This window comes from Vibrio kagoshimensis, from assembly GCF_050337535.1.
Taxonomy (GTDB): Bacteria; Pseudomonadota; Gammaproteobacteria; order Enterobacterales; family Vibrionaceae; genus Vibrio; species Vibrio gallaecicus.
In genome coordinates this window covers 1-57,671 of record NZ_JAKJSZ010000019.1, presented here as the reverse complement: position 1 = coordinate 57,671, position 57,671 = coordinate 1, and the positions used below count along the sequence as shown (strand labels likewise).

At 40.4% G+C, this 57,671-nt stretch carries 49 protein-coding genes (1 of these 49 running past the window's edge); 23 read left to right on the top strand and 26 right to left on the bottom strand.

The window, feature by feature from the left end; all coding sequences use genetic code 11:
• Nucleotides 1-720, top strand: the 3' portion of a protein-coding gene (gene fabV / locus L4C37_RS17330; RefSeq protein WP_429769294.1) for an enoyl-ACP reductase FabV. The gene continues 483 nt to the left of window position 1, outside the view; the window shows 720 of its 1,203 coding nt (coding positions 484-1,203); the start codon falls outside the window, past its left edge; its stop codon occupies nt 718-720.
• Nucleotides 721-815: 95 nt separating this feature from the next.
• On the opposite strand, the gene L4C37_RS17325 is transcribed toward fabV, so the two are convergent.
• Nucleotides 816-2,498, bottom strand: a complete 1,683-nt coding sequence (locus L4C37_RS17325; protein WP_137373091.1) for an aspartate:alanine antiporter — start codon at nt 2,496-2,498, stop codon at nt 816-818.
• Between the two features lie 227 nt (nt 2,499-2,725).
• The gene (locus L4C37_RS17320) at nt 2,726-2,989 is read right to left on the bottom strand and encodes a GrxA family glutaredoxin (RefSeq protein WP_137373092.1); all 264 of its coding nucleotides are present in this window, start codon (nt 2,987-2,989) and stop codon (nt 2,726-2,728) included.
• Between the two features lie 477 nt (nt 2,990-3,466).
• Between L4C37_RS17320 and L4C37_RS17315 the strand changes: the two genes are divergently transcribed.
• Nucleotides 3,467-4,726, top strand: a complete 1,260-nt coding sequence (locus L4C37_RS17315) for an iron-containing alcohol dehydrogenase (RefSeq protein WP_273294496.1) — start codon at nt 3,467-3,469, stop codon at nt 4,724-4,726.
• A gap of 212 nt (nt 4,727-4,938) precedes the next feature.
• On the opposite strand, the gene L4C37_RS17310 is transcribed toward L4C37_RS17315, so the two are convergent.
• The 5 genes from L4C37_RS17310 to L4C37_RS17290 all read right to left on the bottom strand — a co-directional run bounded on the left by L4C37_RS17310 (nt 4,939) and on the right by L4C37_RS17290 (nt 10,469).
• A complete protein-coding gene (locus tag L4C37_RS17310; protein ID WP_137373094.1) occupies nt 4,939-5,793 on the bottom strand; it encodes a MurR/RpiR family transcriptional regulator in 855 nt (284 codons plus the stop codon).
• 363 nt (nt 5,794-6,156) lie between these two features.
• Nucleotides 6,157-7,800, bottom strand: coding sequence for a pyridoxal-dependent aspartate 1-decarboxylase PanP (panP, locus tag L4C37_RS17305; protein WP_429769293.1), 1,644 nt, complete (start codon nt 7,798-7,800; stop codon nt 6,157-6,159).
• 117 nt (nt 7,801-7,917) lie between these two features.
• Nucleotides 7,918-8,430 (bottom strand): hypothetical protein, encoded by a 513-nt coding sequence (locus L4C37_RS17300; protein ID WP_429769292.1) that lies wholly within the window; start codon nt 8,428-8,430, stop codon nt 7,918-7,920.
• Between the two features lie 194 nt (nt 8,431-8,624).
• Nucleotides 8,625-9,530: a LysO family transporter gene (locus tag L4C37_RS17295; protein ID WP_273294501.1), complete on the bottom strand. Its 906-nt coding sequence runs from the start codon at nt 9,528-9,530 to the stop codon at nt 8,625-8,627.
• A gap of 18 nt (nt 9,531-9,548) precedes the next feature.
• A complete protein-coding gene (locus tag L4C37_RS17290; protein WP_429769291.1) occupies nt 9,549-10,469 on the bottom strand; it encodes an HDOD domain-containing protein in 921 nt (306 codons plus the stop codon).
• A 371-nt stretch (nt 10,470-10,840) separates the two neighbouring features.
• Here L4C37_RS17290 and L4C37_RS17285 point away from each other — a divergent pair, with 371 nt between their 5' ends.
• Nucleotides 10,841-11,422, top strand: a complete 582-nt coding sequence (locus L4C37_RS17285) for a TfoX/Sxy family DNA transformation protein (protein WP_137373099.1) — start codon at nt 10,841-10,843, stop codon at nt 11,420-11,422.
• 95 nt (nt 11,423-11,517) lie between these two features.
• Here the strand turns inward: L4C37_RS17285 and L4C37_RS17280 are convergent, their stop codons facing one another.
• From L4C37_RS17280 to L4C37_RS17270, 3 genes are all read right to left on the bottom strand, one after another.
• On the bottom strand, nt 11,518-12,069 hold the full coding sequence (locus L4C37_RS17280; protein WP_137373100.1) for a hypothetical protein: 552 nt from the start codon (nt 12,067-12,069) through the stop codon (nt 11,518-11,520).
• A 185-nt stretch (nt 12,070-12,254) separates the two neighbouring features.
• On the bottom strand, nt 12,255-12,752 hold the full coding sequence (locus tag L4C37_RS17275; protein ID WP_273294505.1) for a response regulator: 498 nt from the start codon (nt 12,750-12,752) through the stop codon (nt 12,255-12,257).
• Nucleotides 12,745-14,709 carry an ATP-binding protein gene (locus tag L4C37_RS17270; RefSeq protein WP_429769290.1) on the bottom strand — a complete coding sequence of 655 codons (1,965 nt, stop codon included), beginning with the start codon at nt 14,707-14,709 and terminating at the stop codon, nt 12,745-12,747. Before L4C37_RS17270 ends, L4C37_RS17275 begins: the two co-directional genes overlap by 8 nt.
• A gap of 184 nt (nt 14,710-14,893) precedes the next feature.
• Between L4C37_RS17270 and L4C37_RS17265 the strand changes: the two genes are divergently transcribed.
• Both L4C37_RS17265 and serC read left to right on the top strand, forming a co-directional pair.
• Nucleotides 14,894-16,156, top strand: coding sequence for a DUF945 family protein (locus tag L4C37_RS17265; RefSeq protein WP_429769289.1), 1,263 nt, complete (start codon nt 14,894-14,896; stop codon nt 16,154-16,156).
• A 155-nt stretch (nt 16,157-16,311) separates the two neighbouring features.
• On the top strand, nt 16,312-17,415 hold the full coding sequence (gene serC / locus L4C37_RS17260; protein WP_429769288.1) for a 3-phosphoserine/phosphohydroxythreonine transaminase: 1,104 nt from the start codon (nt 16,312-16,314) through the stop codon (nt 17,413-17,415).
• Nucleotides 17,416-17,538: 123 nt separating this feature from the next.
• Here the strand turns inward: serC and cydC are convergent, their stop codons facing one another.
• The 3 genes from cydC to trxB form a co-directional block, all read right to left on the bottom strand.
• Entirely contained in the window at nt 17,539-19,260 is a 1,722-nt protein-coding gene (gene cydC, locus L4C37_RS17255; protein ID WP_429769287.1) for a heme ABC transporter ATP-binding protein/permease CydC, read from the bottom strand.
• Entirely contained in the window at nt 19,253-21,037 is a 1,785-nt protein-coding gene (gene cydD / locus L4C37_RS17250; protein WP_429769286.1) for a heme ABC transporter permease/ATP-binding protein CydD, read from the bottom strand. The genes cydC and cydD overlap by 8 nt, the downstream gene beginning before the upstream one ends.
• A gap of 135 nt (nt 21,038-21,172) precedes the next feature.
• The gene (trxB, locus tag L4C37_RS17245) at nt 21,173-22,132 is read right to left on the bottom strand and encodes a thioredoxin-disulfide reductase (RefSeq protein WP_273296286.1); all 960 of its coding nucleotides are present in this window, start codon (nt 22,130-22,132) and stop codon (nt 21,173-21,175) included.
• Between the two features lie 412 nt (nt 22,133-22,544).
• On the opposite strand from trxB, the gene L4C37_RS17240 reads away from it, so the two are divergent.
• From L4C37_RS17240 to L4C37_RS17225, 4 genes are all read left to right on the top strand, one after another.
• Nucleotides 22,545-22,928, top strand: a complete 384-nt coding sequence (locus L4C37_RS17240; RefSeq protein WP_429769285.1) for a DUF6575 domain-containing protein — start codon at nt 22,545-22,547, stop codon at nt 22,926-22,928.
• Nucleotides 22,929-23,096: 168 nt separating this feature from the next.
• Complete coding sequence (locus tag L4C37_RS17235; RefSeq protein WP_273296283.1) at nt 23,097-23,678, top strand: hypothetical protein; 582 nt, start codon at nt 23,097-23,099, stop codon at nt 23,676-23,678.
• 475 nt (nt 23,679-24,153) lie between these two features.
• Complete coding sequence (locus L4C37_RS17230) at nt 24,154-24,810, top strand: 2OG-Fe dioxygenase family protein (protein WP_137373292.1); 657 nt, start codon at nt 24,154-24,156, stop codon at nt 24,808-24,810.
• On the top strand, nt 24,794-26,026 hold the full coding sequence (locus L4C37_RS17225; RefSeq protein ID WP_429769284.1) for a cysteine desulfurase-like protein: 1,233 nt from the start codon (nt 24,794-24,796) through the stop codon (nt 26,024-26,026). The genes L4C37_RS17230 and L4C37_RS17225 overlap by 17 nt, the downstream gene beginning before the upstream one ends.
• A gap of 49 nt (nt 26,027-26,075) precedes the next feature.
• Here the strand turns inward: L4C37_RS17225 and L4C37_RS17220 are convergent, their stop codons facing one another.
• A complete protein-coding gene (locus L4C37_RS17220; protein ID WP_137373111.1) occupies nt 26,076-26,423 on the bottom strand; it encodes a c-type cytochrome in 348 nt (115 codons plus the stop codon).
• A 229-nt stretch (nt 26,424-26,652) separates the two neighbouring features.
• Nucleotides 26,653-27,477 (bottom strand): DUF2797 domain-containing protein, encoded by an 825-nt coding sequence (locus tag L4C37_RS17215; RefSeq protein ID WP_429769283.1) that lies wholly within the window; start codon nt 27,475-27,477, stop codon nt 26,653-26,655.
• A gap of 311 nt (nt 27,478-27,788) precedes the next feature.
• On the opposite strand from L4C37_RS17215, the gene L4C37_RS17210 reads away from it, so the two are divergent.
• Nucleotides 27,789-29,084, top strand: coding sequence for a GGDEF domain-containing protein (locus tag L4C37_RS17210; RefSeq protein WP_429769282.1), 1,296 nt, complete (start codon nt 27,789-27,791; stop codon nt 29,082-29,084).
• Nucleotides 29,085-29,306: 222 nt separating this feature from the next.
• Here L4C37_RS17210 and L4C37_RS17205 read toward each other — a convergent pair whose 3' ends face one another.
• Both L4C37_RS17205 and L4C37_RS17200 read right to left on the bottom strand, forming a co-directional pair.
• Nucleotides 29,307-30,677 (bottom strand): SLC13 family permease, encoded by a 1,371-nt coding sequence (locus L4C37_RS17205; protein WP_137373114.1) that lies wholly within the window; start codon nt 30,675-30,677, stop codon nt 29,307-29,309.
• A gap of 188 nt (nt 30,678-30,865) precedes the next feature.
• The gene (locus L4C37_RS17200; protein WP_429769326.1) at nt 30,866-31,540 is read right to left on the bottom strand and encodes a SanA/YdcF family protein; all 675 of its coding nucleotides are present in this window, start codon (nt 31,538-31,540) and stop codon (nt 30,866-30,868) included.
• Nucleotides 31,541-32,237: 697 nt separating this feature from the next.
• Between L4C37_RS17200 and L4C37_RS17195 the strand changes: the two genes are divergently transcribed.
• The 7 genes from L4C37_RS17195 (at nt 32,238) to L4C37_RS17165 (ending at nt 37,081) form a co-directional block, all read left to right on the top strand.
• Nucleotides 32,238-32,561, top strand: coding sequence for a hypothetical protein (locus L4C37_RS17195; protein ID WP_137373115.1), 324 nt, complete (start codon nt 32,238-32,240; stop codon nt 32,559-32,561).
• A 397-nt stretch (nt 32,562-32,958) separates the two neighbouring features.
• Nucleotides 32,959-34,887 (top strand): threonine--tRNA ligase, encoded by a 1,929-nt coding sequence (thrS, locus tag L4C37_RS17190; RefSeq protein ID WP_137373116.1) that lies wholly within the window; start codon nt 32,959-32,961, stop codon nt 34,885-34,887.
• Nucleotides 34,884-35,441 carry a translation initiation factor IF-3 gene (gene infC / locus L4C37_RS17185; protein WP_428807955.1) on the top strand — a complete coding sequence of 186 codons (558 nt, stop codon included), beginning with the start codon at nt 34,884-34,886 and terminating at the stop codon, nt 35,439-35,441. The genes thrS and infC overlap by 4 nt, the downstream gene beginning before the upstream one ends.
• A 109-nt stretch (nt 35,442-35,550) precedes the next feature.
• Entirely contained in the window at nt 35,551-35,745 is a 195-nt protein-coding gene (gene rpmI / locus L4C37_RS17180; RefSeq protein WP_004738430.1) for a 50S ribosomal protein L35, read from the top strand.
• 42 nt (nt 35,746-35,787) lie between these two features.
• Nucleotides 35,788-36,141 carry a 50S ribosomal protein L20 gene (rplT, locus tag L4C37_RS17175; RefSeq protein WP_004733517.1) on the top strand — a complete coding sequence of 118 codons (354 nt, stop codon included), beginning with the start codon at nt 35,788-35,790 and terminating at the stop codon, nt 36,139-36,141.
• A 177-nt stretch (nt 36,142-36,318) separates the two neighbouring features.
• Nucleotides 36,319-36,636: a N(4)-acetylcytidine aminohydrolase gene (yqfB, locus tag L4C37_RS17170; protein WP_429769281.1), complete on the top strand. Its 318-nt coding sequence runs from the start codon at nt 36,319-36,321 to the stop codon at nt 36,634-36,636.
• Between the two features lie 7 nt (nt 36,637-36,643).
• Nucleotides 36,644-37,081: a hypothetical protein gene (locus L4C37_RS17165; protein ID WP_429769325.1), complete on the top strand. Its 438-nt coding sequence runs from the start codon at nt 36,644-36,646 to the stop codon at nt 37,079-37,081.
• A 90-nt stretch (nt 37,082-37,171) separates the two neighbouring features.
• Here L4C37_RS17165 and L4C37_RS17160 read toward each other — a convergent pair whose 3' ends face one another.
• The 5 genes from L4C37_RS17160 to L4C37_RS17140 all read right to left on the bottom strand — a co-directional run bounded on the left by L4C37_RS17160 (nt 37,172) and on the right by L4C37_RS17140 (nt 43,089).
• Entirely contained in the window at nt 37,172-38,410 is a 1,239-nt protein-coding gene (locus tag L4C37_RS17160; protein ID WP_429769280.1) for a leucine-rich repeat-containing protein kinase family protein, read from the bottom strand.
• Between the two features lie 237 nt (nt 38,411-38,647).
• Nucleotides 38,648-40,429 (bottom strand): sodium:solute symporter family protein, encoded by a 1,782-nt coding sequence (locus L4C37_RS17155; RefSeq protein WP_429769279.1) that lies wholly within the window; start codon nt 40,427-40,429, stop codon nt 38,648-38,650.
• A gap of 657 nt (nt 40,430-41,086) precedes the next feature.
• Nucleotides 41,087-41,713, bottom strand: coding sequence for a bifunctional 4-hydroxy-2-oxoglutarate aldolase/2-dehydro-3-deoxy-phosphogluconate aldolase (locus tag L4C37_RS17150; protein ID WP_137373120.1), 627 nt, complete (start codon nt 41,711-41,713; stop codon nt 41,087-41,089).
• 73 nt (nt 41,714-41,786) lie between these two features.
• On the bottom strand, nt 41,787-42,719 hold the full coding sequence (kdgK, locus tag L4C37_RS17145) for a 2-dehydro-3-deoxygluconokinase (protein WP_429769278.1): 933 nt from the start codon (nt 42,717-42,719) through the stop codon (nt 41,787-41,789).
• Nucleotides 42,720-42,753: 34 nt separating this feature from the next.
• On the bottom strand, nt 42,754-43,089 hold the full coding sequence (locus tag L4C37_RS17140) for a cupin domain-containing protein (protein WP_137373122.1): 336 nt from the start codon (nt 43,087-43,089) through the stop codon (nt 42,754-42,756).
• Between the two features lie 329 nt (nt 43,090-43,418).
• Here L4C37_RS17140 and L4C37_RS17135 point away from each other — a divergent pair, with 329 nt between their 5' ends.
• From L4C37_RS17135 to L4C37_RS17120, 4 genes are all read left to right on the top strand, one after another.
• On the top strand, nt 43,419-45,617 hold the full coding sequence (locus L4C37_RS17135) for a heparinase II/III domain-containing protein (protein WP_429769277.1): 2,199 nt from the start codon (nt 43,419-43,421) through the stop codon (nt 45,615-45,617).
• A 2-nt stretch (nt 45,618-45,619) separates the two neighbouring features.
• Nucleotides 45,620-47,773, top strand: coding sequence for a heparinase II/III domain-containing protein (locus tag L4C37_RS17130; RefSeq protein WP_429769276.1), 2,154 nt, complete (start codon nt 45,620-45,622; stop codon nt 47,771-47,773).
• A 176-nt stretch (nt 47,774-47,949) separates the two neighbouring features.
• On the top strand, nt 47,950-48,954 hold the full coding sequence (locus L4C37_RS17125; protein ID WP_429769275.1) for a Solitary outer membrane autotransporter beta-barrel domain: 1,005 nt from the start codon (nt 47,950-47,952) through the stop codon (nt 48,952-48,954).
• 237 nt (nt 48,955-49,191) lie between these two features.
• Nucleotides 49,192-50,004 (top strand): fumarylacetoacetate hydrolase family protein, encoded by an 813-nt coding sequence (locus L4C37_RS17120; protein WP_429769274.1) that lies wholly within the window; start codon nt 49,192-49,194, stop codon nt 50,002-50,004.
• A 173-nt stretch (nt 50,005-50,177) separates the two neighbouring features.
• Here the strand turns inward: L4C37_RS17120 and phnE (L4C37_RS17115) are convergent, their stop codons facing one another.
• The 4 genes from phnE (L4C37_RS17115) to phnD all read right to left on the bottom strand — a co-directional run bounded on the left by phnE (L4C37_RS17115) (nt 50,178) and on the right by phnD (nt 53,751).
• Nucleotides 50,178-51,008 carry a phosphonate ABC transporter, permease protein PhnE gene (gene phnE, locus L4C37_RS17115; RefSeq protein WP_429769273.1) on the bottom strand — a complete coding sequence of 277 codons (831 nt, stop codon included), beginning with the start codon at nt 51,006-51,008 and terminating at the stop codon, nt 50,178-50,180.
• Between the two features lie 10 nt (nt 51,009-51,018).
• The gene (phnE, locus tag L4C37_RS17110) at nt 51,019-51,882 is read right to left on the bottom strand and encodes a phosphonate ABC transporter, permease protein PhnE (RefSeq protein WP_273295916.1); all 864 of its coding nucleotides are present in this window, start codon (nt 51,880-51,882) and stop codon (nt 51,019-51,021) included.
• The gene (gene phnC / locus L4C37_RS17105; RefSeq protein WP_429769272.1) at nt 51,879-52,715 is read right to left on the bottom strand and encodes a phosphonate ABC transporter ATP-binding protein; all 837 of its coding nucleotides are present in this window, start codon (nt 52,713-52,715) and stop codon (nt 51,879-51,881) included. The genes phnE (L4C37_RS17110) and phnC overlap by 4 nt, the downstream gene beginning before the upstream one ends.
• Before the next feature lie 79 nt (nt 52,716-52,794).
• Nucleotides 52,795-53,751 carry a phosphate/phosphite/phosphonate ABC transporter substrate-binding protein gene (gene phnD, locus L4C37_RS17100; protein WP_429769271.1) on the bottom strand — a complete coding sequence of 319 codons (957 nt, stop codon included), beginning with the start codon at nt 53,749-53,751 and terminating at the stop codon, nt 52,795-52,797.
• Nucleotides 53,752-54,315: 564 nt separating this feature from the next.
• Here phnD and L4C37_RS17095 point away from each other — a divergent pair.
• Entirely contained in the window at nt 54,316-56,094 is a 1,779-nt protein-coding gene (locus tag L4C37_RS17095; RefSeq protein ID WP_429769270.1) for a sodium:solute symporter family transporter, read from the top strand.
• Between the two features lie 343 nt (nt 56,095-56,437).
• The gene (locus L4C37_RS17090; protein ID WP_137373130.1) at nt 56,438-57,319 is read left to right on the top strand and encodes an NAD(P)-dependent oxidoreductase; all 882 of its coding nucleotides are present in this window, start codon (nt 56,438-56,440) and stop codon (nt 57,317-57,319) included.
• Nucleotides 57,320-57,671 lie beyond the last annotated feature (352 nt).

Sequence of the window (57,671 nt, the reverse complement as noted above, 5' to 3'; positions counted from 1 at the left end):
GATACTTACACATCAACAGCCGTTGATACTAATAAAGACGCCATCATTGAAGCTAGTGTAGAACCTGCTACTCAAGAAGAGATCAATGACACTGTTACAGTAATGGGCGGTGAAGATTGGGAACTTTGGATCAATGCGCTTTCTGAAGCAGGCGTTTTAGCTGACGGCTGTAAGACGGTTGCATACAGCTACATTGGTACTGAGCTAACATGGCCTATCTACTGGGATGGCGCTCTAGGTAAAGCTAAAATGGATTTAGACCGTGCTGCAACAGCTCTAAATGACCAGCTAAGCCAAACTGGTGGTTCAGCGAATGTTGCCGTTCTTAAGTCAGTTGTGACTCAAGCAAGCTCGGCAATTCCTGTTATGCCTCTTTACATCGCAATGGTATTCAAAAAAATGCGTGAAGAAGGCATCCACGAAGGTTGTATGGAACAAATCTTCCGTATGTTCAGCCAACGCTTGTACAAAGAAGATGGCAGCGCAGCAGAAGTAGATGAAGTAAATCGTTTACGCCTAGATGACCTAGAGCTACGTGATGACATTCAAGATCATTGCCGTAACTTGTGGCCTCAAATCACGACTGAAAACCTGAAAGACCTAACGGATTATGTTGAGTATAAAGAAGAGTTCTTGAAACTGTTTGGTTTCGGTGTTGAAGGTGTTGATTATGAAGCGGATGTTGAAACTCTAGTTGAGTTTGATGTAGCGGATATCTAAATCAGTTCATCTGAAATGTATTAAAAAAGGCGCTCATTGAGTGCCTTTTTTGTTTTTCCAAACTGAACTGACCTTAATTAATCAGCAATCAGCAATCAGTTAATGATTATGATAAACGTACCAGCAAGGGTCATCAAAATATTGGCTATGGCATAAGTACCGGCATAACCTAGTGCTGGAATCGTTGACTTAGCGTAGTCGTTTACAATGTCCATTGCAGGGGCACAGGTTCTTGCACCAATAATTGCCCCAAATAAGAGTGCGCGGTTCATTTTTAGAATATAGGCACCAACTAGATAAGCGAAGATTACTGGTACAACACTGACCACTAGAGCAATTCCTAGTACTTGGGGACCAACCTGAGTCAGGTGCTCAAAAATTTTCCCACCAGCGCTCAATCCAATTCCGACCATAAAGAACATCAAGCCAAGATCTTTCACCATATTCAAGGCGCCCTGAGGCACATAACCGAAAGTAGGGTGGTTTGCTCTGAGGAAGCCTAAAGTGATCCCTGAAAGTAGTAACCCGACAGCGTTACCAAGCCCAAAAGAAACTTGACCAAATGTCATAGTGATCAGACCAAATAAAATACCTAGAATGAAAAAGCTACAAAACGCCATAAGGTCAGCCATTTGGCTATGGATCGAAATGAAACCAATTTTTTCGGCTAAGCCATGAACTCGGCTTTTTTCGCCACTAACTTGTAGAACGTCACCTTTGGCTAGAACGATATTCAGGTCCATTGGCATTTCAATTTGAGCACGGACTACTCGGTTTAAGAAACAGCCATATTCCGACATGTTTAGGTCTGATAAACGCTTGCCTGCAATGTTGTCACTTTTAACGACAATTTCTTCCTCGACAATGCGTAAATCAAGTAGATTACGGTCAAATACTTCCTTTCCGTTTCTAAAACTCGGGTCTAAGCGTGCGTGGCTATCAGGGAAGCCAACCAGTGCAATTTCATCACCTTCTTGCAAAATAGCATCACCATCTGGGTGGGCTAAAATGCCATTTCTGCGAATTCGCTCAATGTAGCAACCTGTCTGACGATAAATACCTAGCTCACGAAGGTTCTTACCATCAGTCCACGAAATCAGTTCTTGTCCTACTCGATAAGCTCGAATGATAGGTAAATAAACTTTACGCTGCCCCGAAGTTCCCAGCCCACGTTCTTGCGCGATTTGCTCTGCTGAATCGTGAAGGTTTACTTTCTGCAGTTTAGGTATAAGACGAGCAAATAGAATCATGCTAATTAAGCCGACTAAGTAAGCCATGGCGTAACCAACGGAAAGGTTCTCAATCACCAGTCCTAAATCCATATTTCTAGGCACTTCGGCTAAACCAGAATTCAAGGCGTCTTGAGCACCCACCAGAATAGGTGTCGCGGTTAAGGCACCAGCCATCATTCCTGCTGAAAGACCAAAATCTAAACCAAGGTAGTGGCTGCTGAAGTAGGTAAGAGCCAATGCAGTGGAAAGTACCACTAAGCTTAAAATGAGGTAGTGCTTACCATCTCTAAAGAAGATACCAAAGAAGTTAGGGCCGGCTTCAATCCCCACACAATAGATAAAGAGCATAAAACCAATGGTTAAAGCATCGGCGTTAAAAGAAAAGCCTAAGTGCCCCATAACGAGTGATGTAATGAGGACACCAATTGAGTTACCAAGCTGTAAACTGCCAAAGCGGATTTTACCAATGGCAAGCCCTATCGCTAAGACAACAAAAATAAGAAGAATGGGGTTTTGTTCAAGCAAATAAACGACGTCGATATTCACAACTGTGGCTCAATTTAATCTGAGAAGGTAGAAAGGATGAGTGGTGAATTGTATCGGAATATTTCGAAAAGATAAGTGTTATTTCGATATTTTACTTTGAATTAACTTTTAGTATTTTTACTTAAAAAAACAGCCCGCATTTACTAATGCAGGCTGTAAGAAATACATTTAAATCTAGCTCAATCAAATAAGCCTAATCGGGCTTAATCAAATAAGCCTAATCGGGCTTAATCAAAAAGACCGAGGTTTTCTTTTGCGTATGCTTCAAATTCATCACAACCACCTATGTGGTCTTGATCGATGAAAATTTGTGGAACCGTTTCAACTGGTTTACCAACGGTTTTTTCTAGGTCAGCTTTGCTGATACCTTCTGCGTGAATATCTACATAGCGGTAGTTGAAATCATCACGCTTAGCTTTAAGAGTTTCAGCATGCTCTTTCGCACGAACACAGAATGGGCAAGCAGGACGACCAAAGATAACTACAAACATTTAATTTCTCCTAAATACGGAATGAGGCGCCAATAAATATTCTTCATGAATACGGCCTAATAATTCTTGAAACTAACTATGCCTTAATGTATTCGGGAAATAAAGGTGGAATTGCCTCTTAATGTAATAGGTAAAACCTATCAGATTAATTTGTAACCATAGCTTGGATTAATCAATTAAAATTGCCTAAGAAGATTAAGAAGATTAAGAAGATTAAGAAGATTAAGAAGATTAAGAAGATTAAGAAGATCGAGAGAGTTATATCTTTCAGTACTTAACAGAGCATTGTGAGGTAACACTAAGATTTTGTAAGAAGTGCATACTTTTATGTCACAAGTTGCACCGAGTCAAAACATCAAATGGAAGTTGGTGCCATGTTTGAATGTAGTATGAATTTGAGGCTCGCATCCTCGATTTTAAGCTGTATCGGTAGGGTCAGTAGTATCGTTTGTTCTGTAGGGTAAGGGAGAGGCTCCAATGTTTCAATTCATGACATCAACAAGGATTATATTTGGTGAGGGTGCACTTGCATCCTCGCTTTCCGTAATTAATCAATATGGTTACAGTGTTTTGCTTGTAACTGGCAGTACATATACTCGAGCTTTACCTATTATTAATCACCTTGAATCTCAGAGCATGCGTTATCAGCATATGGCTGTAACAGGGGAACCTAATATAAAAATGGTCGAAGAAGCCGCATTATCTGCTAGGCGTTTTAAACCTGATATGGTTATCGCCATTGGAGGAGGCAGCGCTATTGATTTAGGCAAGGCACTTGCTGCGGTTATTCCAAATCAAGGTGACCTTTATGATTATGTTGAAGTGGTGGGGCGGAATGTACCTTTAAAAACTAAACCACTTCCTTTCATTGCAATTCCAACAACGGCAAGTACAGGCGCGGAGGTGACAAAAAATGCAGTGCTTAAATCCGGTCAAGATCAAGTAAAAATCAGTTTACGCAGTCCTGAGATGCTAGCTGATGTTGCGATTGTAGATCCAACATTGACGTATAAAACCGATCTATATACATCAGGTAGAGGGGCAATGGATGCCTTTACACACTTAATGGAAGCTTATGTTTGCGGTGAACCTAACCCTTTAACTGATATGATTTGTGAAGAAGGGCTTAGGCGTTTGAGTAGCTCTGTATTAGCTGCTTGTTTAGATGACGACAAAATAGCGCGCTCAGATATATCTTTTGCTGCAATGCTTGGTGGGATGGCGATTACCAATGCAAAACTAGGAGCCGCCCATGGCTTGGCTTCTGCATTAGGAGGGAAGCTTAATGCTCCCCATAGCGTTATTACCGCAAGGTTAGCGCCTCTTGTTATGCAGGAAAACATGGATGTCGCTACGGAATCCAATAGAACCGATATATTAGCTCGGTACGAAAAAATCGCGCAAATTGTCACTGGTAATATGGATGCCAAGCATGAAGACGGGGTTGTATGGCTACTCCAGATTTTAGATAACTTATCAATACCTTCATTATGTGCGTTTAAATTCAATGAAGTGAATCAGCAAGAAGTTGTGAGTGATGCTCTGAAATCTGTTGCGATAAAAGGTAATCCACTCCCATTAAATGAAGAAAGACTCTTCCATATTCTTTCTCAAGTAGGAGACGATTTGCACGAACCACGCACTCAAGATGAAGCGGTAGAGCCTTGTTTATCCATTATCAATTCTTATGCGTCGGAGAATAGTGTGTCTGAAAAAGGGAACAGTTGGACAATCTAACTTTGACTGTAGTCACTTGAATGTAGCAATTTCAAATATGGCTACTTTGAATAGAGTGACATTGGATTATAGTGAGGTTGAAAATGATCTCTTGGAATAGAGTCACTTTGGATGCATTGGCTTTGGGTGTCTGCATTCCTTATACAAAAAACGGAGCGCTTAGGCTCCGTTTCTAGTTAGTGTACTCACTTATAGTTAACGATTACGAATAACTAAAACTGAGAATACTTTTCATACCTTGAATCTTTAATCGATTCTTTCACTCGCTTCAAATTCTCTCTGAAACCAGTACCGCGGCGCAGGGTAAAACCTGTTGCTAAAACATCGATAACCGTCATTTGAACAACACGGCTCGCCATTGGCATATAAACGTCGGTATCTTCTGGAACATCCAAAGAAATAGACAGAGAACTTGCTTTATCCAGTGGTGAATCTTTCGCTGTAATCGCAATAACGGTCGCGCCATTTTCACGAGCTAAGTTAGCAATCTCAACTTGGCTTTTTGTTCTACCAGTATGAGAAATCAAAACGATTACGTCGTTATCACTACAGTTAATGCAGCTCATTCGTTGCATCACAATATCTTCAAAACAAGTAATTGGTATGTTAAAGCGAATGAACTTGTTTTGTGCATCTTTAGCAACGGCTGATGAAGCGCCTAAGCCAAAGAATGAAATTCGTTTAGCTTGGGTAAGTAGATCGACAGCACGATTAACTTGCATTGCATCTAAGCTGTTTTTCGCTACATCTAAACACGCCATAGTGGATTCGAAAATCTTATGAGTGTAAGCGTCTGGTCCATCATCCTCTTCAACATTACGGTTCACATAAGGTGTTCCGTTTGCCAAGCTTTGTGCAAGGTGAAGTTTAAAATCCGGAAAGCCTTTCGTATCTAAACGGCGGCAAAAGCGGTTAACAGTAGGCTCACTTACATCGGCCATTTTAGCTAATGTAGCAATGCTAGAGTGAATAGCTGTTTGAGGGGATGCCATAATGACTTCGGCAACTTTACGCTCAGACTTGCTGAAATTTTCTAGATTTTTTTGTATTTTTTCTAATGTATTCATAGTGTTCACAAGGGTATAGAGAACAACTTGCTAATCAATATCTAATGACTTCGGGGGAATGTCTGAAAGAACAAAAACAGATAAATTTAAGTTCCTATTTGATTAGGATACTCAAATAAATACTGCAGCTCTAAATAGATATAAGCTAACTAGCACCATAGACTTAGTATAAACCCATCGGACGCTATGCTTACACTAAAAGCAGGGATGAATGCTTAAGAATTTGACAAGCCTCAACAAATTTTTAGAAAACTACAAAAATGGAAGTGTTTAGAGGCGGAAATAGCCAATATTGAAGAAAAATTGATAGGGGAATTACACCAAAACGAAATTAATTTTCATTTTGGTGCGATTTTTATTCATTCATGAGGTGATTGAATCTGCTAACGTGTTTATTGCTCGCATTAAATTTGGAGCAAGTTTAGAGATTTCACGTTGCTCATCAATAATAGCGCTGAGTATATCATGCCCTGTAAGAGGGTTCGCTAGTACAACTCTAAATACGATAACTGGCTGGTGGTTCCATTTCTCAGGTGTAAGCTGAGTTCTGGATACAAAAGACTTACCAGTCTCACGTTGTTTTTTCTGAATGAACTTAGTGAGCTCGTTGAGTAACTCGTTTAATTTTACTTTATCACTTGAGTTTGCTTGTTTGAGAGCTTCTTGAACATGCTCTGGTATATAGCGATAAGTCAGTAAACAAAGCTCAGGTTCAGACACCAACTCAAAATCATTTTGCTCGGTGATCAAATCAGCGAAATAACGTGCTTTATTAATGCTTTGATCGATCAATAATTCATAGCCTGGTCTGCTAATGATATGCATACTTGCATACACTAACATAGCCATACCAGAACGAGAGCCTTCTAAAGTGTGGCTACCTAAATCTTTAGAGCCTTTGCGCAATATGTATTGAGCATGGTGTTCAATGGCAGTCATGGCATCTGGGTTTTTGAAAAGCACCATACCAGCACCCATTGGCACGTAGAGTTGTTTATGTGCATCAATAGTGACAGAGTCGGCAAGCTCAATACCATCTAGAAGGTGGCGATGATTATTCGACATTAAAGTTGCACCACCCCAAGCCGCATCGACATGGAAGTGACAATCTGTTTTCTGGCACACTTCGGCAATTTCTCTCAATGGATCAATATTGCCCGTCTCAGTTGTGCCGGCAACACCAATTACTGCAAAAGGTTTAATGTTTGCTTGCTTAAGTTGCTCAATCTTTAATATGAGGTCATCAGTACATATGCGGTTATTGTTGTCGGTTTTTACTGCGACAAGGCTTTCTTGACCAATTCCAAGTACATCAGCGGCTTTTTTCAAAGAGTAGTGACCACGTTCAGAAACAAGAATCGCTAAACCTTCGTAGCCATAATGCTTCATGGCTTTGAACAGCCCTTCTTTCTCTACACCCTTGAATGAACCTTGCGCTTTAAGAGCGTTATTCCTAGCAACCCAAAGCGCTGTAATATTGGCAATGGTTCCACCAGAGCAAAAAGCGCCCAAAGAGTGATTAGCACTGTGCATCCAGCGAGAATAAAACTGGCTATCATCTTGATAGATAAGACGATGAAGCATACCTAATACTTGGCGTTCAAGAGGCGTAAAAGCTTTTGAAGTTTCAATTTTCACTAAGTTTTGATTGAGAGCAATCATAATCTTAGAAAGAGGCATTAGAAAGTAAGGTAGGGCCGACGTCATATGACCAATGAAACTTGGTGATGATGTATGCACTGAGTGTGATACCAGAGAATCAAGTAGATGCTCTGTATGTTCAGATACAAACTCTGGTTGCTCGGGAATTTGAGCATTAGAGAAGTCTTTTTCAATCTCACGAAGCGGCTTTTCTTCAGCCACAATATGTTCGCGCAAGAATTGATTTAAGTTCTGAGAGAGTTTGTCTTCGATTTGAGTCAGGGTTGAATCTGGACCTTCAGGTACCGTAAAGATACGTAGTAGGCTTTCAAAGCTGACATCTACTGTTTTTTGTTCCGTAACCATAGCAAGCGAGTTGTTTTTCTAATATTAACGCGAGCGGGATAATTTAAATGAAAACGGGCACAAAGTCCCGTCTTAATTATGAAATCCAACTTTGCAAAAAGGGCACAAATAACAGGGTTATTTGCATTTAATAGTCTCAAGTTGGGAAATTGATTGGTTATATCGCTGAAGTGCGGTGTCGATTTCTTTTGGATGACTAAGCAGTTCAGCTAAAGCCGAACGTAATTCATAGTTCTGTTTATGAGGCGTTGATTGACGATCTTCAAATGTTGTTCTTGCGGCTAATCCTAGTTCGTCATCACGGGTTGATAGGTCTTTAACGTCATGCTGCTCTAACTGCAACCAGGCTTCTACAGGCTGGGAAGTCGCAACTTTGCTTGAATCATTCTCTAAATAGTAATGAACAGCAGCACGGTTAAGCTCAAAGTGGTGCTTACGACCTTCAAGAAACCAAGCACTTACTTCAGTCAGGTCTGGGTATTGTTCAGAAGTTAAGGCTGCTAAGTCTGAATACCAAGTTAATGAAGCGTCAACATACGCATCATATTTCCCTGATAAACATTGGTTGTCAGCAGCTAGAGACACGGTCGACGTAGAAGCTAGCAGTAAAGCGACACAAAGGCGTTTCATAAAGGTTCCTTTTAGATATTATTCTTGTTAGAGCACTTCTCTTTTTAGAAGCTTACCGTGGTTTCTGTTTATTGAGCAATAACAGATAATCTATTTTTAATACGGTAATTGTATGGGCATGCATTCTAGACTATGTGATTTACTAATCCTGCGATCTAGCTAGCTAATTTAATGAAATCTAATATACCCAAGTGTTAATTGGTGAGTGATACAAAGAAAAGCATTAACACGGGAACTAAGATGCTCAAAATAAAGCCACTTACGATTGCTACGGGGACACAACGTACCCCGCCTGTAGTCTGAATGACAGGCAAGGTGAAATCCATTGCAGTTGCTCCTGCATAGCCAATAGAAGTAGCGGGGTGGGTTCTAATTAATAGTGGGATCACAACAAGTGCGACGAGTTCACGTAATAACTCCAACATAAATGAAGCGCCACCGTAAACGGGTCCAAAAGCATCGCCCATCAATATCCCTGCCAAGGAATACCAACCAAATCCAGATGACATTGCCAATGCATTGAATAGTGGGATATCAAGAATGAAAGAGGCGATCACCCCTCCAATTAAGGACGTTATGATGATTGTTGTCGCGATCACCATGCCGTGCTTATTCAGAAGAATTTGCTTAAGTGTTAACCCACTATTTCTTAATTGGATACCGATAAAAAACAATAAGATGAATAAAATCCATTCACTTGCTGAATCGACCCAATGTAATTCGAAAGGTAGTAATAAGCCGATGATAAGACCTGAGCCGACTACTAAGATCAATTTCGCGGATTCTAACGCCATGGAAGACAAAGGCAGTTTATTTTGACTGCCATCTGTTTTTAAAGGCATGGCTTTGTCAATCAGAGGTAAAGCCAATAAGTTGCAAGTACTTAGGCAAATAAAAAATGTAAAAGTGTAAAGAAGGATCGTTTGAAGGTTGCTTCCTAAATTATCTAACGCAGCAAGGCTAAGACCCATTAAACCTAAGATGACATAGATAAGTTGAGATGTAGCGCGGTTAACAGTCTCAAGAACTTTAGCGTTAGATATAGAAAACAAATACCCCACAATTAGTGGAGCAAAAATAAAAATCATCCCTGTAAACATGAATCCCTCATTATTCCTTTATAAACCGCTGGTATTGATTACGTCATTAATCTGCGATTGAAATTCCACATCACTTAAGTTGCTGAGTTTATACAATACTTCAGCCCCAGTTGCATTAAATTCCACCTCATGCTCGTCAATTCTTTCATCCTGATTTCTGAACATTAATAGATGGTTAGCAATGCGTGCAATGGCTAAATAACTTAGTACGTCTTCATCTGAGGGTTTTGCTTCATTGCTGCAAACTTCAAGGAAGTCATCATCAAAGCCCCAATGCCCAAGAACGAGTTTGCTGGTTGCAGAGCACTGACCTTGGAATATTTGTAGGGCGATATCTTGGTCGAGGTAATTCCCTTTTTCTAGATAAAGGTGGTACTCGCTTACCAAGCAAAATAACCCTATATCCGCTAATAAACCCACAAGTAACGACTTTTCATGTTCAAGGTACTTATATTCATCAGGACGTAAGTGTTTAAACTCATTCGTCACTAGTACCATTGCTGCACCTAATTCTCTAGAGACTGCGGCACTTTGAACTAAAATATCATTACATACTTTATTCAAATTTACGGAATGCTTGAGCTGTTCGATAGCTTGAGCGGTGACAATATCCCGAACTCGTAATATCCCCAGGCGTGATACAGCTGTGACAATGTCCATACAGGTAATATTACGTCGGTTAAAGACAACAGAGTTTGCGACTCTTATGACAATCGCGGTTAAACCGGGGTCTTCTAATAGACAATCTGCGACATCGACAATGCCTGTTGAATCTTGAGTACACAGCTGCTGAATTCTTAATACGACATCTGGAATTGGGGGAAGGCTGATTTTTCCTGTCGCAATAGAGTTACCGACTAACTGCGAAAATTCGGTTTCAATACCTTGAAGAAGGAGAGCTTTGTTCTGTGGTAACCAAAAAAAAGATAAATGATTCATATAAATACTAGAGAGTATGCAAGTCTTAGCATTTTACTAGTAGGGGTATTGAGAGGCAATATACTTTATGTAAAACCTTATACTGCACGAATAAAGTAACTTGTTGCATATTTTTGCAAGCTTATTGACGTCAAAAAAATACCGAAATTAGGAAATAATGTGAACCTCATCATTAAAACGTTTATTAATTCATCAATTGATGTGAGGTAAATCCAGACTTATTTTTCTTTTCAAAGTATGATTTATTTAACGGTGAGACACACAAATAATATTCACCGACTTAAATAATTAAAGTTTCATTTTTCGCGTAAATATAGCTGCTTATCTGGTGATCATACTAATCGGGGTAATAAGATTAAGGATCAATGGATATGACGGATCAAGCATTTTATAACTACATGGGTACATTCGGAGAATACCAAAATCGTTCTATGTTTGGCGGTATAGGTTTATTTCAAAACGAAGCCATGTTTGCACTTGTCAGTGAAGGTTGTTTATATATTCGAGGTGGTAATACTCTAGATAAAAAATTGACGGATTTAAATTGCGAAAAGTACAGACACGTTAAGAAGCAAACGACAGCAACAGTTAACTATTACGATATTACTCAATTATTTTCTAATGATCATCCTGGCTTAGATGAAATCATCAGAATGTCTATTGATAACTCTATTCAGCAACGCAGCTTTCAAAAATCAACGGCAAGCAGACGCTTACGTGATTTACCGAATATGCAATTAACGTTGGAGCGTATGGTTAAAAAAGCGGGTGTTGATGATGTATCTACTTTTATGCAGTTGGGGGCTTCAGAAGTCTTTGTAAAAGTTCGCAAAGCGTATGGTAATGATGTTGATGTTAAACTGCTTTGGAAATTTGCAGGGGCAATCGACGGAATTCATTGGAAACTACTTCAAGAGCCTCGCAAACAACAGCTACTTGAAAGTTGTCAGTAAAACTAAAAAATATTCATTAAAAAACCGAGGATATCCTCGGTTTTTTTGTATTTGATATTTCTAACAAATGCTTTGTTTGTATACGTTGCAGTTAATTAGAATTTAAAGCGAGTAGTGAACATAACTTGATCACCGTAGAAGTCATTAATGCGCGCTTCAGCACCTAAAGAAAACAGCTCAGTTGAATGGAAACGAGCATAAACAGAACCAATCCATTCCTCATTATCATCAATAGATACGAATCCGCCTTTACCACCAACCTCTAGTTGTGGACCTAACCATTGACGCACACCTACATTCAGTTCCATACCAATTTCAGTTGAAGTACTTGAACCTTGCCCATCAACAATGCGCATTAGCATTTCACCGGTAAGGTCTGCCCAGTTATTAATTGGAGAATGGAAACCAAGACCAACTGCTGAATCGTAGTCACCTTCAAATTCAGAATCGATACGAGCTACTGCATGAGCGTTAGGGTGAATAGACTTACTCATAGCACCACCGAACGTTACTGGGCTTGCACCAATACGAGCTTCAAAATAGTCATAGCTGAAGTTGCTCATCACTTCTGGTTGATTCGGGTCTGTAGCTGCTAGAGTTTGGCTAGATGCCAATAAAATAGCAGTTGTAAGTAGTATTTTACGCATAATGACAGTAAACCTTAATTGATGTTAATTCCTTTGGTTTGAACATGATGGCAAACCATAAACTTTAGACAGTTTAATATAACTAGAGAAAAAGTAATCCATTTTAATGTCATTACTTTGTCGCTTAGTCAAAATATAAGCAAATTGAATGCCATATTCATAAAGGTTTACATACTAAATAGAAATTACTCTCCAAACTTACCTCTTCGATCGGACATTGCGCTTAAAATACGCTCTGTATCCAAGATAGATGTCCAATTGAGTAATTGTTTATCGTTCTCGATGACATAATCGGTCAGTTGCTGGATAAGCGTCTCTCTGAGCTCGTTACCACGCCAAGGTTTAGAAATATAAAAATCCAAAGCTGCGTGATTAATGGCATTAACGGTATCTTCGAGCCCAGCTTGACCTGTTAATAGTAGTTTTCGAGTTGCCACTGTTGAGGGGCGTTGATTGAGTTCGATTAAGAAATCAATCCCCGTCTTACTTGGCATGATGTGGTCGCATAGAATTAATGCAAGCGGCGTGTTTTCGTCTTCCATATCTTGGATCACGTCCATTGCTTCATCTACAGATTCGGCCCCTTCAACGACAAAGTGCTCTTCAAATGGGGATAAATCTTGTAGTACGCTATTGAGTACTTCGGGTTCATCATCAACACAGAGTATTAAATACTTATTCATAAGAAGTTCCTTGAGGGTGTAAAGGGAGCCAAACTTGGATTTTTGTATAGCCGTCTTGTTCATTTTCTGGTGTTGCAGGTGTGGATTCAGCTTTGATGAACCCTTGGTGTGCCGCTACAATTTGCTGAGATATAGATAACCCAATACCAAGCCCGAAATTACCTTCTTTTTTGGTTGTAAAATTGGGTTCAAATATCATTGCCAAATTTCCAGCTTGTATTCCATGCCCATTATCTTCAATTTCAATAACGACAAACGGTGTATCATCAAATTGAGTTTGGGAGGTTGAAATGACAACTCGACCACTTTCAGACAAGGCATCTAGAGTATTCGAAATTAAATTTGTCCAGACTTGCTGTAGTGCTAATGATTGGCAGTACATTGTTGGGATCGTGTGGTCGTAATATTTTTCTATATGGTGGCGTTTTAATCGGTTTTCAAAAATGACTAAAGTGTCTTCAATCCCTTCATGTATATCTACAAGGTTGAGCTTTTCATCATCTTCTCGCGCATAACTTTTTAAGCTTTTAACCATATCTGCAATACGAGCACTGCATACTTGAATCGAACGAATTGAGTTTCCAACTAAATGATACCGCTCTAAATCGGTAAGTAACTCTTTGCCAGCTTTTGGTGAGTTTTTTAAGGTTTCAAGGATCGTTTTATCATTTGTCAGTTGCAGCTTAACGACCTTTTTAGCTAAAGAACGGTTACCGATTATCTCAATGACAGAATTTACTTGTTCACGTTCTTGGCTGGTGGATAAAGGCTGAATATTTTTTGCAGAGGCGAAGGTGTTCATTTGTTTTGAATAGTTTTCATGACCTGCATTTTCCAAGATGCTTTCAATGTTGACTGATAAAGTTTCGATACTGCGTAATATCGCGGCTATAGGATTGTTTAGCTCATGAGCTACACCTGCGATAAGTTGACCTAACATCGCCATTTTCTCTTTATCAAGCAGTTGCTCGTGGGCTGACTCAAGTGACTCAAGTGTTTCTTGTAACGTTATCTTGGTGTTGATACTACGCTGTAACCGGCGGTTAAAATGACGTAAAAGCAAATTAGTGAACAATGGCAATAAGCTGCTATTTGAATGCATAACTTGGCTAAACACATCTTTATCAAGTTTAATGACATCGGTTGGAGTGAGCGTTATGGCGGTTGAAAATGAAGGCTCTCCGGTGACAAAAGACATTCCCCCAACGAGGTTACCTTTGGTGTGTCTTACCACTTCTCTTTGCTGACTCAATTGATCTTTTTTGTAGAGGGCGACTTCACCATTAGTAATTAGCCATAAAAACCGATTGTCTTCACCTTCTTTGGTTAACAAATGGTCTGAAGAATAGTGGCGAAGTGCTTTAGTTTCGTCTGTTTTAGAGAAAAATTCGTGTAGGGCTGAGACCACTTTTTCAGCTAACTCTGAATCGGTCAGATCATGAAAGTCATGAATAAAGCCAGATTGATAAGTCCGTATTTTATTTTCAATATGTGACCTTAATAATCTCTGGTGATCAAGAACTTGGCTATAAGACAAAAGGTCATCTTGCGCATGCTTTATAACAAAAGAAGTGAGCTCTTTTTGGGCTGTTTTAAAAAGTAAGTTGTCTTGCAAAGGTTTCGTTAAGCAGTGATTCAACCTACCTTCATTAACCGCGGTAAGAATGGCTTGAATGTCTGTAGAGCTGCTGACCAAAATTGTATGGGCAGTTTTGGTATGCGGTAATTGTTCTAGCTCTACTAAAAATTGAACGCCGCTAAAACCAGAGTGATGATGAGTGACGACCAAAGCAACGGTTTGATCGCGGCTTTGCACATACTCTAACGCTTGATGAGCATCTTCTAAATCATCAACCGTGTAGATATCAAACATTGGGGCTAATGGTGCTAGCTCTTGTCTAATTTGTTCAATGCTTACTGGGTTGTTGTCTAAGCAAATAACAGCGTATTGATTCACAATTAGGCTCTCATAATGATACTACCCTGAGATTACCAACTTAAAGATAGGAGTGATGAGAGCTAGCTTTAAAATTATTGTCTAAAAATGTAAATCAACCAATAGGCTGATTTAACTCAATGTTTCTTGTTTCTTGCTGATAGGCTAGACTGTCACAATATTAGTCAGCATATAAAGAGAGTTCATGGAACAGTTAAGAAAGATGGGTGCTATTGGTGGTGCTATTGCATTGTCACTGTGTTGGCCTTTGGCAGTGGGACAAATTGGTCAGAATGTTGTGACTGATGGCGTTGCTAGCCTCAATAATGCGAGTGTAGAAGCTGAATTACTAAATTATGATCGCGGTTACTTATCATCAACCGTTCAGACTCGATTTACTGTTGTAGATGAAAGCCTAAAAGAACAATTAGAAATTGATGGTTTACCGACTGAATTTGTCGTTAATAGTGACATTAACCATGGTTTACTGAGTTTAAGCGCTGTTTCGACGCTTGTAGATGCAGAAAAATTACCTCTGACGCTTACTACGAAGACAGAACTAAACGGAAATACAGATTTTAACTTTGTGTTGAGCCAATTAAATCACCAAAGTTCTGGTGAAAACAGCACGTCAGTTTCTATCACTAAGTCTACCTTGTCTGGACATGCTACGGTACTAGGACAAATCAACTACGAGCTTTCCATTCCTTCCGTTCAGATTGACTTCCCTACCGGTGAAGAGATTATTCTATCCAATCTAACGGGTACAGGTGAAGGCAAGCAGGCAAAAGGCTATTGGCTTGGCAATCAAGACTTTTCGATTGAATCATTTTCTGTTTCAGACGCGAGCATGCAACCTTACTTAGCAATTGATGGCTCTACTTATAAATTTGGTTCACACCTTGATGAAGTGACAAAACGTTTACAGAGCAATGTGAAATTAGGCGTTGAAGCAATCAAAACCAGCGATGGCGAGGTAAATAACCTTGATGTTGATTTTGAACTTTCGAATTTAGACAGCGAGTCTTTTGAAAAGGTATTTGAGATCTATCAAAGTAGCCCTGTCATGACGCAAGAGGATATCGAGAGCATTGTGCCTTACATTGATATCTTATTCGCAAAAGGTTTTGACTTATCGATGAACAAAATGTCGCTGAACCTAGGGCAGGGTGAATTTGAGTCAAAATGGTTAGTGAGTGTTCCTGAGGGTACTGAAAATGTGAGTAGCAACCCTGCTACCATTGTTCCTGCATTAACTGGTAATTTAAGTACTTATTTCTCAAATGAATTAGTTCAAGAATACCCATTTATACGTGAAGGTATTGATGAGCTTATCGTTATGGAAATGATTAAAGAAACGGGAAATGGCTATGAAATTAAAGCGGAATTATCAAAAGGAAATCTAGTCTTTGAAAACGGACAAGAAATCCCATTGATAACGCTGCTTATGCCAGTATTACTGCAGTAATCAAAAGAAGTGCTTGGCTGACTTTCTGCTGTTTTGGCAGCTAAGCTTAGTATTTCTATCCATACACAACAAAAGAGGTATTAAGACCTCTTTTGTTGCTTTTTATGTGACGTAAAACATGATATTACTTGCACAGTTATTATTTAGCAGGAGCAATGTCCCCAATGGAACCGAAAGTAGAGAATATATATAACTTTAGTGCTGGCCCCGCTGCATTACCAAAGCCAGTAATGAAGCAAGCCCAAGCCGACTTTATTGATTGGAATGGTCTGGGCACTTCAGTGATGGAAATCAGCCACCGCAGTAAGGAGTTCATTAAGGTTGCTGACGAAGCAGAGCAAGATTTACGCGATCTGCTAAGCATTCCTGATAACTATAAAGTGCTTTTCTGCCATGGTGGTGCACGTGCTCAATTTGCAGCTGTTCCAATGAACCTACTTGGTCAATCCAAAAAAGCGACATATATCGATGCGGGTTACTGGGCTGAAAGTGCTGTAAATGAAGCAGAAAAATACTGCGAAGTTGATGCGTTTGATGCTAAGACAACCATTGATGGCAAAGCTGCGGTTATCCCTGCAAGTGAGTGGAAAGTTGCAGCTGATTCAGCTTATGTACATTTCTGCCCGAACGAAACCATCGACGGAATCGCGATTAACGAACTTCCTCAAACCGATAAGCCTATTGTCGCTGATTTATCTTCTACGATTCTATCTCGCCAAATTGACGTGTCTAAATATGGTGTGATCTACGCGGGTGCGCAAAAGAACATTGGACCTGCTGGTATCTGTATCGTTATTGTACGTGACGATTTATTGGAACTAGCAAGCGAGGCGTTACCAAGTGTATTGAGCTACAAAGTGCTGGCTGAAAAAGATTCAATGTTCAACACACCGCCAACATACGCATGGTACTTATCTGGTTTGGTATTTAAGTGGTTGAAGGAACAAGGTGGCGTAGAAGCGATTGAGCATATCAATCGTGAAAAAGCTGAGTTACTTTATAACTACATTGATGAATCTGATTTCTATAAAAATGATGTTCATACCAACAACCGTTCTCGTATGAATGTACCATTCCAACTCGCTAAGCCTGAGCTTGATGCTCAATTTTTAGAGCTCGCTGATAAAGCTGGTTTGAAGTCTTTAAAAGGGCACCGAGCTGTTGGCGGGATGCGAGCGTCTATTTATAACGCGATGTCACTTGAAGGTGTTCAAGCCCTTGTTGATTTCATGAAAGCATTTGAAAAAGACAACGCATAATAATCGTCTTGGTTTAATGCTACTTTAAGCGTTACATATTCAGCGCGATAAACAATAAAAAAGCTCCTAAATTGGAGCTTTTTTTATTTGTCTAAAACACACTGAAACTATGTTTTGTGTCGCCTACAAAGCTTGGTGCAACTGGTGGTATCGCCCTTTATCAGCTAGCAACTGAGTGTGTGATCCCTTCTCAATAATTGCACCTTGTTCTATTAGAACAATTGAATCCATTTTTGAGAGTCCAACCAAACGGTGTGTAATAAATATAACCGTTTTACCTTCGAAGTGTTCATCAAAGAGTGACATGATACTGCTTTCAGTCTGCTTATCTAACCCTTCTGTTGGTTCATCTAACAGTAGAATTGGGGCATTATGCAAAATTGCGCGGGCAATACCAATTCGGCGCTTTTCACCACCAGAAAGCTGTCTACCGCCATCACCTAGCCATGCATCTAATGCAGTATCATCCAGCAATTTCACAAGCCCAACTTTAGTAAGTAGTTCACTCAATTCTGTATCTGAGGCATCAGGCTTCGCAATTAATAAGTTATCACGCAGTGAGCCGTTAAGAATATCAACACGTTGACTTACAACACTGATTGAATCTCTTAACTGCTTTTCACTCCATTGTTTTAATGAAGTGCCTGCAATAGAAATGTCGCCATTTTTCGGATCCCAGTAACGAGTCAGTAACTGGATTAATGTTGATTTACCTGAGCCAGTTTGTCCTACAATCGCCATTTTACTTTTTGCTGGAATGGACAATTCAACGTTCGAAAGAACATTGTGTTCAGAATCTGGGTAATTAAACGTCACATCAGAAAATTGGATATCTAGTTCAGATGATAATGAAGCCGCTTGTTCTGGAAATTCAACGTCTGGTTTTGTCAGAATAACTTCATTAAGTCGCTTAGCTGAAGACAGTGTTTGACCTAGGTATTGGAAAGCGCCGGCGATTGGCATTAATAATTCGAAACTTGCCATAGTTGCAAACGCCATCAAAGCGATAAACGGGTCTGGCGCATTTCCGCCAACACCATCAGCGGATAACCACAGAATAAGTACCAGTGTCCAACCGTTAAGCAGCATCAACAGCGCAGAAGCGAGCCCGGTTAAGTTGGCGTTAACATATTGGTTATTCATCAACTTCTGCTGAGAAACTAAGATTGCGTTACGGTAGCGCTCTTCTGCACCGAATAGGGTAAGCTCACTGTACCCTTCAATCCAATCTAGTGTCGTGATTCGCAAATTCGCTTTGTTTTGGGTGAGTTGCCCACCGTTACGCTGTCCTAGCTTGTAAAAAAGTACAGGCCATACTGCAAGGAGAACGACTAAAATCCCACCAAGAAGCAAGCCTAATGAACTGTCAAACCACATTAGGAATGACGTTAAGCAAAGAATACCAAGAACACCAACGGTGACAGGGCTAACAAGTCTTAGGTAGACATGATCCATTGCATCGACATCCGCGACTAAGCGATTTAATAAATCGGCATCACGCAGATTGGATATGCGTCCAGGGATTAACGGAGTCAGCTTCTGGAAGAAGAAAATTCGAAGATCGGTTAACAGCTTAAATGTAGCATTGTGGCTAACAACACGTTCACCCCAGCGACCAGCAGTTCGGCTCATAGCAAGCCCGCGGACACCGCCTCCAGGTAACATGTAGTTGAATGTTTCACGTGCAATGGTGAGACCAGCTACTGCTGATGCGGAAATAAACCAACCAGATAAAGTCAGCAAACCGATTGAGGCCGAAAGCGTAGCAAATGCCAGTAGCATGCCTAGCGATAAGCCAAACCAGTGTTTTTTGTAGAGTTTAAGGTAAGGCAGTAAATCACGCATCTAAATTACCCTCATTGTTATGTTGAGCTAAATTCGCGCTGAGCATTTCTTCAAATAAACCACCAGCTTGAGACAGTTGCTGATAATTGCCTTGTTCAAGCAGCTTTCCGTTTTGCATGACAAGGATTTTGTCGACGGCTTTAAGAGGTTCGAGTTGATGGGTCACCAGTAATGCTGTTTTGTCATCAATATTAGAATTGATGCCTTGCATAACCAGTTGCTCACTGCGAGCGTCTAAACTTGCTGTCGGTTCATCCAATAGCCAAAACTGTCCGTTTTGAATCATTGCACGAGCGAGTGCTAGACGTTGAGATTGACCGACTGACAAACCACCTGAACGATCTGAAATCATGTATTCAAGACCGTGTTGGTTGACGAATTCATCAGCGTGAGATTGCGACAGTGCTTGATGGATATCAGATTCGGAAATTTCTTGTTTACCTAGCGTGACATTGTCTCGAATAGTTCCATGAAGCAGTAACGGGTTTTGACCAACCCAGCTGATTTGTTTTCTCCATGAAGCCAAATCAAGTTCTCGTAACTCTATACCATTGATCTTCAAACTACCTTCATAGGGCATGAAACCTAAAATAGCGTTGATCAAGCTGGTTTTACCGGCACCACTTGGACCAACTAATGCAGTTGATTGTTGTGGGTCTAAAATAAATGAAATTGGACCGACAAGCTCAACACCTTCCGGGCTGATTACTTTTAGATCGCTGGCTTCAACTGAGATACTGCTAGGGGATGCCAAATCAATATTGCCCGACTTAACTTTAGTAATATCAGTATCCAAAAACTCCACAATGCTTTCTGCTGCACCTACTGCTTGCTGTTTAGCATGGTAAAACGTACCCAAATCTCTCAGAGGCTGATAAAACTCGGGAGCTAAAATTAAAATAAACAAGCCAGCGAATAGAGTGACACCCACACCATAGTGACCAAAGTTAAGTTCACCAATATAGCTAAAACCGAAATAAACCGCGGTCATTGCAATTGAAAGCGAAGTGAAGAACTCAAGAACAGCAGATGATAAGAAAGCTATTTTCAAAACATCCATTGTACGGGTTCTGAATACTTCAGATGCACCACGTAGGACTTCAGTTTCTGCATCTGCTCGGTTGAACAGACGAATGGTCGTCATTGACTGCAATCGATCGTAAAAGTGACCGGATAAACGCTGTAATGCTTTGAAGTTTTTACGGTTAGCATCAGCCGCTTTCATTCCAACAAGTGCCATAAACATTGGAACAAGAGGAGCAGTCAAAAGGAAAATTAAACCAGCAGCCCAGTTAATGGGGAAGACCACAACCAAAATGATGAACGGGATAAAAACCGAGAGGGACATTTGAGGGAGATAACGAGAGAAGAAATCTTGCATGTCTTCAACTTGTTCTAAAAGCAAAGTTGCCCAGCTACCAGCGGGTTTGCCTTTGATGTAGGCAGGCCCCAACTCTCTGAGTTTGTCCAAGATCAGCTGTCTTATATAGATTCGAATTTGCTCACCACATCGGTAACCAGCAATTTCTCGTCCCCAAGTACAGCCCGCTCGTCCAACAACTGAAAGTGCTAAACCAATAAAATGCATGACAAGTTCGGACTTATCGACATTTTCAATAATGAGTTGATGAAGAATAGAGGCAAGTAGGGCAGCTTGTACCAGCAAAAATATGCTTGAAAGTACGCCAAGGCCAATAGCAATCATAAGCCAGCGCTTAGCTAACTTACTTTGCTGTTTAAGCCACTTATTCAAGGTGCGTTGTTTTGTCTTATCCATTATGAAGGCTTAATGATAATTATTCTTAGGTTTGAAGTCGGGTAGTATACAAAAGAAAGCCCAGTGGATATACCACTGGGCTGTATGGATTTATGACAATTTTGGATAATTGTTACATAAACATGAATTCGATTTTTATTTATCCGTCAGTGCGTCAAGAAATCGTTCTGCATCAAGAGCAGCCATGCAGCCAGTACCAGCTGAAGTAATGGCTTGGCGATAGTTATGATCCATAACATCACCAGCAGCGAATACACCTTCAACACTAGTCTGTGTTGCGTTACCTTCTAAGCCTGATTGAACAATGATGTAATCATCTTTCATCTCTAACTGACCTTTGAAGATAGCAGTATTTGGTTGGTGGCCAATAGCAATAAACGCACCCATAACTTCTATATCTTCAGTTTTATCAGATTGAGTATCCTTTATACGCACGGCTGTAACGCCCATGTCGTCACCTAGCACTTCATCTAAAGTTCGATCAGTATGAAGAATGATATTTCCATTCTCGACTTTATCCATGAGACGCTTGATTAGGATCTTTTCAGCACGGAACGTTTCGCGGCGGTGAATCAAATGAACTTCAGATGCGATGTTAGAAAGGTAAAGAGCCTCTTCAACAGCAGTGTTACCACCACCTACAACTGCAACTTTTTGATTGCGGTAAAAGAAACCATCGCAAGTCGCACATGCTGATACGCCACGTCCTTTAAATGCTTCTTCTGACTCTAAACCTAGATATTTTGCAGAAGCACCAGTAGAAATAATCAGTGCATCACAAGTGAACTCACCTGCATCGCCTTTTAGTCTGAATGGACGCTGAGATAAATCGACCTCATTGATATGGTCGAATAGAATTTCAGTTTCAAAACGTTCAGCATGCTCTTTCATGCGTTCCATTAAATCAGGACCAGTTAAGCCTTCTGCGTCTCCTGGCCAGTTTTCTACTTCAGTTGTTGTGGTTAATTGACCACCTTGCTGCATACCAGTCACAAGCACTGGATTTAAATTAGCGCGTGCTGCATAAACAGCAGCAGTATAGCCGGCAGGGCCAGAACCAAGAATTAATAAATTACAATGCTTTACGTCGCTCATTAGGACTCCAAACTTGAATACGTTTTTATTTTTTATAGCCTAGGATTGTATGGAAAATATGGAGGCAATAAAAGTTTAAACAAGACCTCGATTGTAATTAATGGTTATAGGTTAGAACATAAGGTGATTTTTATGAACCTAAGCACATCAAGGGTTTGCTGCATTATCAATAGGTTAGCCAATGGTGCTCGCTGTATATACATATAAAGGCTCATTTCGGGGACCTCTGCCGCCATCTTGTCGCCACTATTTATTGAGTGCCTGATTGAGCAGGCTTCCATGTTTCATGACTTGTCTGATGTCTGTTAAGTTTCTAACAGGCTCAGTAAATAACTGTATATAAATACAGCATTTCATTGTAAGCTTAAATCTAATGTTTGATAAGCAAAGTCATGAACATGAGGAACAAGCAATGAACTTACTCCCTACAGGAACGCAGCTAGGAAAGTTAGAACTAATTGAAATGTATGATGATTTATTAGGACCTAAGTGTTTCTCTGTGAAAAATGAACACACTCAAAGGTATATGGTGTACTGGAGTGGGGATTATGATGAAGGTTCCTGTATTAAATGGGCTTACATACCCGTCACTAAGCCTTTGTTAGCAAATTTGCTCAACAACCAAGTGAGTTTCCATGACGCATTTCACCAAGCTGCTGAGCTGTATATTGCTTCAATTTATTCTTACGGAGTAGGAAAAGCCGCGAAGGTAGAACGGGTCAATGGAATGAATAAGCACTTGGTAAACCTGCCTCCCATAGATTTTGAAATTGACCTTGAAGAAGCATGCCTGTAGTCGCGAAAATGTACTACTTACCGATCAACTTTAGTATGTATGGTAAAGCTTTGTGATCAATGCAACAGATTGTATCTCTAAGTCTTTTATAAAATTCAACTCATTGAAAAATAATATATATTACATCTCAAACGTTATTTGGATATATAAGAGAAAAATGAGAAAGATATGGAAATAAAACAAAAGAAATTTTCTAATAAGCATGTATTCAAATTTGGTGATGAGTCATTAAACTTTGCTTTTAAAGATAAGACAGGTTCCGACGATTTTGACCTCCACTATGCTAATTTTCCTGATAAATCTTCAGTAAGCATTGAGCGAAATGAATGGTTAAGAAATGTTGGTGGTTTATGGTGTTTGCTGGGTTGTTATCAATTAGGGACGGCTATTTATAACGATTTACCATTAACAGGTCGTGGTTTTTGGCTTTTAATTGGGCTACTTTGCTTAGGTTGGTTTGCGTTTACAAAAATTAAATACTCAGTCTTTAAAACAGAATATGGGAATATTTTTGTCATGAATGACAGAAAGCATGATCAGATTATTGATGAAATAAAGAGTCGGAAAAAAGCACAGTTATCTGCATGGTACGGTGAAATAAATTTAGACAACGGCTTAGATCAAGAAATAAGTAAATTTAGATGGTTAGCTGAGATGGATGTCATCACAGATCAAGAAGCGGAAGAAAAGATAGCAGCAGTCGAGTTTGCTCATAAGAGTGATGATTCGCATGGAAATATATTGAACTAGTATCAAAAAAGGAATTTGAAAAGTTAGAGTGAGTCGAGCTCCCCCCGAACTTGGCTCTTATTGAGTATTATTAACTTATCGCTCGTATAAACTACGAGCAATGTTTCACTATAAAAAGCCCACAAATTAGATTCCCCTTCTCACCTTGCTTAACCAAAAAATCAAGAATGACATGACTTTTGTTATTTATTGGCGAAAAGGTACTTAAATCATTTATAGCTATTATTCACTAATAATTACGAATAATTTAACCGATTATATTGAACTAGTGAAGTGTTCTGGATTTTGATGTTGTCTAACTTTTAAACTGGAGAGTGTGACTGGTTTTTCGGTTATTAATGGTTATTAACTTTGTTTTAAGTGAAAAAGTGAAACTTTGAGCTGCATAAACTTGTTTTAGCGGAATTATTGCGTATCCTTTTGATGTAAATTAAATGTTAAAAGTAAATAAATAACAATCATTAAGGAGTCGATGATGTTACATGCTCGCGAGAATACTTTACATATTACGCACCTAAGTAATCATGCTATTGAGGAACTTTCACCTTCATTTTCTCAGCTTCCAAGTACTGAACATGCTGATGGTAAATACCGTTTACGTCGATACTCTGTTGTGCGGTTTTGTGAAGGTAAAGTCGTAGAGCAAGATAAACATAACTTCGTCCAATCAGATGATATAAACCATTTTCAAGGCAACGTTGTTAGACAATTTGAAGCTATTGAGCCGCAAATCCTAAACGGTGTAGGTATGCAAGAAATGTGTGCGCTATTTACTCGAAGCAACGAACTGCAAGATGGGCAAGAAATTGAAATTCACCAGATGCGTATTTCTGCTATTTATGAAGAAACTCAAGTTGCACCAGAAGGAGTGCATCAAGATGGTTTCGATCATATTGCTTTAGTAGGTATTTCTCGACATAACATTGTTGGGGGAGAAATCATGCTGTATCAAGATTATAACGAAGCTCCGTTTTTTAGAAAAATACTGAATAACGGTGAAGTGGCGATTCTAGCGGATAGTAAACTATGGCATAACGCGCAACCTATTCGAACGATAGAATATGATCAAGCTGGCCATATGGATGTATTTGTACTTACGGCAAAGGATGCTCGCAATGCACTTCAATCTTAATGAAATTCGCCAACAGTTTAGTGCTTTAGGCCAGTATCACAACGATAAACCAGTGACGTTTTTTGATGGTCCGGGTGGCTCTCAAGTTCCTGAATCCGTCCTTTCGTCTATGACTGAATATTTGGGGCACTTTAATGCTAATTTAGGTGGCCATTATTTCTCAAGTCAAAAAACAACAAGTCTCATGCAGCAAGCTAGAGAGTCTGCACAAGCTTTATTAAATGCTGAGTCTTCGGGAAATATTGTATTTGGCGCAAATATGACGTCTTTAACTTTCCAGCTAAGTCGTACCATCAGTCGAGATTGGTCGGAAGGTGATGAAGTGATTGTGACAGCTCTTGATCATTATTCGAATGTATCGAGTTGGAATCAAGCAGCAGAAGATAAAGGTGTTATCGTTCACCAAGTTCGTGTGAATGAACATGATTGCAGCTTAGATATGGACCATTTTAAGTCTTTATTGAATGCTAAAACGAAATTGGTCGCAGTGACGTTTGCATCGAATACAACAGGCTCAATTGTTGATGTAGAGGACGTGGTTAAGTTGGCTCACGATGTTGGTGCTCAAGTGTATGTGGATGCTGTTCATTACGCTCCCCACCATTTAGTTGATGTACAGAAACTAAATTGTGATTTTTTAGTTTGTTCGGCGTATAAGTTTTTTGGTCCCCATATTGGAATTGCGTATATTGCTCCTCAATGGCTGCATACTTTAAATCCATACAAGGTTGAACCTGCAACAAATGTTGGACCTGGCAGGTTTGAAACCGGCACTCAAAGTTTTGAAGCGCTTGCTGGGCTGATTGCTGCTATCGAGTACCTGGCGCAATTAGGTGATGCAGATGCATCACTGAGAAGAAGGTTAGAGCAAAGCTATAAATTGTATAATCAGCATGAATCTAAGTTAAGTGAATACTTTTTGACTCGCTTAACTGAGCTTGATGGTGTGACGTTATATGGTCGTACAGAGCATAATTCTGATTGTCGAACTCCAACTTTCGCGATTACATTTCCTAAACACTCAACGGAGTACATAGCTCGTGCTTTAGGTGAGCATAATATATGTGTTTGGAATGGGCATTTTTATGCATTAGGTCTTGTACGTCAGCTTAATATTGAGGAGCAGGGTGTAGTCAGAATTGGCTGTATGCACTATAACTCAATAGAAGAAATTGATCTGTTATTTAATGTACTAGAAGGGATAACTAGAAGTTAACTCTTTTTCAAGAATGATTAAATTAATGACGATCTTTGGGTCGTCATTTTTATTTATTACTATCACTACTTTCTGAATCTACTTTTGATAGATATAAAGCGATGAGCTTGATTTCTTCAACGGTATACTCATCAATGACCAGCTCCATCAAAGGGTATAAGCCACTCTTTCGTGTTTTATTAGAAAATGCGAGTAACTGACTCACTAAATATTCTTCACTTTGTCCATTAATTTTAGGGTAAGTAGAAATTAAGGGCTCTGATCCTGTTGAGCCATGGCAGTTTACACAACCACCTTTGTCTTGCATTGAATAGAGTTGTTTTCCTAATTCGAAGTCACTTGTGGCATAACTGCATAATGAAAATAGAGATAAGTATATAAAGGTGAAGATCTTCATAAGGACTTCTTTTATCGTATTTAATGATTAATCAATGTTATCAGATAAGCATTTTTATGCATAATTGGAATGGCTGAAAATTACTATGAAGTCTCATTTGCTAAGATAAAATTACTTAGGCGTTACACGAATAAAGAAGTGATATGGGTGGGAAAGAGTTAAGGATCTTCAGCGTATCGACATATGAGGTAAATACGCTGAATTAATTTTATCCTTAAAGCAACAATAACTAAGCCGATACCTCAACTTCGTAAGAGCTAAATTTACGAATGTTGATAACTCCAGTATCTAAGATTAGGTATTGACCTTTTATACCTTGCAGAGTCCCTGTTACTTCAGGGTTCTTATCAAAATTGTGAGACGTAATCTTAACCGGATGCTGCTCTACCGGGTAGCTTAAAGGTGTGATGCTTTCGCTTAACACTTCTACTGCATCATCCCCGTATTTTGCCTTTATTTCTGAAATAGTATTTTCTGCCAATGGTAAAAGCTCTTTAGCTCGCTCTACTAATTCAATATCGTCCCCATCGCCTTTGAGCAATGTTCTCCAGTTGGTTTTGTCTGCGATATGTTTCGCTAACTCAATCTCAATTAAACCAGAGATATGACGAGTTTTTACTTTCAAGATCGGTAAGCCTTGAGTCGCACCTTGATCTATCCAACGCGTTGGGATCTGAGTATGACGCGTGATCCCCACTTTTAAGCTGGAGGTATTAGATAGGTATACAAAATGATCTACCATGCAGTTATCTTCACCCCATTGAGGTTCACGGCATGTGCCTTCTTCGTAGTGACAAGTTTCTGGCTTCATTATGCACATATCGCAACTCGCCAGTTTACGCATACATACGAAACAGTGACCTTGTGAATAACTTTTCTTGGTTTTCTTACCACACGCACTACAAAAAATGTTACCGGTATGGGTGAGAGTGATGGATTGACCGATGAGTGGATTTAGCTCCACAAATTCATTTCCTACAGGTAGGCGATAAGATACGGTACCATCAAGAGAAGCACTCATTTTTTTGAGTGTCCCTGTTGCTAATAAAGACATGACATTACTCGAAATAATTATATTTACGCTCAGAACCCTACATTCGTTCGATGCTTAATAGTCACTGAGCTAGTTTCTTGAGTATATCAAACAGTTGATGAATTTGGCTTTAGATATGTTCTGAGATAGAGCATTGGTGCATTTTCTTCATTAATTTGATGAGCCATTAAGCTTTTTTATTTTAGTGTATGACATATTACAAACTCGTGATATAAAGTTAATGATAATAGACTGAATAAAAGTAAGACAATTGGCTTAGTTCGATTCAGTGGCACAACAATTAACTTAATACTCTTCAGGAAGCTACAACCGTGAAATGGGCACATAAAATAGTCATATTTTTAGTGGTATCAACACTCGCAGCAGTTCAGTACTATCGGCTTAATGGCAACACAGTTTTAATTGCGATCGACCCTGAAGAGTACGCATTTTTTGCAACATCCGATAGAATTGATCGTGGGAAAAGTATTTCCCAGCTGTCTATTGAAGATGGGTTATATACGTTAAATTGTGAGCTCGTTGAATCGGAATACCCCTGGCCATATTGTGGGCTGTCTATACATATCAACTCTGATCCTTCCATTGGTTTGGATCTTTCTCGTTACCATACTTTCCGCGTTAACATCGATTACATTACAGATGAAAAATCGAGTGGGCGATTACGAACGTATCTACGAAACTATAATCCTGCTTATTCCACGTTAGATGATGAACATACTCATAAATACAACGGCATGGAGTTCTCTCCAGGTGTAAGCCAAGGCGTACTTGAAATCCCGATAGCCAATTTGCAAGTCATGACATGGTGGTTGGCGGATAATGATATCGCTATGGAATATTCTGCTCCTGAATACAGCAATGTGAATAAGGTTGAGTTTGCCACTGGTTCTGGTGCAAAACTTGGGACACATAAAATCATTATTCGGAGTATTGAATTTGAAGGTTCATACATAGCCGCCGACAACTTTTTCCTACTGTTATTGGGTGTATGGGTCAGTACTGGCGTTATATTCATTATTGTTGAGCTAAATCGTTCCCGTAAAGCTGTAGCCAAAGCTGAAAGGCGACATCTACACCTAAAGCATGTTAACCAAGTCTTGCGTGAACAAAACTTTGAATATTCAGAGATGGCACACCGCGATGAATTGACTGGCACTTTGAATAGACACGCGGTGCGGGATTGGCTGAAACTGCAAGCTCAACAAGTGAAATCTGAGCAAGGGCAGCTGGTTATGCTTTATTTCGATATTGATTACTTTAAGCAGATTAATGATAAATATGGTCACCAAATGGGCGATGATATTTTACGTGAGTTTAGTATGGTGATGGGTAGCGGAATTAACCAAACCGATAAGTTGGTTCGCTGGGGAGGGGAAGAGTTTATTATATTTTGTCCAGAAACGAGTTTAAGTGAGGGTCAAAATAAAGCAGAAAGAATTCGCCACCTAGTTGAGCAACATTTATGGGTTCATGGAGATGGCATGACGTGCAGTGTAGGTGTGGCGGCGATGAGGCATGAACGAGTAACAGAGACTATTGCGCGAGCGGACGAGGCTTTATACCAAGCTAAACATTTAGGCCGAAACAAGGTTGTCGTCAGTTATTAAGTTCGGGTTCATTCACCCAAACGTTGCTGAAAATAAAAAAAGGTGGCAAAAGCCACCAAAAGGGAAACTGCTGGAAAGGTATGTTCAAATCATCGGGGAAGAAGGTTTGATTTTTCCTGCAGAGTAGTGCTCATTTACGCCGTTAGCTAAACGGCGTTTTAATGCTTTTTGATTTAGTTTCATGCATCAACCAGAGTTGATGACTTGCTATCTATCTAAGGCTTACCAGAATATCCACGCGAATAAAGTAAGTACTAAGATACACACCACATTGAGAACCATACCAACACGCATCATTTCGCTTTGCTTGATATGACCTGATGCAAACACAATGGCATTGGGTGGTGTCGCGACTGGTAGCATAAAGGCGCATGATGCAGCCACTGCAATAAGAGCTGACAGGATCACCGGTGACATACCTAACGCTTCTGCTATTGTCGCAAATACAGGGACAAGCAATGCAGCACTTGCGGTATTACTTGCAAATTCTGTTAAGAATACAACAAACGCCACGACGGCTAAAATAGTCAGCAATACACCTGCTTGTTCTAAGAATCCGCTTAATGAATGTGCTAAGAAAACGCTGGTTCCAGTAGCCTTTAAAATGTTACTTAAACAGATACCGCCACCAAACAGAACTAGTACTCCCCAGTCTGTGGTTTTTTCAATGTCTTTCCATTCAACAGCACGGGATGCACCAAGCAGAACAATAGCACCAATAGCAACTAAGCTATCAAACTTAGAGAACCCGCCTATCATGGCATTTATTGGTTTTCCGAAAATCCAGAGTGTTACTGTGAGTAAGAAAATTGAAAGAGTGATTTTTTTGCTGTTTGTCCACTCAACTGGTTTATGGTCTAACTCAAATGTATGGTTTAGTTGAGGTTTCGTCATGGCATAAAGGATGATCATCGCAATCGGCATTAATACTAGAGAGATAGGTAAACCTAGCGCCATCCATTCTGTAAAGCTTAAGCCTACTTCCGCAGCTGCAATAGCATTAGGCGGGCTACCGACTAAAGTTGCTATACCACCAATTGAAGCACAATAAGCGATACCTAAAAGAACAAATACATAGGTATTTCTGTCTTCTCTTTGATCGACTTTGTTCATCACACCAAGTACTAGAGGTAACATCATTGCGGTAGTCGCGGTATTGGATATCCACATAGACAGTCCAGCACTTACGCCAAATAGCATGAAGATTGCAACAGACATTTTACCTTTAGCAATGATTAAAACTTTATCGGCAATGGCTTTATCTAATTCTTGTTTATTTAACGCGGCAGCGAGAGCAAAACCACCCAAGAATAAAAAGATAATAGGGTTCGAAAAGTTTGATAGTGCCGTGGATGTATTGAATACGCCAAATAACACCGCCAGTAATGGCACAAGCAAAGCGGTAATGCTGACATGTATAGCTTCTGTTAACCATAAAACGGCAACGAAAACCAAAATGCTTAGCCCAGTATTGACGCTAGATTCAAAAGGTAATGTGGATAAAAGAATGGTAAATAAAAGTATATTGCCGATTAAAATCATGCTGTTACGTGTGAACAGCCAGTGCTTCAGTGTGGTGACCAATGCCGTCATAAGACGCTCCTTTTGCTGGACCTCGTTCTGCTTTTACAGCTTATTATTGACGAGGTAGACCATGGTTAACTTCGTGTAAGGTGTGAACTTTGTTGGAAGAATGTTACTTAGGTTAAGGAGTGTGTGTTGGTGTGTTTTAAATGGAAGATTAGAAAGTGTGAAGCGACAAATTTAAAATGTATAGAAATCTACACGTCTACTTTTAAAGAAAGTTCAGAAGCGTGTGGTTTAGCTTGAATTGGTTCTTTAGGACCTAAGAATTTAGGCATTGTACCAATGATGTATAAGTCCAAAAATGCTTTGCTTCGTGCGAACACTTCTCTTAAACGGATAGTTATACCTGAATGCTTTGTTGGACCCGAGACAGCTAAACATTGTGCATTTATATCAAATGAGTGAGCAATAAAGAGGGCACGCTCACAATGAAATTTTTGAGTAATGATTAAAAAGTTATCCGTATCAAATATTTCTTTAGCTCTAACAATAGAGTCTAATGTCCTGAAGCCAGCATAATCTAAGTTTATACGATCTTCCGGTACACCGGCTTTTAATAAGTCGCGTTTCATTGTCCATGGTTCATTGTATGAACGGTGGGCGTTATCACCACTAAGTAAAAATTGTTGAATCTTATTTTGTTCAAATAAAGCGATAGCGGCATCAATGCGGTGGGAGTAATACTCATTGAGGGTTCGGCCTAAGTATTTACTGGTGCCTAATACTACCGCGACTTCTCGCTCAGGAACCGACTCGATAGACATGATAATGCGACCTTTAGCCTGCCAAGAAACCCAGAGATCAATAGCCGTAATAGTAAAAACCATGGTCAGTAGCAAAATACCAAACATCACAGAAAGCTCACGCACCTTTGAGCGTAGTCTTAATAGAAGATGAAAGCAGTTAGACTTAAATGATTTCAAGCTTTGAAAATCCTTGTCGAGTCGTCATGAAAAATATGAAGTGGCTATTATAAGAATCGAATTGTCGTTGTTAAAGGCCTAAATAACAGTTACATCCTTTTCTGAAGTAACTTTTCAAGCTGCTGGGCTTTCTGGATCTGTCGAGAATCCTAACGCTAAATCTTCAGCATTGGTGGGTTAGGGCGCTACCGCTTTGGTCGGTGATGACTACTGTTAAGCAGCACAAGAAACCTTTGGCGATGACGACGAACTGTTTGATGCTGAGACTGAACTGAAACGTATGTTAAGTCGTTTATTTGGTAAAGAAAACGCTCGCTGTCGTTCTTTGTTAATGAATGCTTATAACACGGCATTTAGAATTAATGACCGAACACTAATAAATCTGTTTATCTATGGAACGAAAGTCAACCCTCAATATATGGGGCATATGGTGATCTAGATGTTAATTTTGGGGCGCGTGAAGAAGCTCATACTCTACAATATGAGTCTTATGGTGTATTTTTTGCCGTTGGTTACTTAACATCAGGAGAGTTTGCAACTCTTAACAATACTTTTGAACAGGCAGCTCAAAATTACGGGGGTTTAGAGATTTCTCACCCAGGGGCGGGAGCTGATTCTTGGAATCCATATTAAGGATGGTTTAATGAAAAAACTAATTTTAATTTTGTTAACTTGTAATCTATTTGGTTGCTATGATCGTGGATATGGACCATCCATTGTAAATAGTTCAAGTAGTGAAAAAACAGTAATTATTAATTATGAAAGTAAAGAGAGTTTAAAGAGAACACTTAAAAAGTGTGGGGGAATATTAAGTGGAAGAGAGTTTGACCCTGTAGAATCCATTATAGTGGACGGGCTTACTTATGACACAAGCTCTCTTGATAAGAAAAGTGATCAAACTATTATAGTTCAAATATTTGATGAGACAGTCTTATTCCTTAATTCAAACAGGTGTTTAGCACCATAAGTATTACTACAAAGATTTACGGTGTGTACCGCCAATACTACTGAATTTTTGTTATTGGATTTAAACTGAGCACATAGAATATGTTCTAGTGCTCATAAATAGCTTACCTGCTTCCTCTTTAATGCTAGTTTATTGAGTAGATGAATCTGTAACCTACATTTATACATGCTACTGAAAGGTGGCACTCTTCCTCTGCCTAGTGCTTATTACATTATTGTCATTTCATGTTAATTCGTTACAATGCCCATGGAATAAATGAGGGTGCATCTGTATTTGTACCTGAATTTGTACCAATTCTTACATATATCCCCATTAGGTTATCTAACCTTTTGAATTAAATATATTAAATAATTTTCATGTGTTGCTTGGTGTGCAACACCACTGTAAAGGACAAATAATGCCAATTATTACTCTTCCTGACGGCAGTCAGCGTCAATTTGACAACCCTGTATCAACTCTAGATGTTGCCCTATCAATCGGTCCTGGCCTTGCGAAAGCAACCATTGCTGGTCGTGTAGACGGTGAGCGCGTTGATGCTTGTGATCTTATCGAAAACGATGCAAGCCTTGAAATCATCACAGCAAAAGATGAAGTTGATGGTCTTGAGATCGTTCGTCACTCTTGTGCTCACCTTTTAGGTCACGCGATTAAGCAGCTTTTTCCAGAAGCGAAAATGGCGATCGGTCCTACCATCGATAACGGTTTCTACTACGATATCGATCTTGAGCACTCTCTAACGCAAGAAGATCTAGAAAAGATTGAAAAGCGTATGAAAGAGCTAGCGAAGACCAAGTATCAGGTTGTTAAGAAGAAAGTTAGCTGGCAGGAAGCGCGTGACGCATTCGAAGCTCGCGGCGAGACTTACAAAATCGAAATCTTGGATGAGAACGTTTCTAAAGACGACCGTCCAGGTTTGTACCATCATGAAGAATACATCGATATGTGTCGTGGTCCACACGTTCCACATATGGGTTTCTGCCAACACTTCACTCTACTTAACGTAGCGGGTGCTTACTGGCGTGGTAACAGTGACAATAAGATGCTTCAACGTATCTACGGTACTGCATTCCACGATAAGAAAGCGCTTAAAGCTCACTTAGTGCGTTTAGAAGAAGCAGCTAAGCGTGATCACCGTAAAATCGGTAAGCACTTAGATTTATTCCACATGCAACAAGAAGCTCCGGGCATGGTGTTCTGGCACCATAATGGTTGGACTATCTTCCGTGAGTTAGAAGTATTTATCCGTCAGAAACTGACTGAGTACGATTACCAAGAAGTAAAAGGCCCATTAATGATGGACCGTGTTCTTTGGGAACGCTCTGGTCACTGGGATAAGTATGCGGAAGCAATGTTCACAACTTCTTCAGAGAACCGTGAATACGCAATCAAACCGATGAACTGCCCAGGTCACGTTCAGATCTTTAACCAAGGTCTGAAATCGTACCGTGATCTACCGCTACGTATGGCTGAGTTCGGCTCATGTCACCGTAACGAGCCGTCTGGCGCACTTCACGGCATTATGCGTGTTCGTGGCTTTACTCAAGATGATGCTCACGTATTCTGTACTGAAGACCAAGTTCAACAAGAAGTGAAAGCTTGTATTGAAATGGTTTACGATACTTACACAACTTTTGGCTTCGAAAATATTGTTGTTAAGCTATCTACTCGTCCAGAACAACGTGTAGGTTCAGACGAAATGTGGGACCGTGCAGAGGCTGATCTTAAGCAAGCGCTTGAGGCGATGGAAATTGCATACGAGATTCAAGAAGGTGAGGGTGCGTTCTACGGACCTAAGATTGAATTTACTTTGCATGATTGTTTGGACCGCGCATGGCAATGTGGTACAGTGCAGCTCGATTTTGCATTACCAGAGCGTTTAGGTGCAACTTACGTAGGTGAAGATAACGAGCGTCATACGCCAGTTATGATTCACCGCGCGATTTTAGGTTCACTAGAGCGTTTCATCGGTATTCTTATTGAAGAATATGCTGGCTTCTTCCCAACGTGGTTGGCGCCAGAACAAGCAGTTGTGATGGGCATTACAGACAAACAGTCTGAATATGTACAAGAAATTACGAAAAAACTGCAAAAAAGTGGATTTAGAGTCAAAGCAGACTTGAGAAATGAGAAGATTGGCTTTAAAATCCGCGAACATACTTTGAAACGTGTACCGTTCATGCTTGTGTGTGGTGACCAAGAAATGGAAGCCGGCGAAATTGCAGTACGTACACGTAAAGGTAAAGACCTTGGCAAATTTAAAGTGGATGACTTTATTTCATACATCCAAGCTGAGGTTTCAAGCCGTAAGCTCAATCTGGAGGAATAGCTATTAAAGGCGGAAGACGTGGCCAACAACCGGCCAAACAAAACCAGCACCGTTTAAACGGTGACATTCGTGGCGTTCGTGAAGTACGTCTAACTGGCGCTGACGGCGAAGCTGTTGGTGTGGTTTCGATTGCGGAAGCACTTGAAGCAGCTAATGAAGCTGGTATGGATCTTGTAGAGATCAGCCCTAACGCCGAGCCGCCAGTTTGTCGTGTGATGGACTACGGTAAGTTCCTCTTCGAGAAGAGCAAAGCTGCGAAAGAGCAGAAAAAGAAGCAAAAACAGGTTCAGATTAAGGAAATAAAATTCCGTCCTGGAACTGATATTGGAGACTATCAGGTAAAACTACGCAACCTGACAGGTTTCCTAGAAGACGGCAACAAAGTGAAGGTAACAATTCGCTTCCGTGGCCGCGAAATGGCCCACCAGAGCATCGGTGTTGACGTTCTTAATCGTTTGAAAGCGGATACTGAAGAATTTGCAGTAGTCGAATCTTTCCCAACGAGAATTGAAGGTCGCCAGATGATCATGGTATTGGCGCCGAAGAAGAAGTAATTAAAGGCTTCACAAGTAATAATAGCGCCACTGCTGTTTTACAGCGGTGGCGTTTTATTCGCCCTGATTACTATGTTATTAACAACTCAACAATGCGGAGTTATTCATCATGCCTAAGATGAAAACCAACAAAGGTGCTGCTAAGCGTTTCCAGAAAACTGCTGGTGGTATTAAGTTTAAGCACGCTGGTAAACGTCACATCCTGACTAAGCGTACTACTAAGAACAAGCGTCAGCTACGTCCGAACTCGATCCTTCCTAAATGTGAAGTTGCTCAAGTTCTACGTATGATGCCATACGCTTAATTCTTTTTAGTTTATAAATTCGTTTAGTTTAGGAGAAGCATAATGCCTCGCGTAAAACGTGGTGTACAAGCTCGTGCACGTCATAAGAAAGTTCTAAAACAAGCTAAAGGTTACTACGGAGCACGTTCACGTGTTTACCGCGTAGCTTTCCAAGCAGTTACCAAAGCTGGTCAATACGCTTACCGTGACCGTCGCAACAAGAAACGTCAATTCCGTCAACTTTGGATTGCACGTATCAACGCGGCATCTCGTCAAAATGGTCTATCTTACAGCCGTTTCATCAACGGTCTTAAGAAAGCATCTATCGAGATCGATCGTAAGATTCTTGCTGACATCGCAGTATTCGACAAAGCAGCATTTGCTGTTCTAGTTGAAAAAGCGAAAGCTTCTCTTTAATTAGAGACTCTCTTTGAGAGCAATGCTTACAAGGTATAAGTGAAAGGAGAGCTTCGGCTCTCCTTTTTTGTTTTCCCTATCCTTCCGCTTTGATGATGACTTGTAGTCACATTATCTTTCTACTTCTCAAATATCTGTTAATCTTCAATAAACACAATTACTGAATGGTTAGTACTAATGACAGTTCCAACTACGATGACGTTCTTTGAACGTTTTGAAAAAGATATCCTTTCTGGTGTAAAAATAATCACTATCCGTGATGAATCTGAAAATAACTACGCACCAGGCTCTACAGTGAAGGTGTCTACACTTGAAAGTGGACGTGAATTTTGTTCGTTAAAGATTGTAAGTGTTGAGCCTGTCTTATTTAGTGAGTTGAATGACTTTCACGCACAGCAAGAAAACATGACGTTAGAGGAGCTAAAGTCTGTGATTCAAGATATTTATCCAGGCATTAGTGAGTTGTATGTCGTGTCATATGAGATGGTGTTGTAGTCAAATGATGAGTACATCACTGACAACTCATAGGCAGCTTTATCTCCGAGAACAGGGCGAACAATCGTTAATTGAGCTAAGTGATTTAGAAAGCGCTTCTATTGAATTAGCGAAGTTTGACTTGTGGCTTAAGTCAAAACGAAAACTTACTCTCAGTAATATAGAAGGCAGAACGTGGGTTAAAACCTGTACTGGTGGTTATATTACCGAATTAACATTTTTTGAAGATGGAAGCTTAGTTGAAAATAGGCTGTTTGATCGTTTTGAAACTAAAGGTCATTGGAGTTTAGCTGAAGGGTTATTAAAGGTGACGATTTTCAAAGGCAATAATCACTACAATTTTACTGTGGTGGGGAATCTGGAACTTAACATCCATTCTGCTATAGAGTATAAAAATGACGAGCTTCACTCATACCTTAAATTGATGCAGATAGAGCAATCATAATTGGGTTATCAATGAACGATATAAAAAAGCTAACAAATCATTGTTAGCTTTTTGTTTCTACCATAAGTTGGAACGTTCGAGCTTTCTTGGCTAGTGCGTAAGCTTTTTCAACGTAGCGTATTTCGCACTCTTTGTATCTTCAATACTACAAATACTAAGTAAATCATCAATGAAGTATTTCAACGCACGAGCTTCAATTTGCTTAATCTTTTCTTGTTGAGCTTGTTCTAAATATCCGTAGATTGAAGCGGCTCCGAAATCCCCAAAGATCATATCATTTTGTTTATTCACTAAAACATTGTGTGCGTATAAGTCACCATGGCAGACTTTGTTTGTATGTAAATGTTCAAAAACGTCAATCATTTGCTGAACAATAAGATCAATTTGTTCAATCGTAAGGGTAAAGCCATCTTTAAAGATATCTCTAGTACAACTAGCAAGGCTTGGTGGTAGCCCAAGGTTAAAATAGTTATCAGGAATAAGTTCCATCACTAGAGCTAGATAGTTGTCTTCACTAACTTGAGCTATTGATTTGATTAGGCTAGGGTGTTGACCAGCTTGTAAGCAAGCTTCTAATTCATCTTGAGGATAACCATCACTTGTGACTTCACCTTTAAATACTTTAACCGCAACTTCTTTTGGAAAAGGATATTGGTTATTCTCCCAAGTAGCATGAGATATTACCCCTGACGCACCTTGGCCTAATACATGGTTTAAAGTGTAACTATTAGAAGGTACTTTTGGGATGCTGGCATCATCAACTTCGTGTTGACAGAAAGGGTTGCCTGAGAATGCCAGCCAAGCCAATTTAGGTAATGAAAGTAATAACTCTGGAAAAGCGGTTAATTGGTTTGCAGATAAACGCAGTAGCTCAAGATTATGAAGAGCACTCATAGAGCTAGGCAGCTCTTGAATTTGGTTTCCAGCTAATGCTAGTTTCTGCAGACGCGGTCTTTGACCAAGAGAGTTCGGTAAAATTTTAATTTCATTGTCAGTTAAAATCAACCAGCGTAATTTTTGAGGAAGAGAAGCCTCACTAACATATTTGATCTTATTACTTTTGAAACCAACCATCTCAAGAACTGGGAGTTGACCAAGAACATCTGGCAAATGGGTGAATTGATTACTGGAAGCGAAAAGGATGCGAAGGTGAGTTAATTGTGCAAGCTCGTTGGGTAAGTCATTCAGCTGGTTGTTAGACAAATCCAGAATTTCTAGAGTATCTGATAATTCGAGTATCTCCATCGGAAACTCGGTCAATTCTTCTGACAGTGCGAGTCGAGTAATTCCTTTGAGCTGACCTGAACGAAGCTGTTCTAATGTTTGCAAACCTAAACCTTCTACATTGAATTATTGTGCGGGTAGTTTACTGATCTGAGAGTTCAAATGCGAGGGATAGTCTAATTAGATTCGCTCTTTGAATGCAAGTGATGCTGTAACTTATGAGTAGTATAAAAAAGCCCATATTATGCAAGATAATATGGGCGAATTATTATTTTGGAAAATCTAAGTTAACCTTTATACAGTCAATTTACTGAGCTGTTACTTGGTTACTTAAATAGTTGCTTAGCTATTTAGCTGTTGCTTGGTTATTTGGTTATTTGGTTGTTTTGAAGAACCTTTTGCAGCATTTACTAGCAAGATACCTACGGTTAGCACCATCGAACCACACAATAGGAACAATAAGCGTCCTGTTGGTTCATTTGGAATCAGAGCCATTGCTAGGATACCGAAACCTGCTGTGCTGATTAGTTTACCTAGCATTGAACGCTGTTTAGTATCTAGGTTCTGTTGCTCTTCGCCTTCAGCTATAAGCGGCGTGTTCCAGTTAGTGAATAGTTGATCAACTTCTTTTTCACGCTCTGGCGTTAAGCCTTTGTAGAAGCGAGATGTCAGGATGAAGTAACCACCAGTGAACACTACGTGAGCTGCTAAGCTTAGACCAACTTTCAAGTCACTCCATTCACGTCCAGTTAATGCTGTTTCTAGACCAAATAGGTTTTCAATGTCTTCTGCTTGAAGCGAGATACCAAAGATGTAAGAAACCACACCACCAACGACTAGTGTTGACCAACCAGCCCAGTCTGGAGTTTTACGAATCCACATACCTAGTAGCACAGGTATAAGCATTGGGAAGCCAATCAACGCTCCTACGTTCATTACTATATCGAACAAACTTAAGTGACGAAGAGAGTTAATGAATAGACCAATCGCGATGATGATAACACCCATCATGATAGTCGTTAGTTTACTTACAATAACCAGCTCTTTCTGAGTCGCGTTTTGACGTAGAATCGGGCTGTAGAAGTTCATTACAAAGATACCAGCGTTACGGTTCAAGCCTGAATCCATAGAAGACATCGTTGCCGCGAACATTGCTGACATAAGAAGACCAACCATACCTGCTGGCATTACGTTCTGTACGAATGCTAGGTAAGCAGCATCACCGGCTTTGTCGCCCATTGATGTGTATTGCTCAGCGAACTCAGGCATGAATGCACTTACGTACCAAGGTGGTAAGAACCAAATTAGTGGACCAACAACCATAAGAATACATGCTAGGCCTGCCGCTTTACGTGCATTTTCACTGTCTTTTGCACATAGGTAACGGTAAGCGTTAATGCTGTTGTTCATTACACCGAACTGCTTCACGAAGATGAATACCACCCAAAGGATGAAGATGCTCATGTAGTTTAGGTTGTTACCTAACATGAAGTCGCCGTCGAAGTTGGCAACAATGTTAGTTAAGCCTCCACCGTGGAAGTAAGCTGCAACCGCACAAGTAATGGTTACCGCCATGATTACAAGCATTTGCATGAAGTCAGAAGCAACAACTGCCCAAGATCCACCTGTTACTGCCATCAACACGAGAACCATACCCGTTACTACAATGGTTGCTTCCATTGGGATGTTGAATACTGCGGCTACAAAGATAGCGAGACCATTTAGCCAGATACCCGCTGAGATAAGGCTGTCAGGCATACCTGCCCATGTGAAGAACTGTTCAGACGTTTTACCAAAGCGCTGACGAATTGCTTCGATAGCCGTTACCACACGAAGTTGGCGGAACTTAGGAGCGAAGTACATATAGTTCATGAAGTAGCCAAATGCATTGGCTAAGAATAGGATTACAATAACGAAACCGTCATTGAATGCGCGTCCTGCGGCTCCTGTAAACGTCCATGCTGAAAACTGTGTCATGAAGGCAGTTGCACCAACCATCCACCATAACATTTTGCCTCCCCCTCTAAAGTAATCACTTGTAGATGTGGTGAACTTACGGAACATCCAACCAATCGCGATTAAAAAGAAGAAGTAGGCAAGAACAACGAAAGTATCAATAGTCATTTTTTTCAGCCTTTAAAGTTTGATAAGTAACTGACACTAAGAATACTCCTTCTTATGGTTTATTTGTACTACAATATGTCTTTATCGTGATCTGATTCTCATGTTTATATGGCTTTTAAAACATTGTAATCGTTTGTATTTCTAAATGTTCCTTATGAAACAAGCTGTTACTGAAAGTGTGTGGTTTAGTGTTTGTAATTAAGGTTAATGGTTATGGTAATACAAATGAAATTAAAAATTTGTATGTGTAAAACTTGTCTAATGAACAGATATCTTAATAGTAACAAAGTGGAAACGTAAGCGATTGAGTCACTGTCACCATAATCCCCTTGTTCATAGCCACTCATCTGAATAACCAGCTTGCGGTATTATAGTGCTATTTTGGGGCTAGGGTGCCACTGAGCGGTTTTTGTAAATGGTTCATCGCACTATGCTGTGTTTTCTCATCAGTCATGAGTAAATAGTCACAGCATCTTTTGATTACTTTGAGTGGTTCAGTATTGCTTGGTATCGATTAGTTTTGCTCGTGAGGGATCAATCCAGTGGTGAAACTGGTAATAATAGTGAACAAAATGATGAAAAACTTTATCGGAGAAATAAAAAAGCCCCAGCTTGTTACAAGCATAGGGCTTAGAAAGCAGAGCTCTGTATTAATGATTAGCGATTAACGTGAGAAACTGCATCTTTCACTAGAGCGCCAAGCTCGTCCCATTTACCCTCATCAATCAGGTTAGTTGGAACCATCCAAGTGCCGCCACACGCAAGTACTGAAGGGATAGATAGATATTCATCTACATTTTTCAAGCTCACGCCGCCAGTAGGCATAAATTTAACAGGATAAACCGCAGTTAGCGCTTTAAGCATGCCTGTACCGCCAGAAGGTTCAGCTGGGAAGAATTTCAACGTGCGAAGACCCATTTCCATTGCTTGCTCAACTAAGCTTGGGTTGTTAACTCCCGGTACGATGGCAACACCTTTGTCAATACAGTATTGAACAGTACGCGGGTTAAAACCTGGGCTTACGATGAAATCAACACCAGCTTCGATAGATGCGTCAACTTGCTCGTTAGTCAGTACAGTCCCTGAACCAATGAGCATGTCTGGAAATTCTTTACGCATGATACGAATCGCTTCAATTGCACATTCAGTACGTAGAGTGATTTCTGCACATGGCATGCCATTTTCAACTAACGCTTTACCCAGAGGGATTGCATCTTCAGCTCGGTTAATCGCGATTACAGGAATAACTTTCAGGTTTGCTAATTGTTCATTTAATGTAGTCATGAATTCTTTCTCACGTTAAATTTGGGCTTGCTTTCAGCTAAGCAAACCCTTGATTAATATATAAAGTACGTAATTATAGGGATAGATCAGGCGTCGCTTCTAGAGGAATGATAGCACCTTGATGCTGGATCACGGTTCCGGCCACAATATGCCCCGCGAATGCTGCATCACGTGCGTTACCACCAGATAAACGTTTTGCTAAGAAACCAGCGCTGAATGAATCACCAGCAGCAGTAGTATCTACAATATTATCTACAGGGTTTGGAGCAACATATTGAGCGTTTTGATCTTCAACGACTAAACAGTCTTTAGCACCACGTTTAATGATGATCTCTTTAACACCTGCTTCAGATGTTCTTGCAATACATTCTTCAATGCTTTCATCGCCATAAAGCTCTTGCTCATCATCAAATGTCAATAAAGCAGTATCGGTGAACTTGAGCATTTTCAAGTACCAAGAAATAGCATCTTGCTGACATTCCCAAAGTTTCGGTCGGTAGTTATTGTCGAAGAATACTTGACCGCCTTGAGCTTTGAATTTGTCTAAGAATTTAAATAGCTGAGTTCGACCATTTTCAGTCAAAATAGCAAGTGTAATACCACTTAGATAAACCGCATCAAAAGAGAATAGCTTATCAAGTAGAGCAGGGGTGTCTGGTTGATCAAACATGAATTTCGCGGCAGCGTCACTACGCCAGTAATGGAAGCTGCGTTCACCAGTTTCATCGGTCTCGATGTAGTAAAGCCCTGGTTGTTTGTGATCAAGCTGAGCTACCAAGCTCGTGTCGATACCTTCTGCTTGCCACTTTTCCAGCATATCAATACTGAAAGGATCAGTACCTAACGCTGTCACATAGCTGGTTTTAATGCTTTGTTCTTTAGTTAAGCGTGATAGGTAAAGTGCAGTATTTAATGTATCACCACCAAAACTTTGCTTAAGCCCATCTTGTTTCTTTTGTAGCTCAACCATGCACTCGCCAATGACCGCGATGTTTAATGATTTCATATGCTTACCTTAGCAACTGAGGTTGCGCTATTGATTATTTAAGGAAATCTTCACGAGCTGGGTTAAAGATATCAAGAAGGATGCTGTCTTGCTCTAATGCAACGGCACCGTGCATCATGTGTTTACGAGCAAAGTAAGCATCGCCTTCTTTTAGTACTCGTTTTTCTCCTTCAATCTCAGCCTCAAAACTGCCACGTACAACGTAACCAATTTGGTCATGAATTTCGTGAGTGTGAGGATGTCCAATAGCGCCTTTATCAAAACATAGGTGAACAGCCATTAAATCATCAGTGTAAGCAACGATTTTACGCTTAATACCACCGCCTAACTCTTCCCAAGGGTTTTCGTTCAACATAAAGAAAGCATTCATTGTGATTCTCCTAAACTGTTTAATTCTTTTTCATAAAACTCAAGTTACGAACATAATAGTGCAATACGTTTATTTGTAATACAATATATCTAAATTTATGTGATAACGATCAAATGTAAATTATTGGATTTTAATAATATCAATGACTTAAGATTGAATTGGGACTTTTGTTTCACTTTGGCTATCAATTACTTATAAGGTTTTATGTGATTGTGGTCATCATTTTAAGATGAATATGTATGACTAAAGCTCATATTGTATTACTTTATTGGAAGTTTATGAATCAAATCTAAGTTTAAGCAAACTCTTTATTGAGGGTGAAAAAAAATATGACTACACAACCAGTATTGTTGACAGAAGCAGAAATTGAAGCGCTTCATTTAGAAGTCGGTCGCTCTAGCTTAATGGGTAAGACCATTGCCGCGAACGCAAAAGATTTAGCAGCATTTATGCGCTTACCAATTGATGTGCCTGGTCATGGAGAGGCGGGTGGTTACGAACATAATCGACATAAGCAAAACTATACTTACATGAACTTAGCCGGTCGTATGTTCTTGATCACTAAAGAGCAAAAGTACGCTGATTTTGTAACAGAACTACTAGAAGTGTACGCAGATAAATACCTAACGTTTGATTACCACGTACAGAAAAACACCAATCCGACTGGTCGTTTGTTTCACCAAATTCTGAATGAACACTGCTGGTTAATGTTCAGCAGCTTAGCTTACTCGTGTGTTAAATCTACGCTTACTCAAGCGCAACGTGACAACATTGAATCTCGAATTTTCGAGCCAATGCTAGAAATGTTCACAGTTAAATACGCACACGATTTCGATCGCATTCACAATCACGGTATTTGGGCTGTAGCCGCTGTGGGTATCTGTGGTCTTGCTCTAGGTAAGCCTGAATACCTTGAAATGTCAGTATATGGTATTGACCGCAATGACACGGGCGGCTTCCTAGCGCAAATTTCTCAACTGTTTGCACCTTCTGGTTACTACATGGAAGGTCCTTACTACCACCGTTACGCAATTCGCCCAACCTGTGTATTTGCTGAAGTGATTCATCGTCATATGCCTGAAGTGGATATCTACAACTATAAAGGCGGTGTGATTGGTAACACAGTACAAGCAATGCTTGCGACAGCGTACCCGAACGGCGAATTCCCTGCTTTGAACGATGCATCTCGTACTATGGGCATCACCGATATGGGTGTTCAGGTTGCAGTCAGTGTTTACAGCAAACATTACTCTTCAGCTGAAGGTGTTGACCAAAACATTCTTGGTATGGCGAAGATTCAAGACGCGGTTTGGATGCACCCATGTGGTCTTGAACTTTCTAAAGCATACGAAGCCGCATCTGCTGAAAAAGAAATCGGTATGCCTTTCTGGCCAAGTGTCGAACTGAATGAAGGTCCTGAAGGTCATAACGGTGCACAAGGTTTTATCCGTATGCAGGATAAGAAAGGTGATGTTTCTCAACTTGTGATGAACTACGGTCAACACGGTATGGGGCACGGAAACTTTGATACTCTCGGTATTTCTTTCTTTAACCGCGGTCAAGAAGTGCTACGTGAATACGGCTTCTGTCGCTGGGTAAACGTTGAGCCTAAATTCGGAGGTCGTTACCTAGACGAAAACAAATCTTACGCTCGTCAAACGATTGCTCACAACGCAGTAACGATTGATGAACAATGTCAGAATAACTTTGATGTTGAGCGTGCAGACTCGGTACACGGTTTACCTCACTTCTTTAAAGTAGAAGACGAGCAGATCAACGGCATGAGCGCGTTTGCTAACGATCACTACCAAGGCTTTGACATGCAACGCAGCGTGTTCATGCTAAACCTTGAAGAGTTAGAATCTCCGCTATTGTTAGACCTATATCGCTTAGACTCTTCAAAAGGCGGCGAAGGCGAGCACCAATACGACTACTCACATCAATTTGAAGGTCAAATTGTTCGCACTAACTTTGAATACCAAGCTAATAAAGAGTTGAATACTCTAGGTAGCGATTTTGGTTATCAGCACCTTTGGAATATCGCAAGTGGTGAAGTGAAGGGCACAGCACTTGTTAGCTGGCTACAAAACAACACTTACTACACATGGCTGGGCGCTACGTCTAACGACAATGCTGAAGTAATCTTTACTCGCACTGGCGGCAACGATCCAAGCTTCAACCTACGTTCAGAGCCGGCATTCATTCTACGTAGCAAAGGTGAAACAACACTGTTTGCTTCAGTTCTTGAAACGCACGGTTACTTCAACGAAGAATTCGAGCAATCTGTAAGTGCCCGTGGTGTTGTGAAAGACATCAAAGTAGTGGCTCACACGAATATCGGTTCAGTAGTAGAGATTACGACAGAGAAATCAAACGTGACAGTGATGATCAGCAACCAACTTGGCGCGGCTGAAAGCACTGAACACAAAGTAGAACTGAACGGCAAAGTATACAGCTGGACGGGTTTCTACTCAGTAGAAACAATTTTAAACCCAGAATTAGCAAGCACAGCAGAGCAGGGGAAATAATAATGAGCTATCAACCACTTTTACTTAACTTTGAGGAAGCAGCAGAGCTTCGTAAAGAACTTGGCAAGGATAGCCTATTAGGTAACGCACTGACTCGCGATATTAAACAAACTGACGCTTACATGGTTGAAGTTGGCATTGAAGTACCTGGTCACGGTGAAGGCGGCGGTTACGAACATAACCGTCACAAGCAAAACTATATCCACATGGATCTAGCGGGTCGTTTGTTCTTAATTACAGAAGAAACAAAGTACCGTGATTACATCGTTGATATGCTAACTGCGTACGCAACGGTATACCCAACATTGGAAAGCAACGTAAGCCGCGACTCTAACCCTCCGGGTAAGCTGTTCCACCAAACGTTGAACGAGAACATGTGGATGCTTTACGCTTCATGCGCGTATAGCTGCATTTACCACACTATCTCTGAAGAACAAAAACGTCTTATCGAAGACGATCTTCTTAAGCAGATGATCGAAATGTTCGTTGTGACCTACGCCCACGACTTCGATATCGTACACAACCACGGCCTATGGGCTGTGGCAGCAGTAGGTATCTGTGGTTACGCGATCAACGATCAAGAGTCAGTAGACAAAGCGCTTTACGGTCTGAAACTAGACAAAGTAAGCGGCGGTTTCTTAGCGCAACTTGACCAACTGTTCTCGCCAGACGGCTATTACATGGAAGGTCCTTACTATCACCGTTTCTCTCTACGTCCAATCTACCTATTCGCAGAAGCAATTGAACGTCGTCAGCCTGATCTTGGTATCTACGAATTTAACGATTCAGTGATCAAGACAACGTCTTACGCGGTATTCAAAACGGCATTCCCAGACGGTACATTGCCAGCTCTGAACGATTCATCGAAGACGATTTCTATTAACGATGAAGGCGTGATCATGGCAACGTCTGTGTGTTACCACCGTTACGAGCAGACTGAAACGTTACTTGGTATGGCTAATCATCAACAAGATGTTTGGGTTCACGCTTCTGGTAAAACACTGTCTGACGCTGTTGATGCAGCAGACGACATCAAAGCATTCAACTGGGGTAGCCTGTTTGTAACTGACGGTCCTGAAGGCGAAAAAGGCGGCGTAAGCATCCTTCGTCACCGTGACGAGCAAGACGACGACACAATGGCGTTGATCTGGTTTGGTCAACATGGCAGCGATCACCAGTACCACTCTGCGCTAGACCACGGTCACTACGATGGTCTGCACTTAAGTGTATTCAACCGTGGCCACGAAGTGCTGCACGATTACGGCTTCGGTCGCTGGGTAAACGTTGAACCTAAGTTTGGCGGTCGTTACATTCCAGAGAACAAGTCTTACTGTAAGCAGACGGTTGCTCACAACACAGTAACGGTTGATCAGAAAACGCAGAACAACTTCGATACGGCATTGGCTGAGTCTAAATTTGGTCAGAAGCACTTCTTCGTAGCAGATGACCAGTCTCTACAAGGTATGAGCGGGACGATTTCTGAGTACTACACTGGCGTAGACATGCAACGTAGTGTGATTCTTGCTGAACTTCCTGAGTTCGAGAAGCCACTAGTGATCGATGTATACCGCATTGAAGCTGACGCTGAGCACCAGTACGACCTGCCAGTTCACCACTCAGGTCAGATCATCCGTACTGATTTCGATTACAACATCGAAACTACGCTTAAGCCTCTAGGTGAAGACAATGGTTACCAGCACTTATGGAACGTTGCTTCAGGTAAAGTAAACGAAGAAGGTTCTCTAGTGAGCTGGCTACATGACAGCAGCTACTACAGCCTAATAACAAGCGCGAATGCGGGCAGTGAAGTGATTTTTGCTCGTACTGGTGCTAATGATCCAGACTTCAACCTTAAGAGTGAGCCTGCGCTTATCTTACGTCAGTCTGGTCAAAACCACGTGTTTGCTTCCGTACTAGAAACACATGGTTACTTTAACGAGTCTATCGAAGCCTCTGTAGGCGCTCGTGGTCTAGTTAAATCAGTATCTGTTGTGGGCCATAACAGTGTCGGGACTGTTGTTCGCATTCAGACTACTTCGGGCAACACTTACCACTACGGTATTTCAAACCAAGCTGAAGACACACAGCAAGCAACTCATACCGTTGAGTTTGCAGGAGAGACATACACATGGAATGGTGCCTTCTCATTGTTGTAATGCCATAGCAGCCTAGTTGGTTCTGGTTAGCGTGCCAGAGTTGATATGCTCTGAAATAACAATTACCTGAGAAAACTATAAAGCCAGAAGCCTAACTTCTGGCTTTATTTTTATTTATCATTATGCTCTTGTTTTCTATAATTTTATTTATATGAATTATTCAGAGATATTGATGTATGAGTGTGAAGCTTGAAGACAATAACTACTTAAGCCTAGTGTTTATTGGCATGTACTCTTTCAGTATTCTGGTATTTTCAGGGCAAGCTGAATCAGCCCTCAACGTAAAAAAAGCCGCGCGCGATCTCCTCGAAAGTCGATTTGCCACTTCCATTATTCTCACTGATAGCGATGCGATCGAATTTGGCATAAAAAGCTTTGATCCTAACGGTGTGTTCCATACACAAAATGATGATCTTGGTAATCAAAGAGCATTAGAAAACCGTAAAGAAAAATCAGTTTATGCTTTACCTCTTACTTACCACTTTGATATTGAAGGTAGCCAAAATCGTTCAGTATTAATGTTAAAAGCTTTTACTATAGACACAGAAGAGCAAGTCTCATTAATTAATGATTCACAGCCAAAAGATACGATTAAGGAGCTTACTCTTGGTGGCTCTGTCGGATATGGCTATGAGATGCCTTTTGCGGGCGGTTTTACATTCACACCTAGCGTGACTTCCCACTTAATCTATTACAAAAACACTTACGATGCTCGAAGCCCGTTTTCTGAATTGTTTGAGCAAACCTTTGATGGGCTGTTACTGAATACATCAGCATGGACACATATTATTGAACCATCACTTACATTGAACTATGAATTACCAACAAGTTGGGGAAAATGGCATTTTGGCTCTGATTGGAATTATTTTTATGGGTATACGTGGGGTGAAGCAGAAGATGCGGGGAATCCTAAAGGGGGTTATGTCACTAATCAGGCAACAGCATATTTCGATGTGTTGGATAAAAAGAGCACACTGTTTGTTGGCGTGAAGCGCATTGATATGTCTGATGAACTAGTCAGTGAATTTGGTGATAATTACTATTATGAAGCTTCAGCCGGCTGGCTATTTAACAACCCAACAAAATGGGATTGGGTTGATAACATAGGTTTAGGCGTTAATTTTAATTACGGCTCTAACTTGAAAGGTGGCAGCATTGTTCTCTACTACAACAAAATGTGATGTTATATACGACACAAAGCCGTAACCTTGATTTTTATCTATCCCCCCACCTTTATTGTCGCCAATACTCATGGAAGATATTGAAGCGGTAAATTTGTAATTCGCTACCTCGTAATTTCCAACTCCTATTTCCCAACCTCCTGTTTTACCAAGCATTCTTGATTTTAGCGTCTATACTGATCTCTGTATCGTCGTATTCGTAATGTACTAGTCTGAATAAATAATGGAATGAACTATATGAAATGGATTCTTGGCTGTTTAGCTTCTATTGTGCCGGTAACAGTAATCGCAGACGTTGAGCATTTTGTTCGCTATGAACATAAGGGAAAAATTCAGCACGGGCTGTTGAGCGATAAAAAAATCACACCGATAACGGGTAACATATTTGATGAATACAAGCTTGAAAGCGATAGCAAGCCCATCAATGAAGCGGATGTTTCCTATTTATTGCCTACCGTTCCTGAAAAAGTGTTTGCAGTGGGAATGAATTATGTCAGCCATTCTGCTTCCCACCCAGACCTACCACCTCCGCTGTTTTTAAAGTTGCCATCTTCATTGATTCTTTCTGGTGAAAAAATTCATGCGCCTTTTGATGCTAGAAATGTGCACTTTGAAGGAGAGCTCGTGGTCGTTATCGGTAAAGAAGTGAGTAAAGTTAGTCAAGAAGAAGCAGAAGATGCAATTTTTGGTGTCACGGTAGGAAATGATATCACTGAAAGAACTTGGCAAAACAACGATCTGCAATGGTTAAGAGCAAAAGCATCTGATGGATTTGGACCAATTGGTCATACAATTGCGAGAGGTATTGACTATAACAACGTTCAACTGACCACACGGGTTAATGGCGACATTGTGCACCAAGAAAATACCGCTCTTATGATTCATAGCCCAAGAAAAGTCGTCAGTTATTTGAGCCATTATTTCACCTTGAAACCGGGTGATCTTGTGTTTATGGGGACGCCGGGTAAAACCCATGCATTATCAGACAAAGATAGAGTGACAGTGTCAATTAAAGGGGTAGGGTCTGTAACTAATGAGATTAGATTTTAACTGATAATCTTAATCGAACTTTCACTATATATTTTATATATGAAAACCAGCCAACATAGTGTGTTGGCTGGTTTTATTTAGTCAGGTCGGTTTGGCTTAGCCAGGTTAGTTGAGCTAATTAGGCTGGTTAAGTTTCTTCAGGTTGATTCTGTTAATTTCTGCTGAAGTATTTATCAAATTAAAGCGGTTCGGGCTTTAGCGGCTAGCCACTCAGAGAAGATAACTGTCACCAGAATGGCACAGAAAATCACAGTCACTTGCGGCCATGCAAGCATTGCCATCGACTCTTGAAGTTTCAAACCAATCCCGCCAGCGCCAACCAAACCTAAAACGGTTGATTCGCGGATATTGATATCCCAACGAAATAGGCTTGTTCCTATAAAACTAGGCATCACTTGCGGAAGAATTCCGTAGTTTAAAACTTGCAGAGGTGAGGCTCCAGTCGCTTGAATGGCAGACATTTGAGTCACATTTACTTCTTCGATTGCCTCGTACATTAATTTAGCCACAAATCCAATAGAGCGAAGTGCGATAGCGATGATACCCGCGAGTAAGCCAGGACCAATAATTGCCACGAGTAATAAAGCCCAAATTAATGAATTAATTGAACGACTTGCCGCAATAATGAAAAGAGCTATAGGCCTTATAAATGTTGAGCTTGGAGTCGTGTTTCGCGCCGCTAAAAACGCGACTGGAAATGCCAAAACAATACCTAGTAAAGTACCTAACGTTGCGATGTTTATGGTGTCCCACAATGGGCTCCAAAGTGAATCTAGATAACTCCATCTTGGTGGCCACATACGCGACGAAATATCAGCGAGTTGATTGGGGGAATCTGTTACAAAATACCAAATAGTATCTTTGTTCATGACTTGCCATGCAAAAACAGTTAAGGCAACAAAGCTAAGCCAGCCAAGCCAAAGTAATAAGCTCTGTTTACTGTCGTAACGCTGCCACTGGGTACGACTGATGGCGCTGTGAGGTGTATCATTTAGCGTGCTCATTGGTCGTTCCTTACTGCACATGCTTACGGATGATGGTCGATAGATATTCACACAACATAACAATAACGATAATAATCAAAAGAATAGCGGCTGCTGCGCTGTATTCATAACGGTCCATCGCTGTATTTAATGTTGCGCCAATACCACCTGCACCTACAATGCCAATCACGGCAGATTCACGGAAGTTAATGTCGAGGCGGTACATAGAAAGCCCGATAAAGCGCGGCATTACTTGTGCTTGAATGGCGTAGTTTACTTGTTGCAGCCAACTTGCCCCTGTTGCACGCATCGCAGTCAGTGGTGCAGGGTCGATAGCTTCAATTTCATCAGCGAATAATTTTGCAAGAAAGCCAATGGTTGCAAAGGTTAAAGTGACAAAACCGGCAAACGTACCAAAACCAAACAAAGCCACGCATAAAATCGCGACAATAATTTCTTGCAAGCTACGAGCAATAGAAATAAACCCACGACAAAACAAATAAACGGGTGTAGGCGCAAGGTTTTTAGCCGCACCTAAACCAAAAGGAATAGACAGAAGGACACCAGCCACAGTGGAAGTTAGCGTCATTGTTAGACTTTCGATCAACCCTTGTTGAATATTCTCCCAACGGCCGCTGAAGTCTGGGTTCATGAACGCCAGAATAAACTGCCAACCACGCTCACTTCCTTCATAAATACGCGCCCAATTAACGTGTACTGATTGAGTGGCAAGGTACAAGTAGATTGCAATTGCAACAAGCAAGCCCCAGCGCAGCCAAGCATTTGAAATCAGAGGCGGCTTTGTCCACTGGGTCGGATACGTTTGAGTTTTTTGGAGATGTGCTTGAACCGGCTTTGAATAGTGTTCAACCTGATTAGGGGAATGCTCTATCATGCGGTTGCCTCTGGCAATTGAGGATTAACCGAGGCAAGAGGACTAACCGCGACAATTTCATCTTCATCATCGTCAGTTTTCTGGCTCCAGTCTTCAGCGCCATAAATGGTTGTCAGCACATCCTCAGTTAAGTGGCTGGGTTTATCATCAAAGACCACATAGCCTGCATTTAATCCGACCACCCGATCAACAAACTGCTTAGCTAACTGAACATCATGAATATTGATTATGGCAGGGAGCTGTTGCTCGGAACAAATTTCGCTGATTAATCGCATAATTTGACGAGCCGTTCTCGGATCAAGCGCGGCAGTTGGTTCATCTATCAAGAGTAGCTTAGGTTTTTGAGCAAGCGCACGTGCAATACCGACACGCTGACGTTGACCACCAGAAAGTGCATCCGCTCTTTTATTGGCATGCTCCAATAAACCTACACGGTCGAGTAGGGCATAAGCTGCTTGAATATCCGACTCAGGAAAGCGGCGGGTGAAGCTTTGAAAAAAGTTCACATAACCAAGGCGACCTGAAAGCACGTTTTCCATAACGGTTAAACGTTCTATCAGGGCATACTCTTGGAAGATCATTCCAATTTCACGTCTTGATTGACGAAGTTGGCGTTTAGATAACGTTTCAAGGTGAGTATTTGAGAATATGACTTCACCGCTGGTGGGCTCTGTTAATCGATTAATACAACGGATAAGGGTCGATTTTCCGGCTCCTGATGGTCCAATAAGCCCAACAACTTCGCCTGCGTTAACCGCTAGGCTGACATTAGTCAGTGCTTTATCAGAATTGGAGTAATGTTTGGTGAGTCCCTTGAGGATAAGAGTAGACATAAATTTCCTATAAAAACGGCTTGTTTTTGAATAAACCTGCGTTTGGTTTATTCATAACAAGCCGCCTGATGTTCAATCATTAACTGCAGGTATATGAAACGTTATTTGCTGTATCGATAGTGCGGATCACTTCCCAGTGCTCTTGGTAAGTAATCGGAACAAACTTCGCTTCACCATTACGTTCAAACTCTTGCTGAAGTTTTGTACCTTCCCAGTCGAAAGTAAAAAATGCTTTTCGAATTTTGCTTTGTAATTCAGGGCTTAGGTTATGAGCCGTGCCATAAGCTGTCGTAGGGAAAGTTTGAGACTTGTAGATGGTTTTAATCTGGTCTTCCTTAACCACTTCACGTGAAAGCATGCGATTCAATACTGAATTAGCAATGGCTGCTGCATCATAATCTTTATGGGCAACCCCAAGAATTGAGTTGTCATGCGCACCAGAGAACGCAGGTGTGAAATCTCGTTCAGGCTTTAGTTGATATTCAGCATTGAGAATTGCAGAAGGAGCTTTAAATCCTGAATTAGACGTTTGTGAAGTGAATGCTAAGTTCTTACCTTTAAGATCTTCCACTTTTTCAATGCCAGAACCTGGGTGGGTGATGATTTCCATTTCGTAACCGAATGAACCGTCTTCTGCTGCCATCATTGTGAAAGGTGCAAACCCTGCACAATTTACCGCAAGAGGAGTAGAGCCCGTATTAAAGCCAGCAATATGTAAACGGCCAGATCGCATCGCTTCAATTTGTGCTGCATTGTTTTGAACAGGGAAGAAGCGAACTTTTTTACCTGTTGTTTTCTCAAGATGGGATAAAAATTCACTCCAAACATCCGCATAAACAGCAGGATCTTCAACTGGTGTATAAGCAAAAATTAACGTGCTTGGACTAATCCATTCAGATTGGTCACTTGGTACGTCGGCAACTAGGTTGCCTGAGCGATCTTCATATCGAGAGTCCATAGCAAGAGAAGACCCAGAGAAAAGAAGTGCAGCGGTAATTGCACTTTTTAGCGTTAAGTTTATTTTTCTTGTGTTCATTGTGACTAACCAATTGAGTTGTTTGTATGGAAAGCAATATAAACATTGGTTATGACAAATTTGATTCAGTTTGATTACGTATTTATGTACGCATGTAACAATTGCCATGAAAGATTACATGGAATGTAAAAGGTGATTTTTTTGAATGCGTTGCTGATGACGGTGAAGAATCGCTCACAAACGGTAATGTTTGAATACTAATAATAAACCTATTGTCTTATTAATTCTGGCTTGGGACACTTAATTTATTAAATTATAAACAAAATAGGGCACTTAATAGTTTTAGTAAGCAATCATAGTTAATCTGACTGTTATGAACTTAATTTGTCATTAACTTGTTGTTATTAATGGCTTTTGTTTGGGGTTTTTATTCGTTGTGCAATTGAATTTATATGAATTATTTGATATTAATGAATTAACTATATTCAATTTGGTGTCACATATATGATTAGCACTGTTTATTAAAATAAGATCACCATCACTTATTTAGATTATTGTACTACAAATGAGCGAGACGTTTATCTATAGTGTTTTGTAACAAAATACTATAGATAAGGTTATATGATGGAACTCAACACTATTATCGTAGGCATCTACTTTCTATTCTTGATTGCAATAGGCTGGATGTTTAGAACATTTACAAGTACTACAAGTGATTACTTCCGTGGGGGAGGTAACATGCTTTGGTGGATGGTTGGTGCAACTGCCTTTATGACACAGTTTAGTGCATGGACTTTCACAGGAGCAGCCGGTAAAGCATACAACGATGGATTTGCAGTAGCGGTTATCTTCATTGCCAATGCGTTCGGTTACTTCATGAACTTTGCATACTTTGCTCCTAAATTCCGTCAACTTCGTGTTGTAACGGTAATTGAAGCGATTCGCATGCGTTTTGGTGCAACGAATGAGCAAGTATTTACTTGGTCTTCAATGCCTAACAGTGTCGTATCAGCAGGTGTATGGCTAAATGCACTAGCAATTATTGCTTCTGGCATCTTCGGTTTCGACATGACAGCGACTATCTGGATTACAGGTCTCGTGGTATTGGCGATGTCAGTAACGGGCGGTTCATGGGCGGTTATCGCATCTGACTTTATGCAGATGGTTATCATAATGGCAGTCACGGTGACATGTGCGGTTGTTGCAGTAGTACAAGGTGGTGGTGTTGGCGAAATCGTTAGTAACTTCCCTGTAGCAGAAGGCGGTTCATTCCTTTCTGGTAACAACATTAACTACTTAAGCATCTTCAGCATCTGGGCATTCTTCATCTTTGTGAAGCAATTCTCTATCACGAACAACATGCTTAACTCTTACCGTTACCTAGCAGCTAAAGACTCTAAGAATGCTAAGAAAGCAGCACTTCTTGCATGTGTATTAATGCTTTGTGGTGTATTCATTTGGTTTATGCCTTCTTGGTACATTGCAGGTCAAGGCGTTGATTTAGCAGCGGCTTACCCAGAAGCAGGTAAGAAAGCTGGTGACTTCGCATACTTATACTTCGTACAAGAATACATGCCAGCAGGTATGGTTGGTCTTCTAGTTGCCGCGATGTTTGCTGCAACAATGTCATCAATGGATTCAGGTCTTAACCGTAACTCAGGTATTTTTGTTAAGAACTTCTATGAACCAATCGTTCGTAAAGGTACAGCAAGTGAAAAAGAGCTGGTAACTGTATCTAAGATTACTTCTGCTGTTTTTGGTATCGCTATCATCCTTATTGCACAGTTCATTAACTCTCTCAAAGGTTTGAGCTTGTTCGATACAATGATGTACGTAGGTGCTCTAATCGGTTTCCCAATGACAATTCCTGCATTCCTTGGCTTCTTTATTAAGAAAACTCCGGATTGGGCTGGTTGGGGCACGTTAGTCGTCGGTGGTCTTGTTTCTTACTATGTAGGCTTCGTTGTAAACGCAGAGATGGTTTCATCAGTATTTGGTCTTGAAGAGTTAACTAGCCGTGAATGGTCTGATGTTAAAGTAGCGATTGGTCTAATTGGTCACATTGTATTTACTGGTGGTTTCTTCATCCTATCTACACTGTTCTACAAACCACTTACAGAGAAGCGTCAAGCTGACGTTAATAAGTTCTTCGGTAACCTTTCTACTCCGTTAGTTGCAGAGTCTGCAGAACAGAAAGTATTAGATAACAAACAACGTGAAATGCTTGGAAAACTGATTGCAGTAGCGGGTGTTGGTATCATGCTAATGGCTCTATTGACTAACCCAATGTGGGGGCGTTTAGTCTTCATCCTTTGTGGTGTGATTGTTGGCGGTGTTGGTGTACTACTGGTTAAAGCAGTAGATGACAATGGAAAAACAGCCACAGCAGCAACTGAAAGTTAATTAATTGAAATAAATCAATAGCGGTTACTCGAAAGGGTAGCCGCTTTTTGTTCGATACGATAGATGAATGGTAGGAATGATTGGTGAAGTTTTGTTAATTAAATGCGCTAATTGTTGATTGTTATTAGTAAAACTAAGCGTGGAAAATTCACGAATTGTAGTTATTTCAAACGATACAAGAAGAAACGAACTTAAGATTAAGACATCTTTATTTTTTTATATAACCTTCATCACATCTCGCCATTAATATTCCATTTCAGCCACCAAAAAGTATTGCGTAACGGAAAGCTGGTGGTTATTATAATGAGCATATAATCATACAATAACATATTTGGAGTTGAGCATGACTAAACCAGTAATTGGTTTCATTGGCCTGGGTCTTATGGGCGGCAACATGGTAGAAAACCTGCAAAAGCGCGGCTACCACGTAAACGTAATGGATCTTAGCGCAGAAGCAGTTGCTCGCGTTACAGATCGTGGCAATGCTACGGCATTCACTTCAGCTAAAGAATTAGCAGCAGCGAGTGACATCGTTCAATTTTGTCTGACAACTTCAGAAGTTGTAGAAAAGATTGTTTACGGCGAAGATGGTGTTTTAGCAGGTATTAAAGAAGGCGCAGTACTAGTAGACTTCGGTACTTCTATCCCTGCATCAACTAAGAAAATCGGCGCAGCCCTTGCTGAAAAAGGCGCTGGCATGATCGATGCTCCTCTTGGTCGTACACCTGCACACGCTAAAGATGGTCTTTTGAACATCATGGCTGCTGGCGACATGGACACTTTCAATAAAGTTAAACCTGTTCTAGAAGAGCAAGGCGAGAACGTATTCCACCTGGGTACTCTAGGTTCAGGTCACGTGACTAAGCTTGTAAATAACTTCATGGGTATGACTACAGTTGCGACTATGTCTCAAGCGTTTGCTGTTGCAAAACTTGCAGGTGTTGATGGTCAGCAGTTGTTTGACATCATGTCTGCAGGTCCTTCTAACTCTCCATTCATGCAGTTCTGTAAGTTCTACGCTGTAGATGGTGAAGAAAAGCTAGGTTTCTCTGTTGCTAACGCAAACAAAGACCTTGGTTACTTCCTTGCAATGTGTGAAGACCTAGGTACTAAGTCATTGATTGCTCAAGGTACTGCAACAAGCTTACAAGAAGCTGTTGACGCAGGTCTTGGTCAAAATGATGTACCAGTAATTTTTGATTACTTCACAAAACTAGAGAAGTAATCATACAGAACCTTACTATGGCATTATGTATCTAATTCGTAATGCCGGAGTAAGGTTCCATTTCTTTGTTATTCATACATTCCCCTTTGAATTAATACTCAGACCAACCTTTCTCATTTCTAAAAAATAATCTTTTTTACTCTTTATTTCTTGTCTGTTTAGTCACAAATTTTTAATTCTCTGATCTCGATTTTCAATGCCAACCACTAAAGCTACATTTCTATTACTAATCATCACTGCTATCTCCATATTTATTGCAGAACAATATGTGACTGGTTACTTATTAATGTTCTATAAATAAATCACCATAATATTTTTTATTGGAAATCTTCATGAATATAGAAATATTGGT

What these genes read in the sequence shown, in the direction of transcription:
- cydD (WP_429769286.1), bottom strand. Translation starts at nt 21,037, where the DNA reads ATGGATAAGACAAAACAACGCACCTTGAATAAGTGGCTTAAACAGCAA.
- L4C37_RS17315 (WP_273294496.1), top strand. Translation starts at nt 3,467, where the DNA reads ATGTTTCAATTCATGACATCAACAAGGATTATATTTGGTGAGGGTGCA.
- L4C37_RS17140 (WP_137373122.1), bottom strand. Translation starts at nt 43,089, where the DNA reads ATGAATGCTTTCTTTATGTTGAACGAAAACCCTTGGGAAGAGTTAGGC.
- L4C37_RS17135 (WP_429769277.1), top strand. Translation starts at nt 43,419, where the DNA reads ATGACTACACAACCAGTATTGTTGACAGAAGCAGAAATTGAAGCGCTT.
- L4C37_RS17095 (WP_429769270.1), top strand. Translation starts at nt 54,316, where the DNA reads ATGGAACTCAACACTATTATCGTAGGCATCTACTTTCTATTCTTGATT.
- L4C37_RS17275 (WP_273294505.1), bottom strand. Translation starts at nt 12,752, where the DNA reads ATGAATAAGTATTTAATACTCTGTGTTGATGATGAACCCGAAGTACTC.
- L4C37_RS17195 (WP_137373115.1), top strand. Translation starts at nt 32,238, where the DNA reads ATGAAAAAACTAATTTTAATTTTGTTAACTTGTAATCTATTTGGTTGC.
- cydC (WP_429769287.1), bottom strand. Translation starts at nt 19,260, where the DNA reads ATGCGTGATTTACTGCCTTACCTTAAACTCTACAAAAAACACTGGTTT.
- rplT (WP_004733517.1), top strand. Translation starts at nt 35,788, where the DNA reads ATGCCTCGCGTAAAACGTGGTGTACAAGCTCGTGCACGTCATAAGAAA.
- L4C37_RS17205 (WP_137373114.1), bottom strand. Translation starts at nt 30,677, where the DNA reads ATGACGGCATTGGTCACCACACTGAAGCACTGGCTGTTCACACGTAAC.
- L4C37_RS17265 (WP_429769289.1), top strand. Translation starts at nt 14,894, where the DNA reads ATGGAACAGTTAAGAAAGATGGGTGCTATTGGTGGTGCTATTGCATTG.
- phnC (WP_429769272.1), bottom strand. Translation starts at nt 52,715, where the DNA reads ATGTCTACTCTTATCCTCAAGGGACTCACCAAACATTACTCCAATTCT.
- L4C37_RS17320 (WP_137373092.1), bottom strand. Translation starts at nt 2,989, where the DNA reads ATGTTTGTAGTTATCTTTGGTCGTCCTGCTTGCCCATTCTGTGTTCGT.
- L4C37_RS17215 (WP_429769283.1), bottom strand. Translation starts at nt 27,477, where the DNA reads ATGTCTTTATTAGCAACAGGGACACTCAAAAAAATGAGTGCTTCTCTT.
- L4C37_RS17240 (WP_429769285.1), top strand. Translation starts at nt 22,545, where the DNA reads ATGAACTTACTCCCTACAGGAACGCAGCTAGGAAAGTTAGAACTAATT.
- serC (WP_429769288.1), top strand. Translation starts at nt 16,312, where the DNA reads ATGTCCCCAATGGAACCGAAAGTAGAGAATATATATAACTTTAGTGCT.
- panP (WP_429769293.1), bottom strand. Translation starts at nt 7,800, where the DNA reads ATGGTTACGGAACAAAAAACAGTAGATGTCAGCTTTGAAAGCCTACTA.
- L4C37_RS17290 (WP_429769291.1), bottom strand. Translation starts at nt 10,469, where the DNA reads ATGAATCATTTATCTTTTTTTTGGTTACCACAGAACAAAGCTCTCCTT.
- L4C37_RS17280 (WP_137373100.1), bottom strand. Translation starts at nt 12,069, where the DNA reads ATGCGTAAAATACTACTTACAACTGCTATTTTATTGGCATCTAGCCAA.
- phnD (WP_429769271.1), bottom strand. Translation starts at nt 53,751, where the DNA reads ATGAACACAAGAAAAATAAACTTAACGCTAAAAAGTGCAATTACCGCT.
- L4C37_RS17300 (WP_429769292.1), bottom strand. Translation starts at nt 8,430, where the DNA reads ATGAAACGCCTTTGTGTCGCTTTACTGCTAGCTTCTACGTCGACCGTG.
- L4C37_RS17125 (WP_429769275.1), top strand. Translation starts at nt 47,950, where the DNA reads ATGAGTGTGAAGCTTGAAGACAATAACTACTTAAGCCTAGTGTTTATT.
- L4C37_RS17295 (WP_273294501.1), bottom strand. Translation starts at nt 9,530, where the DNA reads ATGTTTACAGGGATGATTTTTATTTTTGCTCCACTAATTGTGGGGTAT.
- yqfB (WP_429769281.1), top strand. Translation starts at nt 36,319, where the DNA reads ATGACAGTTCCAACTACGATGACGTTCTTTGAACGTTTTGAAAAAGAT.
- L4C37_RS17285 (WP_137373099.1), top strand. Translation starts at nt 10,841, where the DNA reads ATGACGGATCAAGCATTTTATAACTACATGGGTACATTCGGAGAATAC.
- L4C37_RS17130 (WP_429769276.1), top strand. Translation starts at nt 45,620, where the DNA reads ATGAGCTATCAACCACTTTTACTTAACTTTGAGGAAGCAGCAGAGCTT.
- L4C37_RS17230 (WP_137373292.1), top strand. Translation starts at nt 24,154, where the DNA reads ATGTTACATGCTCGCGAGAATACTTTACATATTACGCACCTAAGTAAT.
- L4C37_RS17090 (WP_137373130.1), top strand. Translation starts at nt 56,438, where the DNA reads ATGACTAAACCAGTAATTGGTTTCATTGGCCTGGGTCTTATGGGCGGC.
- L4C37_RS17225 (WP_429769284.1), top strand. Translation starts at nt 24,794, where the DNA reads ATGCACTTCAATCTTAATGAAATTCGCCAACAGTTTAGTGCTTTAGGC.
- L4C37_RS17220 (WP_137373111.1), bottom strand. Translation starts at nt 26,423, where the DNA reads ATGAAGATCTTCACCTTTATATACTTATCTCTATTTTCATTATGCAGT.
- thrS (WP_137373116.1), top strand. Translation starts at nt 32,959, where the DNA reads ATGCCAATTATTACTCTTCCTGACGGCAGTCAGCGTCAATTTGACAAC.
- trxB (WP_273296286.1), bottom strand. Translation starts at nt 22,132, where the DNA reads ATGAGCGACGTAAAGCATTGTAATTTATTAATTCTTGGTTCTGGCCCT.
- phnE (WP_429769273.1), bottom strand. Translation starts at nt 51,008, where the DNA reads ATGAGCACGCTAAATGATACACCTCACAGCGCCATCAGTCGTACCCAG.
- L4C37_RS17120 (WP_429769274.1), top strand. Translation starts at nt 49,192, where the DNA reads ATGAAATGGATTCTTGGCTGTTTAGCTTCTATTGTGCCGGTAACAGTA.
- rpmI (WP_004738430.1), top strand. Translation starts at nt 35,551, where the DNA reads ATGCCTAAGATGAAAACCAACAAAGGTGCTGCTAAGCGTTTCCAGAAA.
- L4C37_RS17155 (WP_429769279.1), bottom strand. Translation starts at nt 40,429, where the DNA reads ATGACTATTGATACTTTCGTTGTTCTTGCCTACTTCTTCTTTTTAATC.
- L4C37_RS17150 (WP_137373120.1), bottom strand. Translation starts at nt 41,713, where the DNA reads ATGACTACATTAAATGAACAATTAGCAAACCTGAAAGTTATTCCTGTA.
- kdgK (WP_429769278.1), bottom strand. Translation starts at nt 42,719, where the DNA reads ATGAAATCATTAAACATCGCGGTCATTGGCGAGTGCATGGTTGAGCTA.
- L4C37_RS17310 (WP_137373094.1), bottom strand. Translation starts at nt 5,793, where the DNA reads ATGAATACATTAGAAAAAATACAAAAAAATCTAGAAAATTTCAGCAAG.
- L4C37_RS17165 (WP_429769325.1), top strand. Translation starts at nt 36,644, where the DNA reads ATGAGTACATCACTGACAACTCATAGGCAGCTTTATCTCCGAGAACAG.
- phnE (WP_273295916.1), bottom strand. Translation starts at nt 51,882, where the DNA reads ATGATAGAGCATTCCCCTAATCAGGTTGAACACTATTCAAAGCCGGTT.
- L4C37_RS17235 (WP_273296283.1), top strand. Translation starts at nt 23,097, where the DNA reads ATGGAAATAAAACAAAAGAAATTTTCTAATAAGCATGTATTCAAATTT.